This is a genomic window from Nonomuraea sp. NPDC049709 (genome assembly GCF_040674815.1).
GTDB lineage: Bacteria > Actinomycetota > Actinomycetes > Streptosporangiales > Streptosporangiaceae > Nonomuraea.
The window spans coordinates 1-47936 of sequence record NZ_JBFANM010000085.1 but is presented as its reverse complement, the minus strand read 5'-3'; the positions used below and the strand labels follow the sequence as shown (position 1 = coordinate 47936).

Annotated in this window: 40 protein-coding genes and 1 pseudogene; 13 read left to right on the top strand and 28 right to left on the bottom strand. The window is 67.9% G+C overall.

Annotated elements, in window-relative coordinates; translation table 11 throughout:
* Nucleotides 1-84 precede the first annotated feature (84 nt).
* Both AB0J69_RS51035 and AB0J69_RS51030 read right to left on the bottom strand, forming a co-directional pair.
* Entirely contained in the window at nucleotides 85-1629 is a 1545-nt protein-coding gene (locus AB0J69_RS51035; protein WP_364133808.1) for a metallophosphoesterase family protein, read from the bottom strand.
* 116 nt (nucleotides 1630-1745) lie between these two features.
* A complete protein-coding gene (locus AB0J69_RS51030) occupies nucleotides 1746-2942 on the bottom strand; it encodes a HupE/UreJ family protein (protein ID WP_364133805.1) in 1197 nt (398 codons plus the stop codon).
* 176 nt (nucleotides 2943-3118) lie between these two features.
* Between AB0J69_RS51030 and AB0J69_RS51025 the strand changes: the two genes are divergently transcribed.
* Both AB0J69_RS51025 and AB0J69_RS51020 read left to right on the top strand, forming a co-directional pair.
* Nucleotides 3119-3793, top strand: coding sequence for a hypothetical protein (locus AB0J69_RS51025; protein WP_364133803.1), 675 nt, complete (start codon nucleotides 3119-3121; stop codon nucleotides 3791-3793).
* A 293-nt stretch (nucleotides 3794-4086) separates the two neighbouring features.
* The gene (locus AB0J69_RS51020; RefSeq protein WP_364133801.1) at nucleotides 4087-5910 is read left to right on the top strand and encodes a BTAD domain-containing putative transcriptional regulator; all 1824 of its coding nucleotides are present in this window, start codon (nucleotides 4087-4089) and stop codon (nucleotides 5908-5910) included.
* Nucleotides 5911-5914: 4 nt separating this feature from the next.
* Here AB0J69_RS51020 and AB0J69_RS51015 read toward each other — a convergent pair whose 3' ends face one another.
* Nucleotides 5915-7849 (bottom strand): FG-GAP-like repeat-containing protein, encoded by a 1935-nt coding sequence (locus AB0J69_RS51015; RefSeq protein ID WP_364133800.1) that lies wholly within the window; start codon nucleotides 7847-7849, stop codon nucleotides 5915-5917.
* A gap of 281 nt (nucleotides 7850-8130) precedes the next feature.
* Between AB0J69_RS51015 and AB0J69_RS51010 the strand changes: the two are divergent.
* Together AB0J69_RS51010 and AB0J69_RS51005 are read left to right on the top strand one after the other, a co-directional pair.
* Nucleotides 8131-8637: pseudogene (locus AB0J69_RS51010) on the top strand (TIGR03086 family metal-binding protein); the annotation flags it as partial.
* Nucleotides 8638-9116: 479 nt separating this feature from the next.
* A complete protein-coding gene (locus tag AB0J69_RS51005) occupies nucleotides 9117-9530 on the top strand; it encodes an ATP-binding protein (protein ID WP_364133798.1) in 414 nt (137 codons plus the stop codon).
* A gap of 27 nt (nucleotides 9531-9557) precedes the next feature.
* On the opposite strand, the gene AB0J69_RS51000 is transcribed toward AB0J69_RS51005, so the two are convergent.
* Both AB0J69_RS51000 and AB0J69_RS50995 read right to left on the bottom strand, forming a co-directional pair.
* Entirely contained in the window at nucleotides 9558-10334 is a 777-nt protein-coding gene (locus AB0J69_RS51000; protein ID WP_364133795.1) for a GAF and ANTAR domain-containing protein, read from the bottom strand.
* A 112-nt stretch (nucleotides 10335-10446) separates the two neighbouring features.
* Complete coding sequence (locus AB0J69_RS50995; protein ID WP_364133792.1) at nucleotides 10447-11169, bottom strand: GAF and ANTAR domain-containing protein; 723 nt, start codon at nucleotides 11167-11169, stop codon at nucleotides 10447-10449.
* Between the two features lie 373 nt (nucleotides 11170-11542).
* On the opposite strand from AB0J69_RS50995, the gene AB0J69_RS50990 reads away from it, so the two are divergent.
* Together AB0J69_RS50990 and AB0J69_RS50985 are read left to right on the top strand one after the other, a co-directional pair.
* Nucleotides 11543-12154 carry a DUF6230 family protein gene (locus AB0J69_RS50990; protein WP_364133814.1) on the top strand — a complete coding sequence of 204 codons (612 nt, stop codon included), beginning with the start codon at nucleotides 11543-11545 and terminating at the stop codon, nucleotides 12152-12154.
* 41 nt (nucleotides 12155-12195) lie between these two features.
* Complete coding sequence (locus AB0J69_RS50985) at nucleotides 12196-12780, top strand: DUF6114 domain-containing protein (RefSeq protein WP_364133789.1); 585 nt, start codon at nucleotides 12196-12198, stop codon at nucleotides 12778-12780.
* Between the two features lie 20 nt (nucleotides 12781-12800).
* Here AB0J69_RS50985 and AB0J69_RS50980 read toward each other — a convergent pair whose 3' ends face one another.
* Genes AB0J69_RS50980 through AB0J69_RS50970 form a run of 3 tightly spaced genes read right to left on the bottom strand, consistent with a single transcriptional unit; the run spans nucleotide 12801 to nucleotide 15598 of the window.
* Nucleotides 12801-13400 carry a TetR/AcrR family transcriptional regulator gene (locus tag AB0J69_RS50980; protein ID WP_364133786.1) on the bottom strand — a complete coding sequence of 200 codons (600 nt, stop codon included), beginning with the start codon at nucleotides 13398-13400 and terminating at the stop codon, nucleotides 12801-12803.
* A gap of 23 nt (nucleotides 13401-13423) precedes the next feature.
* Nucleotides 13424-13771 (bottom strand): DUF1269 domain-containing protein, encoded by a 348-nt coding sequence (locus AB0J69_RS50975; RefSeq protein ID WP_364133784.1) that lies wholly within the window; start codon nucleotides 13769-13771, stop codon nucleotides 13424-13426.
* A 24-nt stretch (nucleotides 13772-13795) separates the two neighbouring features.
* The gene (locus AB0J69_RS50970; RefSeq protein WP_364133781.1) at nucleotides 13796-15598 is read right to left on the bottom strand and encodes an alkyl sulfatase dimerization domain-containing protein; all 1803 of its coding nucleotides are present in this window, start codon (nucleotides 15596-15598) and stop codon (nucleotides 13796-13798) included.
* 504 nt (nucleotides 15599-16102) lie between these two features.
* On the opposite strand from AB0J69_RS50970, the gene AB0J69_RS50965 reads away from it, so the two are divergent.
* Nucleotides 16103-16777, top strand: a complete 675-nt coding sequence (locus tag AB0J69_RS50965; RefSeq protein ID WP_364133779.1) for a GAP family protein — start codon at nucleotides 16103-16105, stop codon at nucleotides 16775-16777.
* Between the two features lie 43 nt (nucleotides 16778-16820).
* Here the strand turns inward: AB0J69_RS50965 and AB0J69_RS50960 are convergent, their stop codons facing one another.
* The 9 genes from AB0J69_RS50960 to AB0J69_RS50920 are packed head-to-tail and all read right to left on the bottom strand — an operon-like array spanning nucleotide 16821 to nucleotide 27065.
* On the bottom strand, nucleotides 16821-17690 hold the full coding sequence (locus AB0J69_RS50960; protein WP_364133777.1) for an aldehyde dehydrogenase family protein: 870 nt from the start codon (nucleotides 17688-17690) through the stop codon (nucleotides 16821-16823).
* Nucleotides 17691-17719: 29 nt separating this feature from the next.
* Nucleotides 17720-19144, bottom strand: coding sequence for an aldehyde dehydrogenase family protein (locus AB0J69_RS50955; RefSeq protein ID WP_364133811.1), 1425 nt, complete (start codon nucleotides 19142-19144; stop codon nucleotides 17720-17722).
* Between the two features lie 14 nt (nucleotides 19145-19158).
* A complete protein-coding gene (deoC, locus tag AB0J69_RS50950) occupies nucleotides 19159-20079 on the bottom strand; it encodes a deoxyribose-phosphate aldolase (protein ID WP_364133774.1) in 921 nt (306 codons plus the stop codon).
* Complete coding sequence (locus AB0J69_RS50945; RefSeq protein ID WP_364133771.1) at nucleotides 20072-21079, bottom strand: ABC transporter permease; 1008 nt, start codon at nucleotides 21077-21079, stop codon at nucleotides 20072-20074. The genes deoC and AB0J69_RS50945 overlap by 8 nt, the downstream gene beginning before the upstream one ends.
* Nucleotides 21076-22563: a sugar ABC transporter ATP-binding protein gene (locus AB0J69_RS50940; protein ID WP_364133768.1), complete on the bottom strand. Its 1488-nt coding sequence runs from the start codon at nucleotides 22561-22563 to the stop codon at nucleotides 21076-21078. Before AB0J69_RS50940 ends, AB0J69_RS50945 begins: the two co-directional genes overlap by 4 nt.
* Complete coding sequence (locus AB0J69_RS50935) at nucleotides 22560-23501, bottom strand: sugar-binding domain-containing protein (protein WP_364133765.1); 942 nt, start codon at nucleotides 23499-23501, stop codon at nucleotides 22560-22562. The genes AB0J69_RS50940 and AB0J69_RS50935 overlap by 4 nt, the downstream gene beginning before the upstream one ends.
* On the bottom strand, nucleotides 23498-25012 hold the full coding sequence (locus AB0J69_RS50930; protein ID WP_364133763.1) for an FGGY-family carbohydrate kinase: 1515 nt from the start codon (nucleotides 25010-25012) through the stop codon (nucleotides 23498-23500). The genes AB0J69_RS50935 and AB0J69_RS50930 overlap by 4 nt, the downstream gene beginning before the upstream one ends.
* Nucleotides 25013-25014: 2 nt before the next feature.
* Nucleotides 25015-26067, bottom strand: a complete 1053-nt coding sequence (locus AB0J69_RS50925; RefSeq protein WP_364133761.1) for a galactitol-1-phosphate 5-dehydrogenase — start codon at nucleotides 26065-26067, stop codon at nucleotides 25015-25017.
* Between the two features lie 17 nt (nucleotides 26068-26084).
* Nucleotides 26085-27065 carry a substrate-binding domain-containing protein gene (locus tag AB0J69_RS50920; RefSeq protein WP_364133759.1) on the bottom strand — a complete coding sequence of 327 codons (981 nt, stop codon included), beginning with the start codon at nucleotides 27063-27065 and terminating at the stop codon, nucleotides 26085-26087.
* A gap of 244 nt (nucleotides 27066-27309) precedes the next feature.
* Between AB0J69_RS50920 and AB0J69_RS50915 the strand changes: the two genes are divergently transcribed.
* Both AB0J69_RS50915 and AB0J69_RS50910 read left to right on the top strand, forming a co-directional pair.
* Nucleotides 27310-27768, top strand: coding sequence for a nuclear transport factor 2 family protein (locus AB0J69_RS50915; protein WP_364133757.1), 459 nt, complete (start codon nucleotides 27310-27312; stop codon nucleotides 27766-27768).
* Between the two features lie 118 nt (nucleotides 27769-27886).
* Nucleotides 27887-29125 carry an epoxide hydrolase family protein gene (locus AB0J69_RS50910; RefSeq protein WP_364133755.1) on the top strand — a complete coding sequence of 413 codons (1239 nt, stop codon included), beginning with the start codon at nucleotides 27887-27889 and terminating at the stop codon, nucleotides 29123-29125.
* Between the two features lie 329 nt (nucleotides 29126-29454).
* Here the strand turns inward: AB0J69_RS50910 and AB0J69_RS50905 are convergent, their stop codons facing one another.
* Nucleotides 29455-29868 carry a hypothetical protein gene (locus AB0J69_RS50905; protein ID WP_364133753.1) on the bottom strand — a complete coding sequence of 138 codons (414 nt, stop codon included), beginning with the start codon at nucleotides 29866-29868 and terminating at the stop codon, nucleotides 29455-29457.
* Between the two features lie 398 nt (nucleotides 29869-30266).
* On the opposite strand from AB0J69_RS50905, the gene AB0J69_RS50900 reads away from it, so the two are divergent.
* Nucleotides 30267-31064, top strand: coding sequence for a hypothetical protein (locus AB0J69_RS50900; RefSeq protein ID WP_364133752.1), 798 nt, complete (start codon nucleotides 30267-30269; stop codon nucleotides 31062-31064).
* A gap of 316 nt (nucleotides 31065-31380) precedes the next feature.
* Entirely contained in the window at nucleotides 31381-31722 is a 342-nt protein-coding gene (locus AB0J69_RS50895; protein WP_364133750.1) for a hypothetical protein, read from the top strand.
* Between the two features lie 112 nt (nucleotides 31723-31834).
* On the opposite strand, the gene AB0J69_RS50890 is transcribed toward AB0J69_RS50895, so the two are convergent.
* The 5 genes from AB0J69_RS50890 to AB0J69_RS50870 all read right to left on the bottom strand — a co-directional run bounded on the left by AB0J69_RS50890 (nucleotide 31835) and on the right by AB0J69_RS50870 (nucleotide 38859).
* Nucleotides 31835-32359, bottom strand: coding sequence for a hypothetical protein (locus AB0J69_RS50890; RefSeq protein WP_364133747.1), 525 nt, complete (start codon nucleotides 32357-32359; stop codon nucleotides 31835-31837).
* A 164-nt stretch (nucleotides 32360-32523) separates the two neighbouring features.
* Nucleotides 32524-32871 carry a hypothetical protein gene (locus tag AB0J69_RS50885; protein WP_364133745.1) on the bottom strand — a complete coding sequence of 116 codons (348 nt, stop codon included), beginning with the start codon at nucleotides 32869-32871 and terminating at the stop codon, nucleotides 32524-32526.
* A 1041-nt stretch (nucleotides 32872-33912) separates the two neighbouring features.
* Nucleotides 33913-36627, bottom strand: coding sequence for an ATP-dependent RecD-like DNA helicase (locus tag AB0J69_RS50880; RefSeq protein WP_364133743.1), 2715 nt, complete (start codon nucleotides 36625-36627; stop codon nucleotides 33913-33915).
* A 1112-nt stretch (nucleotides 36628-37739) separates the two neighbouring features.
* Nucleotides 37740-37913 (bottom strand): hypothetical protein, encoded by a 174-nt coding sequence (locus tag AB0J69_RS50875; RefSeq protein ID WP_364133740.1) that lies wholly within the window; start codon nucleotides 37911-37913, stop codon nucleotides 37740-37742.
* 640 nt (nucleotides 37914-38553) lie between these two features.
* Nucleotides 38554-38859 carry a hypothetical protein gene (locus AB0J69_RS50870; RefSeq protein ID WP_364133737.1) on the bottom strand — a complete coding sequence of 102 codons (306 nt, stop codon included), beginning with the start codon at nucleotides 38857-38859 and terminating at the stop codon, nucleotides 38554-38556.
* Between the two features lie 204 nt (nucleotides 38860-39063).
* Between AB0J69_RS50870 and AB0J69_RS50865 the strand changes: the two genes are divergently transcribed.
* Entirely contained in the window at nucleotides 39064-40686 is a 1623-nt protein-coding gene (locus tag AB0J69_RS50865) for a hypothetical protein (RefSeq protein ID WP_364133735.1), read from the top strand.
* On the opposite strand, the gene AB0J69_RS50860 is transcribed toward AB0J69_RS50865, so the two are convergent.
* The 5 genes from AB0J69_RS50860 to AB0J69_RS50840 form a co-directional block, all read right to left on the bottom strand.
* A complete protein-coding gene (locus tag AB0J69_RS50860) occupies nucleotides 40613-41467 on the bottom strand; it encodes a hypothetical protein (protein ID WP_364133732.1) in 855 nt (284 codons plus the stop codon). The genes AB0J69_RS50865 and AB0J69_RS50860 overlap by 74 nt on opposite strands.
* A 93-nt stretch (nucleotides 41468-41560) precedes the next feature.
* Nucleotides 41561-43108, bottom strand: coding sequence for a CBS domain-containing protein (locus tag AB0J69_RS50855; RefSeq protein WP_364133729.1), 1548 nt, complete (start codon nucleotides 43106-43108; stop codon nucleotides 41561-41563).
* A 723-nt stretch (nucleotides 43109-43831) separates the two neighbouring features.
* Entirely contained in the window at nucleotides 43832-44590 is a 759-nt protein-coding gene (locus AB0J69_RS50850; protein ID WP_364133726.1) for a hypothetical protein, read from the bottom strand.
* Between the two features lie 27 nt (nucleotides 44591-44617).
* Nucleotides 44618-46051, bottom strand: a complete 1434-nt coding sequence (locus AB0J69_RS50845; RefSeq protein ID WP_364133723.1) for an N-6 DNA methylase — start codon at nucleotides 46049-46051, stop codon at nucleotides 44618-44620.
* On the bottom strand, nucleotides 46048-46212 hold the full coding sequence (locus AB0J69_RS50840) for a hypothetical protein (protein ID WP_364133720.1): 165 nt from the start codon (nucleotides 46210-46212) through the stop codon (nucleotides 46048-46050). Before AB0J69_RS50840 ends, AB0J69_RS50845 begins: the two co-directional genes overlap by 4 nt.
* A gap of 1277 nt (nucleotides 46213-47489) precedes the next feature.
* On the opposite strand from AB0J69_RS50840, the gene AB0J69_RS50835 reads away from it, so the two are divergent.
* The gene (locus tag AB0J69_RS50835) at nucleotides 47490-47645 is read left to right on the top strand and encodes a hypothetical protein (protein ID WP_364133717.1); all 156 of its coding nucleotides are present in this window, start codon (nucleotides 47490-47492) and stop codon (nucleotides 47643-47645) included.
* Nucleotides 47646-47936 lie beyond the last annotated feature (291 nt).

Genomic DNA, 47936 nt, shown 5'->3' with positions numbered 1-47936 from the left:
GTTTTGGTTTGATCGTCGGGGGTCGCCCTGTGGTTGTGGGGGGGGGGGCCCGGGTCGGGGGCGGCGGGCCCAACCCCGGTTCATCTACTGGAGCCAGGCGGACTCGTCCGCGGCCGGCTTGTGCTCGTCGGACTTGCCGTGGTCGCCCTTGCCGTCGTACGGGTGGATGACCACCTTGTCGACGGTGGAGCCGACCGGCTGAGCGGCGGTGGCACCGCTGTCGGGGCCGCACCAGTCCTCCTGGCCCAGCTCGACCGCGGCGTTGGGGGCGGCGCAGGTGCCGCTGCGCAGGTTCTCGACGACCAGCTTGTCGTCGCGGACCTGCACCTTCACGTACGTACGGACGTGCTCCTGGTTCTCGACCGAGTTGGCCCAGTGGCTCTTGGGGTTCAGCGGGTCGGGGCCGTAGTTCGGGTCCTTGGTCGTGTCCGGGGCGGTCAGGTTGTAGTACTTGGAACCGGACGCGGAGTTCGCCGTCACGTAGATGACGCCGCCCGGCCCCTGGACCACCTCGGCGGCGCCGGGCTGCTCCTTCGGGTTCGCCTTCTGGCCGTTCTTGATCTCGTAGCTGCGGGTGTAGGCGTGGTCGTGACCCTGCAGGACCAGGTCGACGCCGAGGTTCGAGAAGGCGGTCGGGAAGTCCTTGCGGCGCTGCTGGTTGTCGCCGTCGTTGGCGTGGCTGGCCGGCGAGTAGATCGAGTGGTGGTAGACGAGCACCGTGTACTTGGCGGCGTCGCCGTGCTCCTTGACGACGTCGGTGACGTACTGGATGTGCGCGGCGTCGGCGCCGTTGGCGTAGGCGTTGCTGTTCAGGTCGATGAACAGGACGTCGTTGTACTCGTACCAGTAGTCACCGCCCGACCGGGTCGTCGCGTCGCCGTTGTAGTAGGGCGCGGAACGGTCGGTGTTCGGGGTCCAGAAGTGCTGCTCGTACGCCTTGCCGCCGACGTCGTGGTTGCCGATGGTGGCGGCCCAGGGGTACTGGCGCAGCTTGTCGGGCGCGAGGAACGCGTCCCACTGCGTCTCGGTGTTGGCGGTCTCGACCTGGTCGCCGCCCGAGACCAGGAGCGCGGTCTTCGGGTTGGCGGCGAGGGCGACGTTCAGGGTGTCCGCCCATCCGGCGGCGTCCTTGGCCACGTTGCCGGAGGCGCCGATCTGCGGGTCGCCGAAGAACAGGAAGTCGAAGTCGCCCTTGAAGTCCTGCGTCTCGAAGGAGTACGTCGGGGACCAGTTGCCCTCGAAGCCGACGCGGTAGGAGTACTTGGTCTTCTTCTTCAGGCCGTCGATGGTGACGTGGGCGTTGTAGCCGCCGTTGACCTTGTTCGCGGTGATCGTGGCCGGGAAGGTGGCGGCGTGCTTGTCGAACTCGCCGTGCTTCAGCTTGGCGGTCGGTACGACCTGGACCATCTGGGGTGTGTCGGTCGAGGAGTACCAGGACACGGCACGCTGCGACTCGCCGGCGCCCACACCGAGAACGATGCCGGTGAGCTTGGCGGTGTCGGCGGCGTGGGCCGCGGTCGCCAGGCCGCTGCCGAGCATCGCGGTGATGCCCATGGCAGCGGCGGTGGCGCCCACGGCCACCCGGCGCCGGACCGGCCCGAGGCCCTGTGTCCGATTTTCGAACTTCATCGGGGTTCCGTCCATTAAGGGGTGTTAAAGAGCTTTGTCACGTTTTCTGGGATTGATGTCCTGAAGGTGAACCCTGGACGGGCACGTCGTTGCGCTTGACGGAAGATGTGATGCACTCAGCCGCCGAAGATCCGCTGCACGAACCACACGAGGCCCATCACGGTCACTCCCGCCGCGATCACCCCGGTCGTCCACAGGCCCGCGACCGGCCGCCGGTGGCGCAGCACGGCGAGCAGCGGGAAGACGACGACGATGATCGCCAGCTGGACGGCCTCGATGCCCACGTTGAACACCAGCAGCGACCACAGCAGCGTCCACGACAGGGGCTGGTCGATCCCCAGGGCCGCGGCGAAGCCGAGACCGTGCACGAGGCCGAAGCAGAAGACCACCGCGAGCCGCGCCCGGCCCGCGCGATCCAGACCGGTCTGCCCCAGGTCCGTGGCATGCGATCGCCGCTGCCGGAGCCGCCACAGATGCCAGCCCGCGACGACTGCTATCGACAGGGCGATGACCGGCTCCACGAACGACGCGGGCACATGCACGAGGCCGAGGGCGGCGAGGATGAAGGTCACCGAGTGGGCCAGCGTGAAGGTCGTCGCCGCCAGCACGATCTCGCGCAGCCGGCGCGATCCCGCGATGAGCGCCAGCAGGAACAGGATGTGGTCGAGCCCGGTGAGCAGGTGCTCGGCCCCGAGCCGGAAGAACTCCCAGAACCGCTCGGCCCACGACTGTTGCGTGGAGAACGACGGGCGCGCGGCGTCGAGGGCGGCGCTGCCGGAGGTCAGGTCGAGGTCGTAGGTGACCACCGTCTTGGTGTCGCGCACGTATTCCTCGGAGTCCGGGAACAGCCCGCTGCGCACCTCGTGCGCCTCGGCGGAGTCCGGGCACCGCTGGTCGAGGACCAGCAGCGCGTACGGCACGCCGTCGCGTTGCTCGATCGTGAACCCGCCCTCCCGCGCCGGGGCGCACGCCCGGCCCTCGGCCGTGACGGCGAAGCGCTCGGTCACGTACGCGACGACCGAGTCGGCGTGGGCGTCGAGCGCCGCCGCCTGCTCCGCCGCGTCGCCGGACTCGAACGCCGCGGTGCCCGCCCGGAAGAGCGGATCGTCCTTCCGGGCGTCCGCGGCCGAGACGACGAGCAGGTCGTACTCCAGCCCGAGCGCGGAGCGGACGTGCCCGGCCCCGGCCGAGGTGAGGTCCACGTACACGGTCGAGGTGAACCCGTGGGCAAGGGCGGGGACGGCGCTGAGCAGGACGGCCACGGCGACGGCGGCGACGACGGCACAGACACGACGCCGAGCGGCGTGGAACATGTGACTCCTCTACGGTTAACGACCGCAATCTGCTCGGCTCAGATGAACGAACGTCAACTCGTGCGCGAATCATCGATGAACCACGTCGGGCGAAAATAACTCCCATCTCTGAACATAGGTCGCAATGAGGTAGGAAATAGACGAACTTTCCCGTCACCTCGGAGGAACGATCCCCCATGCGCTTTCGGCTTCTGCCCGCCGGCCCGCTGGCCGTGGCAGTCGCGACGGCCGTTCTGGTCGGCGGATGCTCCCCGGGTGACGACTGGTCCCGGCCGCACGAGAAGCCCACGGCCGTCGGCACTCTCGGCCCCGGGTTCCACGATCCCGCCACCCCGCCCTCGCCGGAGGCCACGATCACGCCACGGCCCCGCTCGTGGGACGGGGTCCACCCGTCGGAGGGTTACCGCGTGGTACTGCTCACCGCCGGGAAGGACGCCCAGACCAGGACGCTGGTGAACGCCGTGACGGAGTGGGCGCAGGCGGAGGACGTCAGCCTCAAGACGGTCACGGCCGCGGCGCCGGCGGAGTACGTCGCGCGCATCAGCGACGCGATCGACCTGGCGCCCGACCTCGTCATCAGCGCCGGCAACGATCTCGTCGACCCCCTGGCGCTGGTCTCCGCCAACCACCTCGACCAGCAGTTCCTCGTGATCGGCGCCGAACTGGCCGAGCCCACGGCGAACGTCACCGCCGCCGACTGGACCGGCGCGTCGTTCCGCGGCGAGGGGCTGGGCATGTCCTCGGCGTACGATCCGGCCACCTTCACCCCCGAGCGCGCCGGACGCGCCGTCCGGGCCGGTGTCTCGGCCGTCCTCCACGGCCTGACCGGGATCGTGATCTGGCTCGACTGACTTCTCCTGGTTCGTACTGATCGGTCAGGCGGGAAACGCGGACCGGAAGCGCCCCGTTGTAGGGCGTTCACCCGACACCGGCGCGCCCCGCACCCTCGTAAGGTGACGACCAGAGGTCGGGGGCGGCGTCATCGAGGGCCGGGGCCATGTTCCGGCGGGGTGCCGGGATCGTTCGTGCCCTGCGTCGGGGTCACCGGGCAGGAGAGCCGACGGCACGGACCGGTTGTTCCTGCGTCTACCAGCGGCTGTCTCCTTCCGTTCGCGTCGGTCATCCGAGAGGACAGAAGAGCCTGATGGGACTGGAGATCAAATTCCTGGGGCCATGGGAGGCCACGGCCAACGGCGAGCCGGTGAAGGTGGCCGGTGAGCGGCGGCTCGGGGTCCTGACCAGGCTGGCGTTGAGCGCCGGGCAGCCGGTTCTCACCGAGGAACTCCTCCTCCAGGTATGGAGCCAGAGCACAGCGACGACGACCGACAAACAACTGCACATCGTGGTGTCGAAGCTGCGCAGCCTGCTCTCACCGCACCAGGACGACGACATCATCGCGACCGTCTCCGGCGGCTACCAGCTGAATCTCGCGAGCGAGCGCATCGACGCCCACCTGTTCACGCTGCTGGCCCACCAGGCGCGTGCCGCCCGGGCCGAGGGCGAGATCACGCGGGCGGACGCGCTGTTCCAGCGGGCGCTGGCCTTGTGGCGGGGCAAGGCGCTGGCCGACCTGACCGCCTCATGGGCCCAGGTCGAGGCCGCGCGCCTGAACGAGGAGCGGCTGGCGGTGCTGGAGGACCATGTCGACCTCCGCCTGGCGGCCGGTGACCATCGCGCGGTGGTGCCGGTGCTCACGGCCCACGCCGAGGCCCACCCGCTGCGCGAACGCCCCCGCGCCCAGCTGATGCTGGCGCTGCACCGGGCCTCCCGGTCGTCCGAAGCCCTCGCGGTGTACCAGGAGACGCGCCGCACCATGGTCGACGAACTGGGCATCGAACCGGGAGCGGGGTTGCGCCGGCTGCAGCAGGCGGTGCTCCGCCGGGACCCCGTGCTCGATCTCCCCTCCCCGGCCCAGCGAACGACGCTCACCAGGCCCGTCATCCCGGCCGAGCTCCCCGCCGACACCCGGGCGTTCACCGCGCGCACCGCCGAAGTCGCCTGGCTGCGCAGGACGCTCACCGACACCGTACGCGGAGCGCCGGCCATCGCCGCGATCCACGGCCCCGGCGGGGTCGGCAAATCCGCGCTCGCCGTCCACGCCGCGCACGCCGTGGCCGGCCACTTCGCCGACGGCGTCCTGCACGTCGATCTGCGCGCCGCCACCGCCGGCCGCCGGCCGCTGTCACCGGTCGAGGCCCTTCGCCGGCTGCTGCGCTCGCTCGGGCTCGACGCCACCGCCATACCGTCCACCCTGGACGAGGCCGCCGCCCGCTACCGCTCCCTCACCTCGACGCGCAACCTGCTGGTCATCCTCGACGACGCGCTGGACCCGGGCCAGGTCCGGCCGCTCATCCCCGCCGGACCCGCGTGCGGGGTCATCGTCACCAGCCGCCGCATCATGGCCGCACCCGACCTGCCGAGCCACCTGCACCTGGGCGGGCTCGGCCACACCGAGGCGGCCGCGCTGTTCGCCCGCCTCGCGGATCCCGGCCGGCTCCGCGCCGAGCCGGAAGCGGCGCACCAGATCGTCCGGCGGTGTGGCGGCCTTCCCCTCGCCCTCCGCATTGCGGCGGCACACCTGGCCGCACGCCCCGGCCGTACGCTGTCCCGTCTGGCCGACCAGCTCGCCGACCCCGACCGCCGCCTCGATGCCCTCGAACACGCCGACCTGTCGATGCGGGACACCATCGCGGTCGGCCTCCAGCACCTTCCCGAGGAGCCCGCTGGCCACGATGCCGCCCACGCGTTCTTCCTGCTCGGCCTCCAGGAAACCCCGGTCCACACGGCGGCCGTCCTGTCCGCGCTCACCGGCTGGCCCGAGCGCCGCGCGGAAGCGGCGCTCACCCAGCTCCTGGACGTCCGCCTGCTCGACGCCGCCGGTCCCGGCCGCTACCGGATGAACGACCTGATCCGCCTCTACGCCCGCGAGCAGGCCACCCGTCACGTGCCCGAACCCACCACCACCTGACCCCTCAGAAGGAGGATTTCCAGCCGGGCCCGACCGCGATGGCGGAGCCGAACTTGTTGCCGCCCTTGCCGTTCCAGACGTACAGGGTGCCGGTCTCGCTGTGCACGGCGCCGATGTCGGTGTTGCCGTCCTGGTTGACGTCGCCGAGCGACATCAGCGTGCCCGCGTACGGTGCCCAGCCGGGCCCGAGCTCGGCGGCGCCGGTGAAGTTGTTGGCACCCCTGCCGTTCCACACGTGCAGCGTGTTGTCGTCCTTCTTGACCGCGAGCAGGTCGCCGATGCCGTCACCGTTGAAGTCGCCGGCGACCGGCCGGCTGAAGGCGGCCCAGCCGCCCCCGACCGCGGTGCCGGGGCCGAACTTGTTGCCGCCCCTGCCGTTCCAGTAGGAGAAGGTGCCGGTCTCGCTGTGCACGGCGCCGATGTCGGTGCTGCCGTCCTGGTTGATGTCACCGAGCGACATCAGCGTGCTCGCGTACGGTGCCCAGCCGGGCCCGAGCTCGACGGGAGCGTTGAAGCTGTTGGCGCCCTTGCCGTTCCACACGTGCAACGTGCCGCTGTCCTTCTTGGCCGCCATCAGGTCGGTGAGCCCGTCGCCGTTGAAGTCGCCGGCGACCGGCCGGCTGAAGGAACTCCAGCCGGAGTCGACCGCGGTGGCGGGGCCGAACTTGTTGCCGCCTTCGCCGTTCCAGATGGTCAGCGTTCCGGTGGCGGTCGAGAAGAGGTCGCCCACGCCGTCGGCGTCGAAGTCCGGCATGGCGGACGTGCCCATCCCGGCGTACTGCGGGTTCTGCGCGTGGGTGAGGGTCTCCCAGCCCAGGAAGTGCGACACCCCGACGGGGCGGCTCTGCTCGACCCACTTCTCGGCGTACGGGACGTCGTCGTACCCGAGCCGGTGGTGCAGCGCGTTGAAGCCGACCTCGAAGTGCTTTCCGAGGTCGCGGGTCACCTTCCCGCCGCACAGCCACGACGGCACCGTCCCGCACAGTTGCAGACGGGCGTGCAGGTCCATCGCGAAGCGCAGCCGGTGCTTGGCCTTCGCGTACAGGTCCACGCCCTGGTGACCGGCCGTCTCGGCGACGTGGGAGATGGCCGCCAGGCCCCATCCGGTGTGCCAGAAGTCACGGCACGTCTCCTGGGTCAGGCCGTCCACGAACTTGGTCTGCCCGTGCCAGTAGTCGACGATCTCGGCTTTGGTGTCGTACTTGCTGCCCGGAGGCGCCTTGGGCACCGCGCCGTCCGTCGCGAGGTAGATGTAGGCGGGCAGCCTGCCGCGCCAGATCGTGACCGCCCGGTCGAACGAGGCGCGGTCGTCCAGGTGCACGGCGATGCCGATGGCGGCATCGGTCATGATCAGTTCCCAGTTGCCGTTGTTGTTCGGCCGTCCGGCGATCACGGTCGGGAGGTACACGGTACGCAGCTTGCCGGCGAACCGGCCGGCCCCCGCCCAGCCGGTGTAGGTGTGCTTGATGAGCTCGGCGGCGCGCGAGAAGTTGGCGCCCGCCCACCCGGTCTGCAGCGGCGCGTTGTCCCCGGTGTGCTTGGTGATCACGGCCGACCAGGCGTCCATGATCTGGATCGCCTTCTCCGCGTAGCGGGCGTCCTTGGTGAGGTACCACTGCAGGGCATGCGTGTAGGCCGCCATGGAGTCCTTGCGCTCGTCCGAACAGCCGTGGTCGGGATTCGACACCGGGCCGCACTCCACGACGGAGCGGGGCTTGGCCACGTAGGACAGGGAGGCGTAGGAACTGCTCCGCATGGAGTTCCAGGCCGACTTCCACGGCTCGTTGCCCAGGTTGACCCTGACGAAGTCAAGCTGAGCCCGGCTGACCAGGACGCCAGGATGCTTGAACCCGGCGGCCTGCGCGGCCTGCGCGGCTTGCGGTACGGACAGGGCGGCGGCCACGAGCATGGTGGCGGTGAGAGGGCGGGCGAGACGCACGGACTTCCTTCCAGAGCTGCGGACGCCCATTCCGCCAGCCGCCCGCTCATCCGTCAAGGAATCGGTGCCGCGAACCCCGCCTCGACATACCCTCCGCATACCGCACTCACCGGAACCCCGGGAATGCGCCCTTCGCGTCCTCGCTCTCCGACGTCCCGCGTCGTGCCGGCCACGCTCGGCTGAGCTCCACCACGAGCCAGCGGCGCTCCGACTCGGCTTGGCACGCGGACGGGCCCCTTGATCACGAGAATCGGTGAGCCCGCCCAAATCCCAGAGGCTGGACGGCGGCCGGCACGTGCGAGAAATGGACCGTCCGCCAGACCGCCAACCACCTGGCGGGCGCCCTGCCGCTGCTCGCCCGCTTCGCCGAGGGCGAGCAGGTGGAGCCCCAAGAACTCGACGCCCAGCGTCAAGCCGACACCGACCATCTCGGCACCGATCCCGCCGCCTCGTTCCGCGCGATCGCCGACCGGTCGGTGGCCGCCTTCGCCGCGCCCGGCACTCTGGAACGCCGCTACGCCTTCATGGGCAGCACCGTGCCCGGCGCCGTGCTGGCCTCGATCAGCCTGTACGAATCGCTGATCCACGGCTGGGACATCGCCACCGGTGCCCACCTCCCCTACGCCGCCGATGACGACGTTGTGCGGGCGGCGTGGCAGTACGCGGAAACCGGTGTCGGCGACGCCCAGCGGCGCGCCGGCCAGTTCGCCGAGGCGATCCCCGTCCTGCCCACGGCCTCGTTGTTCGTCCGGCTGCTGGCCCATGCGGGACGGCACGCCCGGCCCTGACATCCGCGGCACCCGCCCGCCGCATCGCGGCGGGCGGCACCGGCCGCGCCCGCGCCGCGTCGGCAACGGCAGGACAGCTCCGTCTTCCTGCCCGACCCGGCAAACCAGCGTTGACGGTGGATTGACGAGCCCGGCCAGGGGCATGGTGAAGGGCAAGCACTGGCTGCCCCAGACCCCGGCGGTTCCGTTCCGTTGCGAAGGACCGTGATAGCGGTGGCCGGCCGACGACCGTCCCAGGGTTTAGCAGCTGAGACAGCCCTGGAGACACACTCGCGCAGCGATGACCGCGGCACGGCGGTCGAAAGACACCCACCGCTCTTGTCCGCGAGCACCGCATCAGGGCAGGCGAACACCACACCCGAAGGCGAACCGACCGGACGGCCTGCGCGCATGCGGCGCATCCAGGTGGCCGTATCGGCGCGGACCGCCCCGCGGCTGATCACCGGCGACCTCCCCGCCGCGAGCGGAGGGCCGGGCCGATGACCGGCTTCCTGAACGGTGACCGGCGCCCGTTGCTGGCGTGTCAGTTCGACCACGCCGAGCTGCCCCGGCTGCGGCACGCGGTGGCCACTCAGGCGGCCCGGGCCGGACTGACCGGTATGCGCTGGAACGATTTCGTCCTGGCGGTGCACGAGGCGGCGGTCAACGCGGTCGACCATGGGGGCGGCGCGGGCGAGCTGCGGCTGTGGCGGAGCGGGACGATGTTGTGCTGCCAGATCAGTGACGACGGGCCGGGGGCCGTACCGGGCAGGCTGAACGGGGCCGCGCTGCCCCGGCTGAACGGCATCGGCGGGCGTGGGCTGTGGCTGATCCGCCAGCTGTCCGACGAGGTCACCTTCGCCAGCGGCACGGACGGCACCATGTTGTCGATCGCCTTCCGCCTGCCGGGCTGATCCCGCCCGTACCGGGTCCGGGCGGGGTCAGCCACCTGTTGAGGGTGTGGCGGGCCCGGGGCCCGGCCGCTCCGGCGGGACGTCGCTGGTGCGTGCCACCACCTCGCGGGCCAACTCGGTGAGGTTCTGGTTCTGGCTGCGGGCCTGCCGGCGCAGCAGGCCGAAAGCCTCCTCGACGGGCAGGGCATGCCGTTCGCCGAGCATGCCCTTGGCCTGCTCGATGACCACCCTGCTGCTCAGCGCGTGCTGCAGTTGCTCGACGAGTACCTGGCTCTCGCGAAGTGCGCGTTCCTGGAGCAGCCCGATGGTGGCGATGTCGGCCATCGCCTGGGCCAGCGCGGCCGTGACGCCGTCGAGCTCGCCGGGTTCGGAGCGGAACAGGTTCATCGCGCCGATGACCTGATCGCGCAGCCGCATCGGCAGCGCGCTGACCGCGTGAAAGCCCGCCTCGTGGGCCTGCTGGGCGAACCGCGGCCACGAGGCGGTGGCCGGGGTGCCACTCAGGTCCGGGCAGTGCACCGGCCGACCGGAGCGGAAGCAGTCCAGGCAGGGCCCCTGGTCGCTTTGCAGCTGGAACAGCTCCAGCAGCCGGGTCTGCTCGCTGGAGGCGCCCACCAGTTGCAGGCTGCCGTGCTGGTCGGTGATCAGCAGGCCGGCGGCGTCCACCCCGAGCAGTTCGACGCACTGCTCGGTCAGGGCGTGCATGAAGTCGATGAGGTCGAACCCGGTCACCAGCGTGTCAGCCAGCGCTACGAACGCCTCGGCCAGCCGGCGTTCCGGCTCGCGGGACGGGGAAGTGTCCACCTTCGGCAGCCTACGCCCGCTCGGCGCCTGTGGGCAGGGCTCAGCCATAGTGCCGGGTCAGGGGCCACGGGGGGATGGCCCGGCCAGGGCACAGGAGCGCCGGTCGGCCGGGTCAGCCTTCTTGCCCGGAGAACCGCAGCGTGTGCGCGAGCACCTGCCGTGCCACCTGGGTCAGCGGCTCGTCGGCGGCCAGCGCGTAGGCGCGCAGCCGGATCAGCCCCTCCTCCGCCGAGCAGTCGGCCTGCACCGCCACGACCCCGCTGGCCTGGTGGATCTCCGGCCCCAGGGCCAGCGTCTGCGCCGGCAGCGCCTCGCCTGCCGCGTTGACCGTGACCAGGTTCAGCAACAGCAGCAGCGCCGCCTCGGCGAAGTGCCGGGCCGTCTGCTGCTCGGCCTCTCCCAGGATCCGCGGCCGGTCCTGGCACAGCACCAGCACGCCCACGCTGTCCGGGCCGGCCAGCAGCGGGAAGGCGAACACCGCCCGCACCCGCGCGGTCTGGGTCAGCGCGGTGAACAACGGCCAGTGCGCCTGCGCCTCCTGTGTGTGCAGATCGGCCACCAGCACGGGCTCGCGATCGTTGACCGCGTCCACGCATGGCCCGTCCCCGCTGGTCAGCTCCGCCTCCAGCAGGTCACGCCCCAACCGGCCGACCGCGTGCACCGGTGCCAGCCGCATCCCGGGAACGCCACTGACCAGCGACAGCCCGGCCCCGCTCACCTCCAGCGAGTCCACGCACGCCACGCACACGTCGCCGACCGAGACCGGCGCCTCTTGCGCCGCCGCCGCTGTTCCGATCAACTCCCAGACGCGCAGCCCATGTTCATCGTCCACCATGACCACCCGCCCCGCGTCCGAAGGACACGTAGCCTTCACCGTACGCCGGGAAGCACTCGCGCAACCGGCCCGGGCTCACCGCAGATCCCGAACGGTCACAGCATGACCCGACCCAGCCCGGTCAACCGCGGCAGCCGCACGACGCGGGCCGGCACCGCCACCAGCCGCGGTGTCGTTCACCGATGCTCAGGTGCAGTATTTGGTGCCCGCAGGCGGTCTTTCTGGTCCTCGGCAAGATTGTCCAGCCGCGAGCCATAAGTGGCGCGGCGCTCGGCGCGTACGTCGACAAACGCCGTAGATGTCACGCATGCTCGGCAACAGCCTGGCATGTCACTCTCCGTAGCGGAACGCCTGGCTGATCCTGAACAACGTGATGTGGAGCGGAATCGTGGCCGAGCAGGGACGAGTGCGATGGAAGCGCTTCGCCTTGATCTTCGCTCCAGTCGCGGCGATGACGTCGCTGCTGGTCGGCGCCACGGCCCAGGGGGTCATCGGCGCCACGTTCGTGGTCTCCGGCAACGGCTTCAAATTGTTCGCCGGTGAGCTGCGCGGCCAGGGCTTCACCTTGGCCACCGACGTGGACCGAACCAGGAAGGGCCGGCTGATCCCCGTCATCGTGGCCGGCGTGCGCCGGGCCGCGGTCAGCGAGTTGTGCTCGAGCGCGCTGGTCAAGACACCCGTGGGCACGGTGACGCTCCGGCTGACCGGCGGCCAGGGCGGCAACGAGGTCACCATCGACGATCTGGTGATCGATGTGTCGATAGGACAGACCGCGGCCTCCATTCGCGACCTTGAGCTGGGCCGGGATGCCGGCACCCTGGACGAGGTTCCCGAAGGCAGGGGGCCGGCCGGCACCTTCGGCGGCCAGGCCAGAGTGGTCACCCTGCGCAACGTCAGGTTGGGCGCCAGGGCTGTCACGGCCGCCACGTTCAGCCTGCCCGACCTCGGCCTCAAGCTGTCGCGCGGCGAGCACGAGTGCTACTGAGGCGGAGCCGGCCCTGGCCCGGCGGGGAGCGGGCGGGCACGGTGCGAGATGAAGGGCGCAAGATCATGAAGTCGTGGCGGCGTTCCCGGCCGTTCTGGGGCGGGCTGCTCATCGTGGCGGCGGGGCTGGAGGTGCTCTCCATCCCGCTCGCCGTCAGCGCACTGCCCGTGGCCGTCATGTTCGGCACGGTCGGAGCGAGCCACCTGATCGCCCTGGTCATGGTGATCGCGGGGGTGCTCGTCTGGCTCCAGCCCGGTCAGCGGGTGTTCCTCGGACTGATCGCCGTGCTGCTGTCCATGGCCTCCTTCATCTACTCCAACCTGGGCGGCTTCCTGATCGGCATGATCCTGGGCCTGCTGGGCGGCGTGCTGGCCATGGCCTGGACCCCTGACAACCTGCCCGCCAACCGCCTCGACACCGTCACCGTCACCGTCACCGTCACCGTGCGGAGCGTGCTCGCCGCCGCTCGAACGTTCGCTTCGCGGATGAGCGCGCCGCGCTGGGCGGCGGCCGTCTCTCTGGGGCGGCACCGCCGGCGGCTGATGTCAAAGAGGCGATCCTGCGCCGGGACCGACACCCGTGCGGTGGAGGCGGGTCCAGCGAAAGTGCGAGAGCCCGCCGGGTAGGGGCGCCGGACAACCCGCTGTCAGCCGTTCGGCTCGAACATCCGGTCCACGAGCAGGTGCAGGTGTGCGCGGAACCTCCGCAGCGCCGCGGCGTTGCGCGGGCCCTCGACCTGCCCGCTCTGGGCGAGCACGCCGCCGACGACGAAGCCGCGGATGCACCAGACCAGAGTCCACAATGCCCCGTTGAGGTCGACGTGGGGGTCGACGAGGTCCTGAAGCTCGTCGATGACGCGGTCGATCAGCGGCTTGAGGTAGAGGGCCTCCACCCCGGTGACGTCGGCGGCGTCCGACAACCATCGGTGTATCCACAGCTCGGGTACCTCGGGGTGGTCCAGGCAGAAGTTCAGCTGGTGATCCGCGAGCAGGTGGACGCCCGCCCGGTCGTGGGTGAACTCGGCGAACGCCGTGTCGTGACAGGCCTTCAAGCTCAGGTATGTCCGCTCCATCACCGCGAGGTAGATGTCGCGCTTGTCACCGGCGAGATCGGTGACGGTGTCGACGTCGAGCCCGGCCGCGTTGGCGATCATGTGCAGCGGGGTCGCGTCGTACCCGAGAGAGGCGAACAGACGAGTAGCCGTCTCGATGACGTGCTCCTGCGTGTCTGACTGGGAGTCATGCATGGGACTGCTTCCTGGCAGAGCCTTCAAGATGTGCGGGTCCTGGTGACAGCCTGGGCGGTGGAGCGTAGCTGCTCTTCTTCCTCGTGGCTGAGTGAGGTCTGGATGATGTGACCGCCGTACTCGGCGATCTGCGGGATGACCTTGTCCGGGGTGCTCTGCACGGCCGGCAGGAACAGGGCGGCGGTGCCGGGTTCGAGCTTCGTGGCCAACTCGCGCATGAAGTCGTCGTCGACGCCGGCGTCCTGCTCGCGTTCGACGACGGCGGCGTCCTCCAGCGTGATGAGGTTCTCCTTCTGCATCTGTGCCAGGCGGTCGCGTACGGACATGGCCGTCCGGACGTCGGGGTAGGCGATGGCGATCAGGTGACCCATGGACGGTGCCTCCTTGCGGTGCGGTCAGGGTGTGACGACGGGGAAGTCCGGCATGGGCTCCTCCAGGACAGCGGTCAGCCGTCGCAGGACGTCCATGTCGCCGTCGTGGTCGATACCGTCGGCGCCGGCTCCGTCGACCAGGGCGAGCAGGCGCTGCTTGGTCAGCCGTAGCGTCAGGTCGGCGCCGTCGCCGGGTGGCGTGCTCTGGTGGATCAGGGCGCCGTTGGACATGGTCGTGCGGTGGCGTTCGTCCAGGTCGGTGAGGTGCCAGTCGATGGCGAAGCGCTCGTTCCAGGCGTCCGGTCCGTGGACGCGGATGGCGAGGGAGTCGAAGATCTGCTCCGCGGTGAGCGCACTGAGCACGTCGGGGGAGGTGGTGCTGGTCGTGGCGGGTGAGGGCCGGCCGGTCAGCTCGGTGGCGGCGGTGAGGTAGAAGTTGCGCCAGGTGGCGTTCTCGGCGCCGTGGCCCATCCGCGTGTAGACCTGAACCAGGAGCCTGCGGGCCGTGGAGTCGCCCTCGTCGGCGAAGACCGCGTGGTTGAGCAGGGTGGCCGCGAAGCGCAGGTCGCCTTCCTTGACGTAGCGGTCGGCCAGCGCGACCACGGCGGAGGTGCCGCCGAGGCATTCGACGTAGCGGCGCGCCTGCTGGACGGGCGGATGCTCCCACAGGTGGGCGGGGTTGCCGTCGAACCAGCCGAGGTAGCGCTGGTAGACGGCTTTGACGTTGTGGCTGACCGAGCCGTAGTAGCCGTGGGTGTGCCAGGCCTGTTCCAGGGCGGGCGGCATCTGCATGACTTCGGCGATCTCGTTGCCGGTCATGCCGCGGTTCAGCATGCGTACGGTCTGGTCGTGCAGGTAGGCGTACATGTCGCGCTGCTGGGTCAGGAAGGTGACGATGTTGCCGGTGCCCCACGTGGGCCAGTGGTGGGAGGCGAAGGCCACGTCCGCGCGGTCGGCGAACAGCGCGATGGCTTCGGTGAGGTAGCGGGCCCAGACACGCGTGTCGCGGACCAGCGCGCCGCGCAGGGTGAGCACGTTGTGCAGGTTGTGGGTGGCGTTCTCGGCCATGCACAGGGCGCGGTGGTCGGGGAAGAAGAAGTTCATCTCCGCCGGCGCCTCGGTGTCGGGAGTGAGCTGGAAGACGATGCGTACGCCGTCGACCGTTTCCTCCTGGCCGGTCCGGGTGATGTCGACGGTGGGCGGGATGAGGGAGGCGGTCCCGGCCGAGGTGCCCATGCCCAGGCCGCACCCGAGCTGGCCTTCGGGGGAGTGGGGCAGGAGCTGGCCGTACATGTACAGGGCCCGGCGATTCATGGCGGTGCCGGCGTAGACGTTCTCGGAGACGGCGTGCTCCATGAAGTGGGCCGGGGCGATGATCGGGATGTCCGTACCGTCGGTGACGCCTCGGGCGCCGCCGAAGTGGTCGGCGTGGGAGTGGGTGTAGATCAGGCCGGTGACCGGGCGGTCTCCCCGGTGGTCGCGGTAGAGCCGCAGCGCGGCGGCGGCGCACTCGGTGGAGATGAGCGGGTCGATGACGATGACGCCGCGTTCGCCTTCGACGAGGGTCATGTTGGACAGGTCGAGGCCGCGTACCTGATAGATGCCGTCCGTCACCTCGAACAACCCCTGCTTGGCGCAGAGCTGCGCCTGCCGCCACAGGCTCGGGTGCGCGGTCTCCGGGCAGTCGTCCTGGAGGAAATCGTAGGAATCGTTGTCCCACACGACCCTGCCGTCGGCCGCCTTGATCACCGCGGGCGTCATTTTCGCGATGAAGCCGCGCTCGGCGTTGTCGAAGTCGGCCCGATCGTGGAAGGGAAGATCTGCCATAGGACGGTCGTGCCCGCAGCAGCCTTCAGCAAGGGCAACGAAAGCCTCAAGAAATCACATGTCGGGTGTGAGGTGGTTGGCCTCGCGTGCCCGAGCAGTTCCCCGGGCGCCCCGGCGGCTATGACGTGGACGCTTCCCATTCCCGGCAGGCAACGAGGGGGTGGTGGCGGTACATGATGCCGATGACCTGCCCGCTCGCCCTGAGATGGACCTCTTGCCCCGCTGGGCCGCATGCGCGCTGAGGGGATTCCTCATGCCTCACGCTGTCGTCAACAGGGCGCACATGAACGATCTTGTGCATCGAACTACTCCAGGGCGAGGGGAAGCCGGCATCACTCTATCCGCACATATATGCCTATCTTCCGCTCGCCGGTGCCGAGGATCGCAGGGACGGTCAGGAGCCGGTAGCGCGGGCGCAGCCTACGAGATCGTCAAGCATCATCCCTGTTCAAAGGGGTAAGCCGGTCTCAAAGGGGGCAGCCGCCGCCCACCGGGAGAGTGACCATGGGTAAGGCGTTCGCCGACATGCTGCCCTACACCCTGGGCCTGATCGTCTCACCGTTCCCGGTCGTGGCCGTCATCGCCCTGCTGATCAGCGCGAACGGCCGCGCCAAGGCCCTGCTGTTCGAGGCCACCTGGCTGATCGTCAGCTGGGTCGTGCTGCTCGTCCTCATCGTCCTGCTGGGCGCTGTCGGCGCCACGGGACACGCCAGGCCCACCTGGGTCGCCTGGCTCGCCCTGATCGTCGGCGTACTCCTGCTCATGCTGGCCATCGCCGGCATCCGCAGGGCCGCCCGCCGCAAGGAGGGCAAGGCCCCCGAGGTGCCCCGCTGGATCGCCGCCATGGACACCATGACCACCCCCAAGATCATCGGCGTGGCGGCCTTGCTCATCGTGGCCAACCCGGTCAACCTGGCCTCCCTGGCCGGCGGCGCCATCGCCGCCGCCCACGTGCCCCTGCCCCTCGGCCGGCGACTCGTCCTCGCCGCCGTGTTCGTCGTCATCGGCAGCATCGGCGTGCTCGCCCCCTACGCCACCGCGCTCAGCGCCGGCGGCGAACAGCGACTCCACCGCATGCGCGGCTGGCTGATCCAGCACAACGGCGCCCTCACGCTGATCCTGATCCTGATCTTCGGCATGCTGTTCCTCGCCAAGGGCCTGCGCGGACTGCTGACCTAGGGTGCGTGTCCTGCTTCCGGCAGGCTCTCGACGTTCCCGCGGCTCACCGGCCGAGGGGGTGCCAGACCGTCTTGACCTCCAGGAACGGCCTGACGCGGGACAGGCCGGGATCGGGGTCGGCCCAGTCGTCGCCGATGGGCCGCAGGACCCGCTTGAGCGTGGTCGCCGCCAGGGCCTCCAGCTCGGCCGCGAGCTCTCCCGCGCCCGCCAGGTCCAGGGCGTTCACGTCGGCGTGCCCGGCCAGCGGCGGGGCGAGCTCCGGCAGGCGACCGGTCAGGACGTTCGCCACACCCGCCGGCAGGTCCGAGGTGGCCAGCGCCTCGGCCAGCGTCACCGCGGGCAGCGGGGCGCGTTCGCTCGCCACCAGCACCGCCGTGTTGCCGGAGGTGATCACGGGCGCGAGCACCGAGACCAGCCCGAGCAGCGAGGAGCCGGCGGGGGCGAGAACGCCCACGACGCCGGTCGGCTCGGGCTCGGAGAGGTTGAAGTACGGCCCCGACACGGCGTTGGCCCCGCCCAGCACCTGACCGATCTTGTCGGCCCACCCGGCGTAGTAGACCCAGCGGTCGACGGCCGCCGAGACCACGGCCTGCGCCCGGCCCCTGCCCAGCCCGTCCGCCGCGGCGACCTCGTCGGCGAACTGGTCCCGCCGCCCCTCCATCATCTCGGCGATCCGGTAGAGGATCTGGCCGCGGTTGTAGGCGGTGCGGCCCGACCAGCCGGGGAAAGCCTTGCGCGCCGCCACCACGGCGTCGCGTACGTCCTTGCGCGAGGCGAGGGCGGCGTTCGCGAGATGGTCTCCTGCCGAGGACGTCACGGGATAGGACCTGCCTGATTCCGAGCGCGGGAACGCGCCGCCGACATAGAGCTTGTACGTCCTGCGCACAGCGACGCGCGGGGAAATGTCAGCCAAGGTACGCCTCCAGCGTCACCGTGATCCGCTCAGACATCGAGATAAGCCTCCAACCCGAGCAGCCCGCCCTCGCGGCCGTACCCGGACTCCTTGTAGCCGCCGAACGGGCTGGCGGGATCGAACACGTTGAAGGTGTTGGACCACACCACGCCGGCGCGCAGCCGGCTCGCGGTCCAGAGCATCAGGGAGCCCTTCTCCGTCCACACTCCCGCGGACAGCCCGTACGGCGTGTTGTTGGCCTTGGCCACGGCCTCCTCCGGGGTACGGAAGGTCAGCACCGACAGCACGGGACCGAAGATCTCCTCGCGGGCGATCCGGTGCGCCTGCGTGACGCCGGTGAACACGGTGGGCGGGAACCAGTAGCCGCGCTCCGGCAGCGGGCACGGCGGTGACCAGCCCGTGGCGCCCTCCGCCTCGCCGGCGGCGGCCAGCTCGCGGATCCTGGCGAGCTGTGCCGCGGAGTTGATGGCGCCGATGTCGGTGTTCTTGTCCAGCGGGTCGCCCAGGCGCAGTCGTTCGATGCGGGCGCGCAGCCGGGCCAGCAGCTCGTCCGCGATCGACTCCTGGACCAGCAGCCGCGAGCCCGCGCAGCACACGTGGCCCTGGTTGAAGAAGATCCCGCTGACGACGCCCTCGACGGCCTGGTCGATCGCCGCGTCGTCGTAGACGATGTTGGCGCCCTTGCCGCCCAGCTCCAGGGTGAGCCGCTTGCCCGTGCTGGCGACGGCGCGGGCGATCTCCTTGCCGACCTCGGTGGAGCCGGTGAAGGCCACCTTGTCGGCACCGGGGTGGGCGACCACGGCCCGGCCGGTGTCGCCGGCCCCGGTGACGATGTTCACCACGCCCGGCGGCAGCTCGGCCTCCTGGCAGATCTCGGCGAAGGCGAGGGCGGTCAGCGGGGTGGTCTCGGCGGGTTTGAGCACGACGGTGTTCCCGGTGGCCAGCGCGGGCGCGACCTTCCACGCGAGCATCAGCAGCGGGAAGTTCCACGGGATGACCTGCGCTGCCACGCCCAGAGGCCGGGTGCCGAGCCCCGCGTGAGCCAGCTTGTCGGCCCAGCCGGCGTAGTAGAAGAAGTGGGCGGCGACCAGCGGCAGGTCGACGTCCCTGGTCTCCTTGATCGGTTTGCCGTTGTCCAGCGACTCCAGCACCGCCAGCTCGCGGGCGCGTTCCTGGATGATGCGCGCGATCCTGAACAGGTACTTGCCGCGCTCGGCGCCCGGCAGGGGCGACCACACCCGCTCGAAGGCCCGCCGCGCCGCGGCGAAGGCGCGCTCCACGTCGGCGTCGCCGGCGGCGGCCACCTCGGCCAGCGGCTCCTCGTCGGCCGGGTTGACCGTGATGATGCGCTCGCCGCTCTTGGCCGCCACGAAGTCGCCGTCGATGAACAGGTCGTACGACGGCCGGATGGCCACGACGGATCGTGATTCCGGCGCCGGCGCGTACTCGAAGATCTCCACGCCTCTCCCTAGTCGATGGTGTAGTAGTCGGGCCCGCCGTAGTGGCCGGTGGCGAGTTTGGTGCGCTGCATGAGCAGGTCGTTCAGCAGCGTCGAGGCGCCGAGCCGGAACCACGCGGGGTCCAGCCAGTCGCCTCCGGCGATCTCCTTGACCAGCACCAGGTAGCGGATGGCGTCCTTGGTGGTACGGATGCCGCCGGCCGGCTTGACCCCGGCCTGCCGCCCGGTGGCGGCCCGGTGGTCCCTGACGGCCTCCAGCATGATCAGCGTGACCGGCAGGGTGGCGGCGGGCGCGACCTTGCCGGTGGAGGTCTTGATGAAGTCGGCTCCGGCGTGCAGTGCCAGCCAGGACGCCCGGCGCACGTTGTCGTAGGTGACCAGCTCGCCGGTCTCCAGGATGACCTTCAGGTGGGCCGGGCCGCACTGCTCCTTGACGGCCGCGATCTCGTCGAAGACCTTGCGGTAGTCGCCCGCCAGGAACGCTCCACGGTCGATGACCATGTCGACCTCGGTGGCTCCGGCGGCCACCGCCGCGGCCGTGTCGGCCAGCTTCACCTCCAGCGACGTGCGCCCGGCGGGGAAGCCCGTGGCGACCGAGGCGAGCCCGACGCCGCTGCCCCGCAGGGCCTCGGCGGCCACCGCGACCATGTCGGGGTACACGCAGAGCGCGGCGACCGGGGGAGCGGTGGCGTCGGCCGGGTCGGGCCGCACGGCCTTGGCGGCCAGCGCGCGTACCTTGCCCGGGGTGTCCGCCCCTTCGAGGGTGGTCAGGTCGACCATCCTGATGGCCAGGTCGATCGCGTACCGCTTGGCCGTGGTCTTGATCGACCGGGTGGCCAGGTCGGCGGCCCGCCGCCGGACGCCGACCTCGTCCACGCCGGGCAGTCCGTGCAGGTAGGCCCGCAACGAGCCGGGAACGGAGTCAGGCACGAGCGCCCCGCCTTTCGATGAGCATGTTGAGGACCAGGGCGACCAGCAGGATGAGGCCGGTCACCACCATCTGGAAGAAGGAGCCCAGGCCGAGCAGGTTGCAGAGGTTGCGCAGCACCGACAGCAGCAGCACCGCCACGAACGTGCCGAACACGCCGCCCCGGCCGCCGAACAGGTTGGTGCCGCCGAGCACCACGGCCGCGATCGCGTCCAGTTCCAGCCCGCTGAAGGCGGTGGGCTGGCCCACGGTCAGGCGGGAGGTCAGCAACACCCCGGCCAGCGCCGCCAGCGCGCCGGACACGGCGAACACCGCGGTGATCACGCCCCGCACGGGCAGACCGGACAGCCGGGCGGCCTCCTTGTTGCTGCCGACGGCGTAGACGTACTCGCCGAACGTGGTGCCGCGCAGCACCGCGGCGGCGAGGAGGGTGACCACCACGAAGATGATCCCGACGATCGGCACGTAACCGATGAACCCGCCACCGAGGAGCTGGAACGCCTCCGAGCCTCCGGACTGCGCCGGTTTTCCGTCCGTCAGCAGGTACGTGAGCCCGCGGATGGCCGTGAGCCCGGCCAGCGTTGTCATGAACGACGGCAGCGACAGGTAGGCCGACAGCCCGCCCATCGTCGCCCCGAACACCGCGCCGACCGCCACGCTGAGCAGGATCGCCGGCAGCACCGGCACGCCCGCGGCCATGAGGAGGGCGATGGTCATCCCGCCGAACGCGGCGACGCTCCCGACCGACAGGTCGATGCCGGCCGTCAGCACCACCATGGTCATCCCGATGGCCACGATCCCGGTCAGCGACGACTGCTGCAGCAGGTTGGCGATGTTGCGGCCGGTCAGGAACTGCGGCGCCAGCAGCGACGCCACCACGCACAAGGCGAGGAAGACCAGCAGCAGATTGGACTTGACGATCAGGTCGGCGCCGCGGCGCGACCGGCCGCCGCGGTCCGGCCCGGCGGTCGAGGTCACCGTGGACCCGAGGGATGCGGTCATGGTGTGGCTCCTGTGATGACGGTGTGCGCGATGACGCTTTCCGGGCTGACGCGGGGGTCGAAGGCGGCGACGTTGCGGCCCTCGTACAGGACCTGGATACGGTCGGCGTTGGCGGTCAGCTCGTTGAGCTCGCTGCTGGCGAGCAGGACCGCGACGCCCTGGTCGGCGAGGTGGCGCACCTGGCGGTAGAGGTCGGCCTTGGCGCCGACGTCCAGGCCGCGCGTGGGCTCGTCCAGCAGCAGCACCCGGATCCCGCCGCGGGTGATCCACTTGGCCAGCACGATCTTCTGCTGGTTGCCGCCGGAGAGCTGGCCGACGAGCTGGCCGGGACCGGCCGCCTTGACACCGAGGTCGGTGAGCGCCGGACGGGCCAGACGCCGCCCGAGCCGGCCCGGAAACAGCCATGGCGGGCGGCCGAGCGCGCCGATCGCGGCGTTGCGGCTGACGGACAGCCCGAGCATCAGGCCCTGTTCCTTCCTGCTCTCCGGCACCAGCGCCAGGCCCGCGCGCACGGCGGCGGCGGGGCTGGCGACGTTGAGCGGGCGGCCGTCCAGATGGGCCGTGACCTGCGCCTTCAGGTCGCCGAACAGGGCGCGCAGCAGCGTGGTCCGGCCCGCGCCGCCGAGCCCGGCGAGCCCGACGACCTCGCCGGGCCGCACCTCGATGCCGCGTACGTCGAGGAGTCCCGGCACGTGGGCCCGCTCGACGCGCAGCAGCGGCTCGCCCTCGGGCAGGGGCCGGTCCGTGGCGCCCACGAGCTCGCCCGCCGCACCGATCATCGCGGCCACGAGCTCGTCCGGCCCGGTGGAGGCCAGGTCGTAGACCCCGGCCGTGCGGCCGTCGCGCAGCACCGTGGCGCGGTCGCCGATCTCCGTCACCTCGTCCATGCGGTGCGAGATGAAGATCACCGAGCGTCCTTCCGCGGTGAGGGACCGGATGACCTCGAACACCGCGAGCAGTTCGCTCTCGCCGAGCGTGGCCGACGGCTCGTCCATGACGATGACGCGCGCGTCGGCGGTCAGCGCCTTGGCGATGGCGGTGAGCTGCTGGGCGGCGATCGGCAGCGCCCTGACCGGCGTGGTGACCGGGAAGGAGGCGCCGACCCGGTCCAGCGCCTCGCGGGCCAGCCGCGCGCGCCGTGCCCGGCGTACGAACGGGCCCAGCCGCGGTGAGCGGCCCAGCAGCAGGTTCTGCGCGACGGTGAGGTCGGGCAGCAGGTCCAGCTCCTGGTAGATGACCGCGATACCGGCCGCCAGGCCCGCGTGCGGGGTGGCGGGGCTGAAGGGCTGCCCGTCCAGCAGGATCGTGCCCTCGTCGGGCCGGTAGGAGCCGGCCAGGATCTTCATGAGGGTGCTCTTGCCGGCCCCGTTCTCGCCCAGCAGACAGTGGACCTCGCCAGGGCGGACGCTCAGCTCCACGCCGTCCAGCGCGACGGTGCCGGGGAAACGTTTGACGATCCCGGTCATGCGCAGCCGCTCTGTCATGACTCCTCCAGCAGATGGGTCGCGTTCTGGTCGTCGGTCACCAGCACGTCGCACAGGCCGCTGGTGACGACGGCCCGGCACACCGCCCGCTTCGCCCTGCCGCTGACCAGCGCGACCGAGGCGGCGGCCGAGCGCAGGACGTCCAGGGACAGGCCGAGCGTGCGCCCGTCCAGGGCGGGATCGACGATCCGGCCGCGGGCGTCGATGAAGCGGCCCAGCACGTCGCCGACCGCGCCGGCGCGGGCGAGCCTGGCCAGGTCGTCCGCGTCGACCTGGCCCGAGTCCACCAGCACCGAGTCGCTGCCCATGCCGCCCGGGCTGAACAGGAACAGGTCCGCCCGGGCGGCCAGCGCGAGCACGTCCGAGACGGACCGGTCGCTCTCCAGCACCTCCCGGGTGCTCTGCTGCTCCAGGATCGCCGGCGCGGCCAGCAGCGTCGCGGTGCCGCCACCGTGGTGAGCGATCAGGCTCGCCATGCTCTGGGCGCTGGTGGGCCGCCGCGACCGGCTGAGCGCGCCGTTGATCTGCACGATGTTGACGCCCGTCGCCCAGCCGGGGGTGAGCCCGCCGGCCAGCCGGTCGAGCGTCCGTCCCCAGGAGACACCGATCAGCCGGGGTACGGGCCGCATCGCCGCCAGGTGGTCGGCGCCCGCCGCGGCCACCCGGTCACGGACCTGCTCGTCGTCGTCGCTGCCGCCGCCCGCCACCACGATGGCCTCCCGCAGCCCGAACCGCTCCCGCAGCGCCCGCTCCAGGGCGCCCACCCGGGAGCGCGGATGCAGCACCTCGATCCGCACGATGCCGACCTCGCGCGCCTCGGCCAGCATCCGTCCCACCTTCCAGCGGGTGAGGTGCATCGCGTGGGCGATCTGCTCCTGGGTCTCCCCGCTCTCGTAGTAGCGGACGGCCACCTGGTAGAGCTGGTCGTCGTCGCTCATGAGCCGGCCCCCCTTCCCGGTTCGCTCAGCCGGTGGGAGATCTCCGTCGTGGCGGCGGTCGCCGCGCGGTAGTCGGCGTAGCCGCCGCGGTAGGCCGCCACGTGCCCGGCGACGGGCTCCACCGTGCGGACGCGCGGCGCGTACTGTGCCGCAGCCTCCGCCAGCGAGGCGTGCCGGCCGGTGCCGGCCGCGGCCAGCACCGAGCAGGCGCGCAGCGTCAGGTTGTCGCCGGCGACGAGGTGGACCGGCCGGCCGAGCACGTCGGCGGTCGTCTGGAGCCACAGCTCGTTGTGCCGGATGCCGCCGGACAGGTAGACCTCGTCCACGGCGATCCCTCCGTCCGTGAAGGAGTCGATGACCTGGCGGGTGCCGTACGCGACGCCTTCCACGGCCGCCCGGTAGACCTGCTCGGGAGAGCTGGCCAGGGTCAGCCCGAGCACCGCGCCCCGGAGCCGCGGATCGCGCAGCGGCGTGCGGTTGCCCATGAAGTAGTCCAGGACGATCAGCCCGTGCTCGACCGGCGGCAGCGCCGCCGCGGCCTTGATGAGCCCGCCGAGCTCGGCCCGCGGCCGCCCGATGAGCCGTTCGCCCGCCCAGGCCAGCACGGATCCCGCGCTCACCTGGCCGCCCTCCACGAGCCAGCGGCCCGTGTGCAGCGCGTCCGGGTACGGCCCCCAGACGGTGGGCGGGAAGACCGGTTCGTCGATCTCCGTGACGAACGCGTTGGACGTGCCGCACACGATCGACACCCGCCCGGCCGGGGCGCCGCCGATGGCCAGCAGCGACAAGTGCGCGTCGATGCCGCCCGACACGACGACGGCGGGACCGGTGACGCCGAGCTCCTCGCGGGCCGGCGCGCCGAGCGGCCCGACCGGGTCACCGACGGGCACGACCTCGTCCGGCAGCTTGCCGGCCAGGTCGCCGATGCCGAGCGAGGCGTACAGGTCGTGCGGGGAGCCCGCGCCGCGCGGGTCGTAGTTGCTCTTGCAGACGGCGTTCATCCGCGAAGCCACCCACCGCCCGGTCAGCCGCCACACCATGTAGTCCACCGCCTCGGCGATGCGCGCGGCGGCGGCGTAGGTGCCGGGCTCGTGGCGGGCCAGCCACATGGCCTTGGGCACCAGCCACTCCACCGCGTCGCAGCCGCCGGAGTAACGCAGGACCGGATGGCCGGTCGCGGCGGTCAGCGCCGACTCCTCGCCCGCCCGGCCGTCCATCCACAGCAGGGCCGGCCGCAGGGGGCGGCCGTGCCGGTCCAGGACGGCCACCGTCGAGGCCGTGGTCGCCACCGCGACGCCGGCGATGGGCGGGTGACCCGCCTCGGCGAGCGCCTGGCGGGCGGCGTGCACGCTCGCCCGCCACCAGTCGTCCGGATCCTGCTCGGCCCATCCGGGCCGCGGAAAACTCGTCGGGTACGAGGCGTCGCCCGCCCCCATCGGCGCACCCTCGACGCTGTAGACCGCGGCCCGCGCGCCTTCGGTTCCCAGATCGAGAGCGAGGAAAGCCGTCATCGTCACTCCTCGTTCGGCAGGAAGAGGACCTTGGAGCTGAAGATCGACCGGTCACCGAGGCTGACCATCGTCTCGGGCAACGCGTCCAGCCCCAGCTCATGCGTGATCATGAACTTCCACGCGAGGTCGCCCGAGGCCAGCGCCTTGGCGGCGACCCGCCACTCCTCCCCGGGGAACGGCGCGGAGAAGGAGTTCCAGGCGCCGTGCAGGGTGACCTCGCGGCGGAGGAAGGAGCTGAAGGTGGCCTTCGGCAGCACCACCGGGTCGTGCGGGATGCCGATGAACACCGCCTCGCCGTGCCGCGCCGCCAGGGCCACGGCCTGGTCGACCGTGGCGGGCACGCCCGCGGACTCGATGACCACGTCGTACCCGTCGCCGGCCTGCTCGGCCGCCTCCTCCGCGCTGGTCACGGTGTGCGTGGCGCCGGCCTCGGCGGCCATGGCGGCCTTCTGCTCGTTCAGCTCGATGACCAGCACCTCGGACGCCCCGGCGATCCTGGCCCACTGCACGGCGAACAGCCCGATCGGGCCGGCGCCCACCACGGCCACCCGCCGGCCGCCGCGCATCCGGGTGCGCCACAGGGCGTGCAGCGCGATCGCGGCCGGGTCGAGCATGGCCGCGGCGCGCGGGTCGAGGTCGGGGGGCAGCACCATGAGGTTCTCGTCCGGCACGGTGACGTACTGCGCGTACGCCCCGTCCCTGCGGCTGCCGAAGTAGCCGTAGTCCTTGCACAGGCTGAAGTGGCCCTGGCTGCAGGGGGCGCAGGCGTGGCAGGGGATGAGCGGAGGCACGGTGACCAGGTCGCCCTCGCGGACCCGGCCGGTGGCGGCCAGCCGGTCGCCGAGCGCGACCACGTGCCCCGAGAACTCGTGGCCGCAGATGATCGGGAAGTGGTAGGCCCCCGCGCGCAGCATGCGTGGAATGTCAGAGCCGCACACCCCGCAGGCCGCCACACGGACGAGCGCCTCGCCGGGGCCCGGTTCGGGCACGGGTACCTGTTCGACCCTGATGTCGCCAGGGGCGTGGAGCACCGCGGCCTGCATGGTTTCCGACATCCTTCTCTCTCCTTGGGTTACTTGGAGGCCTCGGCGAATTCGCCGGTCCCGGCGTACTGCGCCGCGTTGTCCGTGTCGATCAGTGCGGTGCCGGCGTCGATGGAGGGCTCGACCTGCTCCTTCTTCTGGACCTTGAGCACCGTCTCCACGGCCTTCGAGCCGAGCGAGATGGGGTCGTTGAGCGCGGTGGCGACGTACTGGCCGGAGGGGATCTGCTTGACCGCCTCCATGAGCCCGTCCACCCCGGAGACCAGGACCTTGTCCTTGCCGTTCTCCTTGAGCACCTGCAACGCGCCGAGCGCCATGTCGTCGTTGTGCGCGTAGACGGCGGCCACGTCGGGGTGGACCTGGAGCAGGTCCTGCATCGCGGTGACCGCCTTGGAGCGGACGTAGTCCGAGTACGGACCCTCGACGATCTTGATCTTGGGGTTGGCCGCAACCGCCTCGTGGAACCCGGCGCTGCGGTCGCGCGCCACGGCGCCACCGGCGTCGCCGCGGATCTCGATGACCTTGCCGCCCTTGGCCCCGAGCTGCTCGCTGAGCCGCTTGCCGACGAGCGCGCCCATCGCCTTGTTGTCCCGGCCGACGTGCGCGACCGCGCCCTCGGGCACCGGCCGGTCCACGGTCACGACCGAGACGCCGGCCGCCTTGGCCGCGGCGATGCCCGGCTGGACGCCCTGCGGGTCCACGGGGTTGATGAGCAGGACGTCGACCTGGCGGGTGAGGAGGTCCTGGATGTCGTTGTTCTGCTTGGTGACGTCGCCGCCCGCGTCGGCGAAGTAGAGCGTGGCGCCGGCCTTCTTGGCGGCGGCCTCGGCCCCTTCGCGGAGCTGGACGTAGAAGGGGGACTGCTGGGTGGCCTGGCTGAAGCCGATGGTGACCGGGCCGTCCGGCTGCGGGCTCTCGGTGGAGCCGCCCGGGTTGGTGGACACCGAGCAGGCGGAAAGGGCGGTGATCAGGAGGAGAGCGGGAATTGTGAGCGACCGGAATGCGCGCATTGGGGCCTCCGTATGTGACGTAGGTAACGCACCGTAAGTCGCGTATTAACCTTCGTGCAACACTTGAGCCAGATTTTGCTCATATGAGCAGATGCGTGGGCGATCGTCCCTCATCGGTGGCTGATCAGGCATGACGCAGAGCCGCGCTGCCCCAATTTTTTGGACTTGCCAGTCCATTCTGTGCTGCCGATGATGAATGGACCACTTGGTCCAGAACGGAAGTTCAACGATGGGATGATCGATTGTGGATGCCATTGATCGCCTGAGCATTACCGAGGAGCTTCGTCGTCTGATGGCGCGCTACGTCCGGTACGCGGATCATCAGCGCTGGCAGGACCTGGCGAACCTCTTCACGCCAGACGGCACGTTCACCCCGCACAAGCCGGACGGATCGGTCTGGTTGCGCATGGAGGGCCGGGCAGGGATCGCCGCCACGGTAGGCGCCAGCGGCGGCCCCGGCGTCATCCTGGTCCACCACCTGTTCTCCGACGAGATCGACGTCGACTCGGCGACCGCCGCCCACGGCGTGTGGGCGATGGAGGACATCATCACCCGGCCCGAGGGCGCCGGCGTGTCGGAGGACATCCCGTTCAGGGGCATGCACGGCTACGGCCACTACCACGCACGCTTCGTCAGGACGAACGGCTCCTGGTACATCGCCGAGCTCAAGCAGACCCGGGTCCGCCTGGACTTCACCGACTGACGCCACCCGCGCCGGTCGCACCCGGCCACGGCGCGACCAGAACACCGGCAAGCGATGTCCGGCACCCGCCTGCCGGACAGCACCTTCCCTTCCACCACTACGCGAAAGCAGCCTTGCCGTGAGCAACAACAACAACAAGCCCAGCGCGCTGGAGCCGTACAAGATCGCTGTCCCCCAGGAGGTCCTGGACGACCTCGAGGACCGTCTGAGGAGAACTCGCTTCTTCGACGACCTGGACAACGAGGAGGAGTACTACGGGATCAGCACCGCCTACCTCAAGCCGTTCGTGGAGTACTGGGCGGACGGCTTCGACTGGCGCGCGCAGGAGGAGCGGCTGAACACCTACGACCAGTACAAGGTCGAGATCGACGGCACGCCCGTGCACTTCTACCACGTGCGCGGCAAGGGCCCGGACCCGATCCCGCTCGCCGTTCATTCCGGCTGGCCGTGGTCCAGCGGGTTCAGCCTCCCGCTCGTCGGCCCGCTGACGGACCCCGCCGCCCACGGCGGCGACCCGGCCGACTCCTTCGACGTCATCATCCCCGACCTGCCGGGATTCGCCTGGTCCACCCCCGTCGGCAGGGGTGACCTGAACTACTGGAAGATCGCCGACATCATGCACAAGCTCATGACCGAGGTACTGGGCTACGACAAGTACGCCGCGGCGGGCACCGACTACGGCGCCCTCGTCACCAGCGCGCTCGGCCACAAGTACGCCGACAGCATCATCGGCCTGCACTACGGCCAGGACCTGCCGCCCGGCATGTTCGCCAACGAGCGCTTCTGGGACCTGACCGACGGCGCCAAGATCCCCGAGGACGCCACACCGGAGCTGCGCACGGGCCTGGAGAACTTCGTCAACACCTACGCCTCCCACGTCGCAGTCCACATGCTCGACGCCTCCACCCTCACCCACGGCCTGAACGACTCGCCCATCGGCATGCTCGCCTGGCTGCTGCGGCGGTGGAAGAAGTGGAGCGACAAGCGCGGCGACTTCGCGACGAACTTCCCCCGCGACTTCATCCTCACCGAGGCCACCACCTTCTGGGTGAACCAGGCCATCGGCTCCTCCATCCGCATGTACCGCAACGCGGTGCGCTACCCGTGGGTGCCCTCCCACGACCGCCGGCCCATCGTCGAGGCACCGGCCGGCTTCACCTTCCTCCTCGGCGACGCCTACCCGCCCGGCGTCAACACCGTCGAAGAGCGCATCGCCGCCTTCGAGAACGGCCCCACCCGCGACGCCTTCAACGTGATCAACGTCAACGCCCACATGAAGGGCGGCCACTTCGTCCACTACGAGAACCCCGAAGCCTTCGCCGGCGACATCCGGGAGACCTTCCGGAAGCTGCGCTGACCAGGTATCCGGTGGGCCTCCGGCGCCGATCCCGAAGCAGGAGGCCCACCGCCGTCAACCGGCTGAAGATCCCCTGGAAGGCACCGGCTGCGGCGCGTGACGGCCGACCGCGCTGCGCGCCGCCCGCCGACGTGCGCAGAAGCCGAACACCCGACACTCCGAACACCCGGCATCGATGCGTGACCAATACGTCGCTCCGTAGGGCACCCGAAGCTCGAACCCGTGGCGGCTGCCGGATCGCCCGGCAAGGCCTGGCCTCTGGTCCGGCCTGGTCCGGCCTGGCCTGGTCCGGCCTGGTCCGGCCTGGTCCGGCCTTGCCGGGCGGTCGTTCAGCGGCCCTCGCCCGGGCCGTCCGGGCGGGTGGAGGGATCGCCGGGCGCGCTGGTGCGGAGCATGCGAACCTCGGCTTGGGCGCCGGCGATGACGGCCGACACCGCCTCGGCCGAACGGCGGGCCGCCAGCGCGCGCACCTCCTGCGGCGGGTCGCGATCATCGATGACGACGAGCGTTCCCTCGTGCGCGACATAGGTGCGGACCTTCCAGCCGAGCCGGTGCCCCGCCGCCCGTGCCGCCCGCCGTACGTCGGCCGGCTCGCCCAACTCCGCCACCACCTCGCGGGCAAGAACGAGCTGACCGTAGAAGCCGCGGTACTCCGGTCTGAGGCGGGCGGACATCATCACCCTGACCTGGTCGACGAGCTTGGCGAACCGGCGTTCGGCCAGTTCGTCCTTCTGGCTCGGCATGCGGATCGCCTCCCGCTGACACGCTCGCTGTGTCCTCTTCTCAGAGTAGGCGGCCCGCATGGCTGGTCCGCCCGATGAGTTCGAGCACCACGACAGCGCCGGTGAACCAACCCGATGACCACACAGCGCGAACAAGCAGGCGGAGGCGGGCCGAGCCACGGAGAATGCCGCACACACTCATCCTCGTGCGAAACGATCACCGCAGAAAAGAAATTCCACTGACTTCGGTTAAGCAATTCCGGTGTGCCACGCGCCCGGATAAGGGCCTCAGGCCTCAATATTCATTTTACGGATGACACCGGGGTGTCCCTTGTGCAGGGTCGTTGGATCCAGTCGCCGAAAAGCGTGATCATGATGAGATCTGCCCCTGCGAAGATTCCTGACTTATGAGGCGACGAATGGCCATGGTGGTTCTCCTGATGATCACATCCACGGTGACTGCAGGGCCGGCCGTACGGGCCGATGCCGTGATGAACCCGGCCGACGCTATTCAGCGCCAGCTCGTACCGGGCCATGGGGTGAGGATCGTCGAGCGTACCCGGTCGAACTGGTTCGGCAGTTGGTCTGCCCACAAGCCGGTGCGCGGCATCATGGGGTTCGGCAAGGGCAAGGTCGTGGCCACGGATCTGACGGACTTCAACGTGGGACGTCACGGTACCCGCAACATCTGCATCGGAAAGCGCGGCTACCAGTTGCATGCCAAGCCCGACCCCGACCGGCCGCTGCCGCCGGGCAAGAGTTGGGTCACGTACGAGTGGCCGTGCCAGCTCGTTCTGAGGTCCGGCCATGTCAGCCTCAGCGACCCTGCCACGCTCAGAGCAGTGTTGGCCACCACCGCGCGCAAGCTGCCCGCCGGGGTCTACGACGATGTGCGCACCACCCTCTACGAGGGCACCATCACCTTCGCGCAACTCCACAAGGCGAACCCGGGCATGCGCATCGGCTTCCGCAGTAAGCCCACCGGCAAGTACGCCTCCTGGAAGGTGTCCTGGCGGTTGTGGATCGGCCGTGACCAGCTCGTCCGCAGAGCATGGAGCGCGTGGCGCGAACCGAACGACAGCCGCGACAGGTCCGCCGGAGAACAGCCCTACCACGCCTTCGAGGAGGATCTCCGCCTGTCGGACTGGGGGATGGAGGCGGACATCCAACCCCCGCCCGCGGCTGAGACGGTTTCGTCGGAGGAACTGGACGACTGACCCGAACGTCACGCCGGCCACTTGGTCACTTTCGCGCGACACCGATGCCTCGCCGACCTGATCCTCCCGTCCGCCGTCGACCCGCCCGAAGGGTAAGCGGGCCAGAGCCACAGATACCAGATGGAGCACCCCGTCGAACGAACGATCTGGTACTCGTGGCCCTGGTCTGCTCGGCTTGTCCTGGGTCGATGGCGGGCGGGATGATCAGGCTTCCACCTCAACCACCTGCTGCGGACCTACGTAAGACCTGGCGAGGCGATCATCCCGGAGTCGGAGCGCCCCTGCCGGAGGCATAAGCGTTGTTACCTTGTGCGCTATGAGTTCGGAGGCGCGGGCGTTCAATGAACGCGGCGATACTGTCGAAGGCCCGACCTCCGACGACCTGCATGGTTTGTTGCGCGGTTTGACTGCGTCCAACCGTTTCCTCGTGGTCGAGCGCCTGGACGCGGAAAATAACGAGTACTACATGCAGGCGTACCTTCGGGACGACGGGACCTACTGGCTCGAGTACCGCAACGGCTGTGCGGACGCACACTTCCGTGCTTCCTGCCGTACCCTCCAGGTTTTGGTGCAGGTCTTTGCCATGTGGCTCTACCGGTTGCCAGGATGGAGGGAGACCCTCACTTGGACTGCATGGTCAGCGGAGTCGGAAGCATGACGCTGCGGCGTGGCAATCGGAGTATGGCGGCGCGCCGCGCCGCCGCTAATTAGATATCCACAAGAACAATTCGGCGTTGCAGGGCTGCGTGCGGAGGTCATCACGCCGGTGGTCAACGCAGTCGCCCCTTGATGCCGCGTTTCGTAAGTCTACGGGTCGCTGCGTCTACATCTAATGCCTCCGCCTTTTTGACGAGCTCTTCAAAAGCGTTGAAGAAAGTATTTTCGCCGCCGCGAACTATTCTCTCTCCGGCGACATGGGCTCGGACGGAGCTCCAGGTTCGCAGCAATCGATACTGCGTCTGTACTGCGATCAAATCTCCATCTATGAATCCATACTCGCATGCATATCCCAGGACCTGATAGTAAAAGCCGACTTCAATCGCGTGGCTCCGGATGGGCTCCGGAAGCCTGAAGAAGCCCAGGGCTGGATCGTGCTGCGATAAGTCGTTCCACAGGGTTATCTCCATGCGGATGAATTCGGGTGTGCGATGGGTCTTGAGCAGATCCATCACAGCTGTTATGTGATTCATGTTTTGATTGATCCGCAATGCTAGCCAGGTAAGGAACGATGAGCTTGCGATGGCGATTATGGCCACAGTCAGAGCGGCCAGATTAATGACGTCTTGTTGTGACATCAGATATCACGCTGATCTTTCTGTATGGTTTCAATATCTCGACTCGCTCCGATCGCTTTCCTGGCTTCGATTCCCAAATGCGGTTAAGATATGCCGTTGGGGCACCGTCTAAAGTCTGGGCCGCCTGCACACTCTCGATCTAGCCCAAGCGGTCTGAGCTTGCCTCATGGCTCTGTTGCGACTGGTCCAAGCTCCGGTTTGCCAAGTGGACGGCGGCCAGTAGTTCGCGCGCCGAAGTGTCGCGCTTGCCGATGAGGGAGTTCTCTACTCCGCTGGTGCAAGGCCCAGCGGGATTCGGTGCGTTGGGCGGTTTCCAGGGCCAGATGTCCGCTGGTGATGCCGTCGTTGAGGTTGCCGATGCGGAGCTGGGCTGCGGCGATGTCGGCGTGGACGGCGGCGATCTTCTCGTGGTCGGTCTCGTGCGCCAGGGCGTTGAGGGCGGCTTGGCCTTCGTCGATGAGGCGTTGTTCGTCACCGAGGTGCACGTACGTCGAGAGCCGGTAAGCGGCCATCCGCCAGGATCCAGGAATCGAGTCCAAGCTCGTTCGCGCTGCGGACACGCTGCGCCGTACGCGTCCCTCGCCTCTTCGAGGCGGGTGAGGGCTTTGGCGGGTCGCGGAGGTTGGCGAGCTCTTCGGAATCGCGGGCTGGGAACCAAGCGCGGGTGGCGTTGTCGCCTTGGGCCGGTAGGTACTGCCGGGCAAGGTGGATGTTCTGCACTGAGGGGACGCTCCTCGAACGGCATAGGAGCGTTAGGCGCAGGCTTGGATGATCGGGTGGCCGCTGCCCTGCGCCGCCAGGGTGGTTTCGCCGGTGATGGTGGCGGCTAGCGGGCTCCCATGGGTTTGCGATGGAGGCTGCGCTTTCGGCGGTCAGTCCGGCTGCGATGAGCAGCATTGGTCGCGGTCCATGTGGCCATCCAGTCTTCCCACGATCCAGGCCAGCGTCAGCATGTCAACGTCGTCACGTGTCGTCGGTCCGGCGCGAGCCGATGACTACTTGTTCCACGCTGAGGAGGCTGCTTGCCGGAGTTTCATCCCGTGGCGGGATGGGTGTGGGCGGGAGTGGGACGCTGGTGAGAATCCGTGGGGCGAGGCCGAGACTGACCACGACGAAGCGCTGCACCCACATCACGGCGACTCTCTCGACCGAAGCAGCAGCCCGCATGGGCCGCGCACTCTGGGGACAACTGCGACTGAAACCGCAACCAGACGGACCATCTGATCATGAGGATCGAGGAGTCCGCCCAGGTCATCGAGGTAGGGCGCCCGGGGCTCGAACCCGGAACCTACGGATTAAAAGACGACAGCTATTGTGTCTGCCCCTATTCTAGCGTATTCCAAAGTATCACTCTGTCCGTAAAAGCCGTTGCTTGAAATGTCCAAGAATGCCATCCGGTGTTCGCCGGTGCCGTTGGCCGAAGAGCATGTGACGAGCATGTGAATGCGGGGTCCATTGCCGCCCGCCATGGCTTAGGGTGAGCCCTTGACTGTTCGATACCGTTCGCTATGGCCGTATTTGTTCTTCGCCACCAGTGGTGCCGTACCGAGCGGTCAGGACACGCGTCGAGACCCGGCGGCCGGCGTCAGGCCACGCCTGCTGGACAGGAGAGCGATGTCCTTCGGGCTGCTTCCTCGCTGAAGGCTCTTGAGTACGGCCTGTTGGGTCTCTGGTGTCCAGAAGATCCTGAGGTTTTCGCGGGACCGGGTAATGGCCGTGTAGAAGATGCTGTGCGTGATGTCGTCTTCGTTGGCGTCGGTGATGACGATCTTGACGGAGTCGTACTCAAGGCCTTGCGCCTTATGGATCGAGACAGCGTAAGCTACCTGGAACGGTACGGAGGTGTTCGGCGAGTCGTCGTCTTCGTCGCTGGTGTCAACCCCGTAGACGGAGAAGCGCACTGTCGAGTCTTCCACCCATTCGAGATCGTCATCGTCGACGTCGAACTCGCTGAGCGGTCGGTCGAGCTTGACATCGAACTGGATCTGACCGGGTGCGTGCTCGATGCGGACGATCCGGCCCTTCAAGTTGTTGTAGATCACGGGCCGGAACCGTTCAGTCTCGTTAAACAGCACCGGGTCCCCAACCTTGTAGGTGGAGGCGCCCCATGTAGCCGCGGGACTTGGGTTGCTGCTCTGGAGGAATCGGTTGATGTTGTTGATTCCGTAGAGACCGTCGTAGTTCAAGCACAGGATGATCTCGTCATCGCGTTGCGCCGCGAACAGTGACTTGTCGAGCACGGTCGAGTAACCGTTTCGGGCGATGATCTCGGCGATGTCGTCGTCAATGTTCCGAACCTTGTCCCAGAATCCCAGGAGTGCCTCGCTCTTGGTCCTGAAAGGCGTCGTCAGCTCGAACACCGACGTACTCGGAATGAACGAACGGATGATGCCGAACCAGTTTCCGAACTGGATCGACTCGATCTGGTACACGTCGCCGACCAGCACGAGCAGTTTGAAAGACGTCTTCTCCAGCACCTTGAGCAGGTCATCGTTGCTGACGGTACTGCACTCGTCGATGACCAGGATGTCGTACTCCATGTCGGAGGCGCGCCGGTGGATCTGGCTGCTGATCGTCCGGAAGGTCACGTTCTGCGCGGTGACTCTGCGCTTGAGGTTGTCGACCGCCGGGTTGGTGTGGGCGAGGAAGAGCTTCGCCCTGTCGTTGAAGTAGTGTGCGATGTGGTTGACCATCGTCGACTTGCCCGTACCGGCCGCGCCGTAGATCAGCGCCACACGTGACTGGCTGAACAGCAGCTTGAGCGCATCCTGCTTCACCTCGTCGTCAATGCCATGAGGCATCTCGTCGAGCCAGCGCTCGACAGCCTCGGTATGCCCGGCGATCCCCGACGACGCGTAGCCTCGGAGCTTCTCGACGATGGCGACGGTATCGTCCTCGTACCCCCGGATGAAGACGTGCCCCTTGTCCAGCACCAGCCGACGCTCCGTATGCCGGAAGTAGAGCTTGCTGTTGTAGGTGGCGATCAGGCCGTTCACGTCTCCGAGTTCCTCAAGATCGGCCACAGGCGTATAGAGAACCCCGTGGCGTTCGATGTTGTTCTTCACCCGGCGAGCCAGCAACTCATGGTTGCGTCCGGCCACTGCGAGGCTCTCGACAAGGTCCCAGTACCGCGGGTTGTGCCCCGGCAGGGAGGTACAGAACGGCATCGTGTCGAACGGGATGCAGCCGTACTTCAGGTTGAGCCCGGAGAGGGGAGCGCATACACCCCAGTCGTGCTGGGCCTTGAGGATCTGGTTGTACATCCGCAGCAGAAGGTAGCGGATGACGTTGTGGCCTGGCGCGGCTGACCGCACGATGCGGCGAGCCTCATCGAGAACAGGAAAGATCTGAGGCCTCGTTACGCGAGAGGTGCCGGCGGCCTTCGTCGCCTCGTACTTGTTGTCGGGCATGTCGATGAGGTCAAGGAGGCTGCCCGAGCCCGCCGTCAGGCCTCTCATCAGATAGCCGTACTCTGCAGAGTCGGTCCGAACCTTGCTGGTCATGCCCAGGAGACGTGCGAAGTTATCGAACTCGCAGGGACGGATGGAGACTTCCCACTCGCGGATGATGATGATCGGCATGCCTTGGTCGAGCACGTCGATCGAGTCTCGCTGGAGCGTCAGCCTGGCCGCGTACTTGTCAGTCAAGTCGATGTCGGTGAAGGCGATGATGCGGTCGAACTTGCTGACCTTGTTGACGGCAGGGAAGAAGGTGACCTCGTAGTAGATGTGCCCGCTGACGAAGAACGGGCGCGTCTTGTGGATGTAGTACCGGGCCCGCGTACTGTTGTCGGGCGGAGCCGAGCGGACCGCCTCGATTCTCGCGGCGATCTTCTGGTGGTATTCCCGCAGTGACGGATCGAGATCGACCGGGAAGGCTTCGAGATTCGTCAGCACGGCAATCCCACACCTGTCCCGGAGCAGGCTGCGGATGCGATGGAGATACTCGTAGTACTTGAGCATCAAGCGTTCAGACGCATCGCCATCCAGGGTGTAGTGGGAGGCACTCGCCTGAATCAGCTTGTGGAACTTGCCGAGGAAGTTCAGTTTGCCATTGGCCTTGACGAAGTTCAGCCCTGGCTCAACTGCTGTGTAGGTGAACTCGGCGTCATCCCTCCCAACGTGAAGACGGACTGCTACGCCTTCGACCAGGTTGCGGAGTTGAGCGAGTACGTTCTGCGAGAGGAGAGCACGCTGGTCCATGAGTGAGGCGATGTTTCGACAGATCGCCTGGTCCACACTCCGGATCTGCTCGCCGACCGTTGCCATCTCGCACTCCCCTCCTCTCGACCCAAGACATCCGCTGTTCACGCGAAGATCAGACGTCACTGCAGCCGCACCGATTTTAGTGGTTGGAGAGCAAATGAGCGCATTGATATTGGCTTGCTGTTGTATGGGGTGAGACCCTCGGAGATGCCGGACAACGTCTGATGGGACGGTCTCAGCTGATGGCGGCCAGGCGGGCGGGCATGTCACCGTTACGCAGATAGGTGGCGTTGACGGCGACGAGGTCAGCAGAGTGATCGATTAGTCCGAGGCGGCTCAGGGCGAGGCCCTCACGACGTCGCTACCTAACGCTCGGACACAAGGAGCAGTTCGGCGGCGTCGCCGGGAGCGCGGCACGAACGTCGACCTTGATGCGATCCGCGTGTGGTGGTTGCGCATGGCTCAGGGGCGGAATCCCTGGCAGCCCAAACCTCAGGAGGATCAGACCGGATCTCCTTGCCACCAAGGATCGGGTCTGCACTGTGCTGGAGCCGAGGGGGGCCATGCTGAGACAAGCCGAACGGGATAGGCATACAGGGATGCGGCGCGTCGATGTCGAGGTGATCCTTGGCTGGCTTACGCGGTCACGATCACGGCTGCTGACAGATCCAGCGATCTGACGGCCGAAGCCGGAATGGGCCGCTCGTGCTGTTCTCCCGCCGTTCTACGGCGATGAGTGACGTGCGTGAAGTGCGGAACGTGAAGTGCGGGAACGTGGGCGCGTCCACGGCGTTCGGCGAGCGCAGCCTGACGACCCGGGCTGTGGGGTGACCGGCCGGGGCGGACGTGCACGCGGTGCAACTACTCGGGGGGATGAGGCCCGAGGCGTTGGCTCGATGGCTGCCGGCAGGGCTGCGCGCTCATCGGCTGGTCACTCCGGCAACGCTGCTGGCGTGGCATCGTTGTCTGCTGCGTCGGGCGTGGACCTACCTGCATTGGCGTGAGGGCCACGAGATACTTGGTGGGGCCATCAACGAGTACCGCCGAGCTGCGTAGTCCGAGTGGAGAGCCTCAGTTCAAACCACACGCGCGAGTTCTGGCGCCCTACAGGCTGGTAGGCCGCACGAACGTGGGCGAGGCCCGATCCTCGGCTAAGGGGTCGGGCCTCTTGCTCGTCACGGGTTGCTGCTGAACCAGCTCAACAGCCCCCACAAGGTAGCCCCTCCCGCGGCGAGCCCACCGAGGATGGCGGAGGGCCACGTCTTACCGTCCGCGAGCATGAGGGCGGCGGCAATGGCGATGGCGGCGATGGCCGCGAGAACAATCAGGATCACACGTTCGGGTGACATGGAGTCAGTTCCACCAATCTGTGAGCGGACACAATACGGCCAGGGCAGGGACCAAGCGGCGTGTTCGCCCTGGTCGCAAATAGCTGCATCCGGCGTGTGTCTGTCTGGGGGCGCCTCTCCTTCTCCCAAACGACGCTCTTGGTGGTACGGGGGTCTATCGTACGAGAAAGCCCGAACCCATGTGGCGGATTCGGGCTCATGCGCCTGCTGACGTCTACATTGTGTAGCTGGTGCGCGGGCGCGGCGGCCGAGCATGCGCGCCTTGCGCACGCCCGATTCTGCCTGGCGGGCCTGTGCTTCCCCGCGAGGCGGTGCTGCAATAGACGCTGGCGCTGCCGTTCACGGGGACAGCAAACCAACCTCCGGACCCGTGAGCGCGGGCTATCTAAGTTGCTGGACTAACTTGAAGATCAGCCCGGCAGGTACTGGCAGGAACGCTGGCTGGCCAGCGGCGCTGAATGGGGCTGGCCGGAACCGAAATAGGACTCTGTGGACGCCCGAAACTCGGTTGTTGGGCTCACCCCGGGGTTTGGCGTCGCATCGCGCATGCCTGACCGAGGTTGATGGCCTCCCAAGCTGCTGCGAGCTATCTGCCGGAGGCCTGTAGAAGGTGCGCGGCCGGTGCGTTGCGAGGTCTGAGCTATCGACGCGGCGACCAGGGATCCTGGGACGGGTTCTGGCGCCAAACGACGGCGTCGTCTTTCAACCGGCTGAACGCGCCTGCCCACTCATGCGAACTGCCGTAGCCATCGCTATCTGCCGCCTCCTCCAGTGGGATTCCGAACGCTTCGAGGAGAGCGTCGCGTTCGCCGCGGAGCTCGTCCGCGTTGATGCGCAGCATGTGGGATTTGTGGGGAACAGCATCGGCGTGCAACTCCAACGCCCGAATCATGCCGGTAATGGTCCTGGCTGTCGCCAGGACGGTCAGGTGTGCGTTCTCATCCATGGCGTGACCGTACCGTGCGCTTACGAGTCGCGCTCGCGCCTCGGCGGTCGCCTCTACGTGGCACCTCTGTTCACAGCCGATACTCGGTCTGTGCGGCAGCGCCGGACACCATCGTTGCGCCATGTCTGGTTTAGGGAGGCCGGGTGCGAGGAAGATATCTTTTCGCGATGACGGCCAGTCGTCGCTGATCTAGTGCTTAGCTCGATGAGCATGCCCACCTCATCCCCGCTGACCGTGGCCATGTGCGTCACCCTGGTGGTAACCCCGTTGTCGCACAATCCGGTTGCTTATGGTGGCCGCCCGGTGTCATATAGTGATATGCGTCGATGGGCCAAGCTGAACGAGCGCCAGATGGCCACGCTGCGCCGCATCGCGGAGAGTGAGTCGGTCACCGCCAAGGACAGTGACCTGGCTTGTACGGTTTACGCGCTCCGGGACAGGGGCTTGGTCTCGACCCCGCGGACAAACGGCATCTGGATCGCCGAGGTAACCGAGGCAGGCCGCTTCTACCTCGAGCATGGCTACTACCAGGGCGCTGCGGCTCTGACGTCTACCACCATGAGTTCCAAGGGCGGAAGACGACCTGCCGACCCGAGGCCGCCATCACCTCACGTTTTGGCGGCTGAACTGATCAAGCGCTTGCAGGACGAAGGGGGGACGCTGCATGTCCGTGACCCGGACGAGGCCACCAGGGCGCTTCATCGACGGGCCTTGGACGCGGCTAAGCGCCAAGGATTGATCCCTGAAGGCTTCCGTCTCCTACATACCGGTCGCGACCGCGGGGATCTCATCCTTCGGCTGGAGGACGCCGCCCATCCCAACGAGACGGACTGGAACCGCATCCGACTGAGCGCCCGCGATCTGATCACCGACCCTCACGAGCTTGCGTACTGGCTTCGAGAAGACCGCCATTCCATCGACGTCACCGACGCGACGATCGGTCGCGCGCTGGAAGTGGTATGCGCTTTAGCAGAGGACCTGTTGAAACGGGGCCATTGCCTCGGCATATCCCGGCGAGGCAAGCCACGCGGTCTCCACGCGCACGCGCGTGGGCACCAGTATGCGCTGCACATCAAGGAGGAACTCGACCGCGTTCCTCACGTGTACACCGAAGAGGAACTCCGGAGCCGAAAGCTCTACACCTGGCAACGGGTCACGCCCGAGTACGACGAGGTCCCTTCGGGCCGGCTCAGGCTCGAGCTGGGGGAAGGGCGCGGTCTGCAGTGCTGGGCGGACGACAAGCGTTCACGCGTGGAGGACAAGATACGAGCGGCCGTCAAGGAGATTGAGCGGCGCGCTGAGGCTGACCAGCAGGCGCGCCTGGAGCGGGAGAAGGCTGAGCGGGAACGCGCTGAGAAGTGGCGACGTCAGGAGGAGGAACAGCGGCGGCGGGAGGCGGAGCGGCAAGCAGCGCGCGATAAGGAACGTGCGCAGGCCGCCGACCAGGCAAGGGAGGAGCACAGGCGGCGAGTTTTCGGCCAGGCGCTGGAGGGATGGGCCTACGCCGCGGAGATCCGCGAATTCTGCCGGGGGCTGGAAGCACTCGCGGTCACTCTGCCTGCACAGGAGGCAACGCTTACGCAGTGGGTGACGTGGGCGCGAGCACAGGCAGATCACATGGATCCCCTGCACACGCCGAGCGTGCTGACCGAGGCGAACTTCGAGGTCGAACCGACGCCGGAGGCCCTGCACCGGCACCTACGGGAGGAAAGTCGAGGCGAACGAGAATCACGACCGGAAGAACCCGCCGGCGTCAGGTACGACGATTTCTATCCATCAGCATGGCGATGGGGACGCCCAGGTCGCTTTCAATGGTGGCGGCGGTAGCCGCGGCTCCGCGCTTGCGTAGTGCCTCGACCGCCCTGTCCAGGAGCTTGCCAAGCCGTACAACTTCGTTGCGCAAGGCGATCAGCTCATCGAACCGCTCAACGGCTTCCTGTCCGCACCACTGCCGTACCAAGGCGTGCACAGGTTCGCGCTCGCGCAGCCGTACTTTGCGTTCCTCGCGGGCGTCCTCCCAGGACGGCCGGTAAGGATAGCCGTAGAGGTTCTCCGAACGCAGTTCTGCTTCTTCCCGGTGGATCGCTTCTATGATCCCTTCGGAGAATGTCGTAGCGATCGTCGGCATCAGCCGCCGTGCTGCTCGCCAAGGGCTGATCAGCGTCCCATGACGATCATGGAAGGCGAGAGGGTCGTCGGCTAGTTCTTCGACGGTGAGTCCCAGACGATCAGCTACCCCCGCAGGCTTGTCGATCCGCAGGACCCCCGTCTCGGCCTTGCTTCGTCCAAGGATCACCCGTCGGCCAAGCCCGCACTCCTTCACGACGAGCAACGCGGCTTCGTACTCCACCGTGTCGCCGGCAGCAGACGATACTTCTCTGACGGCCAAAAGGCGCCGCTCGTCGTTGAGGCGGGGTTCGATGTCGGTCCAGCGGTCGAGCAGAGAGGTGTAGGAGACCCATTCCTGTAGCCCGGCGTCGTCGCCGTCCAGCCGGCGGATCCTGATCGAGTCGTCGCTATCCCGAATCTTCACGATCGTGACGCGGTGCACGGGATCGGCCAGCGCCCTCGGCCGCTCGCGATAAGCCCACTCTTCCCCAATCTCCATGACTGACATTAACCCAGCGTGTGTGACCGTGTGGATACTTCACGTGACAATCGCCGGAGAGGCGCTGAGTTGCAATCCTCCGCGCCTGCCTGTTCATGGTCTGGGATCAACCGTGCGTAGCAGGCTGAGTAGTCCTTCGATGGTCCCGTACTGATCATGAGAGAGCGGATCCGGGGTGAAGTGCATCAGGTCGTTGCGGATCTCTCGGACTTCGTCCAGGTGCGCAAGGAAGAGTTGGTGATCGAGCTGCCACTGCAGCAGAGACCAACGTTGTGGGTTCTTGAGAAGGAAAATGTAGTCACCGAAGGTGAGATCGGCGGCTCGGTGCACCTTTGATTTGCGGTGTGGTTGTACGGCGTCCCTGAGGTCGTCCACGGTGAAGACCTCGTCGGTGACCCGCCGGAGCCTGTTCTCGGCTTCTTCGATGAGGACGAAGGGACGGGCGAGGCTCCCGAACTGACCGGTGAGGTCGGCGGCGGTGAGGATACCGGTAACGTGCAGGCGATCGGCGTCGCGCACGAAGATGAAGCCGTCGGCGTAGATGGCCTCGATTTGATCGAGTAGAAGCGCGTCATGGTCCACGACCCGGGCCGACGCGATCGCGGCTTGCAGGGAAGGCTGGTTCGCGGCGATGTGAGCGCGGCCGATGGACTCCCAGCTGATCGCTCCGTGGTAGGTGCCGTCGGTGTCGATCACAGCGATCTGGGAGAACCGGCGTTGCACCATCAGAGTTTTGGCGTAGGTCAGGGTGGCCGTGCTGGGCACGGAGACTAGCGGCGTGGGTAGGCTGCCCAGGCGCAGGCTCATATGCTCGGGTTCTGAGACGTCCTCGGTGTTGGTGGTGTCGTCGACGGTGGTGGCGCCGGAGGCCGGTTCAGCGCCGAGGGGGATGAGGGCGATCTCGTCGCTGACCGAGCCTTCGGTGAAGGGCGGGCGGGTGGTCAGCCCTTTGTTGGCCAGATCGGCTTTGATGGTGGCGATGACGGGGCCGGTACGTCGCCGTTGCCCCCAGTGCTCCAGCAGACTGCGGATGGTCATCTGGCGTGGACTGGCCGGGTCGCGAGAGGCCGCGTCTTCGAGGAGTTCGTCTGCGCTGGTGACTTCTTCCTCGCCTGCCAAGCCGGGATCGACGCCGGTGTCGGCGATGTCGGCGATCCGGCCGGCGGCGTTGTTGCGCGTCAGGCCGCAGACGGTGAGCAACGAGCTCAGACTGGCGCGCAGGTCAGGTCGGATGGCTGTTAACGGCACGTCCCAGCGGAGCCAGTCGACCGTGCGCACTTGCTGGAAGTCTTCCGGCTCGTGCGCTCGGTACTCATAGGGGCCAGTGACTTTGCCGATGGCGATGTGGCCGGCGGGCGATTTCAGGGGCATGACCACCAGGTCTCCGGCACGGATCTCGGTGGTGAACCGCCAGAGCTGTCCAGTCCAGTTGGAGATAACATTCGGAGCCGCCGTGGGGAATGCCAGGCGTAGAGCCTCGGCCAGCTGTTCTCGATTCGGGTGGCGGCTGAGGTCTCCGGCCTCATGCCAACCCACGATAGCCAGCCCCTCTTGCAGCGCCCGCGCTTCGCGTTGCCCTTCTCGGCCACCGCGGATCATCCACGCTCGTGGCTCAGCAAGCGGCCGGACGTCTTCGTACATACATCGTCCTTTCTCGACCTGAACATGTGGAACCTGCCAGACGTATGACGATGAAACAAGGGGCAAGGCAGATTGTCCTGAATTGTTAGCTTCAGCCGCTCAACGGACGAGCAGACGCTTGGGGGTTGATACGGGAAACATAGGTCGAGCCCGGCAGTATCCGCAGTAGCGCTCTGGAAGCCCATTGCCATCGAAGTTAGCATCGAATCGGAGCTCTCATCGCCACGCTTGTCGAAGCCGCTTCTCGGTACCTACTATGAGCGATTCTGAATCGCTCAATTGTCCTCTTCTTCGGGGACGGAATCTACGAGTCGCCTGGTGGCCAGTCGCTTGGTGGAGTCATCTCACGCCATGCCGCTTTAGCGAGAGCGTCCAAGGTGCGATTCTCCGCGGTCGCCAGCTTCGCCCGCTCATGAAGCGGTCCGGCAACGCGCCCGAACGCCTCACGCACCGCTCGATCAGGCCATCGGACAGTTTGCTGCTCAAAGATCCTCCTGCTGAGCTCACGCGCCTGCCTCCCTTGCGCTGTCAGCACAAGCTCAGCAGCTCTGGCCCGCAGATCGTGCAGGAGCCACATGCGATCAGACTCGTAGAACGGACTGACCGCGAGCATGCCGCGGCTGGGAATCACCGGGACAAGGGTCTCGACAATCTGTACCCCGCTGGGTGTCGAGGCGACCAGCAGGGACCCCGGTTGAACGATGTACTCCGATGACGCAGAGATCACACGGGCGACCTGGTCCAGGTGGGGAAGGCGCTCTGCAGGACCTCGGCCGATGTGACCCAGCCCACCCCTGGTGACTGGCCATCTTGTGTCGGGCGCGCCAAGCCGCTGCTCACTTTCGCCACATCGGCAAGGGGCGTACGGTCCAGAGGGAGATCCATAGCGGGTATGTCGGCGAAGTAGGCGTCGGCCAGCTTCACCGCGCACTCCGCGATCCGCTCGTTGACGGCCTTCTTCTCGTCGACGACATCCAACAGGCTCTGAATGCGGACGCGATCAACCGCCGGCGGCATGGGTACGGGGAGATCTCTGAGCGCTGTCACGCTGAGCGAAGCCCGGGCCGTACCCGCGGAATGTTCGAGGCACCAGGCCCGTGCGGCAGGACTTCTCAACCAGAAGGACACCCAAGAGCCGATGCTGTCGCGGCGCCCCTCTTCGGTGCAGGTGACGACGCCAACGGAGCGAGCTGCGTTCCAGTCGTGTTCTCCCGGTGTGACGACGGCGGCATCGCCGACCCGGCCGACCAGGACGATCACAACGTCCCCGGCGTGGAGCCATGACCGGGTGCACGCCGCGTGTTCCTCCTGGCTGATGGAGGCAGGCTGGTGAACGCGGATGCGCCCGTCGTTGATGTGCCCTGCCTGCAGCAGCGGAACTCCGCCCTGCAGGTTCGTTCCGGCACGGTCGACGCCGTAAGTGATCGATGCGACACCCGGCAGAGTGCCGAGTCGATACCAGGCGCATCCCCGCTCGTCCACAACCCTTCTATCCATGTCAGCGTCCGCTCAGCCCTTCTCCAGGAGTTCGCGTAGCCGCCGTTCGAGCTGGGTGGCCTCGTCGAAATGCCCGTACAACTCATGCGTCAGTGCCTCGATCTCCGTGGACCGGGACGTGGGCGCGGTGGGTTTGACGTAGCGAGTCGGCAGTAGATCGTGGTTTCGGGCGGCTATCTCCTCCAGCGTGACGGAACGACACCAACCTTCCTGGTCCTCATACGCCTCGGCACCGATCCCACGCCACGCCGACACCGTACGAAGTATCCGGTCCGCTCCGGCCCGGGACAGCACGTGCTGCCTGCCAGCGACGCGTTCGGCGGTACGGCCGGCATCGATGAACAAGACCTGGTCCTGGCGAGGATGACGTCCCCAACGTAGGTTCGCGCTCTTGTCCTTGCTCAGCAGCCAGATACACGCAGATGTATTGGTGTGTCGGAAGATCTTGCCGGGCAGCGCCACGATCGCGGCCACCACGTCGTCCTCCAGCAACCGCTGACGAATGAGCCGTTCACCGACACGTGAGCCGGTCGCCGCGCCGGCGGCGAGCAACACGCCTGCTCGTCCCGTGGCGTTGAGTGTCTCCAGGATGCGCTGCAGCCAGGCGAAGTTGGCATTCCCCTTGGGCGGAGGACCATAAGCCCACGCATGGTTGCGGAGCTTGTCGTTGTAGTCCCAGTTGGACATGTTGAACGGCGGATTGGCGAGCACTACGTCGAACGAGGAGGGCGTGAGGCCGTTGTGCAAGGTGTCCACGGGGCCGAGGCCGATGTCCGCATCGAGGCCGTGTAGGACCAAGCGCATCGTGGCAATGTGGCGGGCTTCGCTGTTGACGTCCAGGCCATGCAGCGCAGGAGGGTGTCCTGCGCTAGACCCTGCCGCTCCATGCTGTGCCGCTGCGACGAGGAATCCCCCCGATCCGCACACCGGATCGAGGATCCGATCCGTTTCCAGCGGCGCGAGCATGCTTGCCATGAGTTCCGTGATCGCACGGGCTGTGTAGTACTCGCCGCGTACCCCATGCCGGGTGGAGAACCGCTCCAAACAGTCCTCGAACAGGTCATGAGACTCGTCCACCGGATCCAGCGCCAAAACGAGCGCCTCCAACTGCCGGTCTGCCGCGGGGGACGGGCTGAGTGAGATGAGGTCTTCCGTCGAGCGGGAACGTCCCTGCGGGTGCGCTTCCGGGAGCTGTACCTTCGACAGCAGTTGAGCCAGCGGCCGTCCCGCACCGTGGCCGCCTGTACGGGCGACCAGACTCTCCCACGTCGGCCAGGACTGAGCCGAGTCTGCCTCCTGCAGCTTCCTCAAGCCGTGCAGGAAGAACACACGCAGTGCCAGATGGTACGCGATCAACGGGGAGACGAGCCCGGCCAGCCCATCGACCGCGTCCCACACCTTGGCCAGCCTGTGACCCTCGGCCACAGCGGCACGCGTGCCGCTCACACGACCCCCAGCGCGTTCGCCACGACCAGCCCCAGCGTCATCGTGGCGGCGAATGCTACGGCTCCGCCCTGGATCGCTGCGGGAACTCGGTCACCCCCGATGCTCCGCAGGATACCGGCGGCCAGCGCCACGATGATCGAGAACAGTCCGATCACGATCACAACCCAGAATTTGTCGCCCACCCGAACCCGTCTCCTTCGAACGATGCCGAGGGCTATGAAGCTAGAGACGCAGCGGTGGAGCGTGCAACAGCACGCCGTTTGGGAAATCGACGCACGATTCGGGAAGCCACGTTACGCAGGCTCAAGGTGCCACAGGTGCGTGGACGGCCAGGGATATCGTCCATCTCGATCACGATCCCCCAGGCGCGAGGAACGGTGGCGGCGTGCAGAAGAGCCACCTGCGGCCGAGCCGTCGGGTTGTTTCGTGAACCAGTCGGCTCGTGAAGACTTGCGTCAGGAGTAGAGGATGGACGAGACGGGACTCTGCCGCTCCTCGCCACCGAAGTGCCGTTGCCCGCGCTGGTGCACACCACCTGATCGCCTGCCGCACCCGTGATCACTAAGCGTGAGTGGCGTCCTGCTTGGGAGCGGGCGAATGGCTAGGAGCGGTTTTGTGTTGACGCCCGCCATCAACGCGCCAATCACCGGGGCTTCTCGCTGCGCCACCAGCCAGCGGACAATCACAGCGCCGGGAGAAGATGACGGGACCGACGACGAGCACAGGCAATGCTCGGACCCAGCCCTGGCCGCCGCAGCTCTTGGCCCGCGCCGGACTGCCGGTCCACAGTGCGCCCGACTGCCGCGGGTCGGCCGGGCAGCCGATCATCCTCTATCTGACCTGGCTCACTCACCTCTCGGATAGCTTTCTCTTACCCCTCGGGGCGGCACTCATGGGAGGGGCTCATCCCGCCCCACTGGAGCCCCAGCAACACGAACATGCGATCGGACAGACGGCGGTTGGTGGCGCTACCGCGACCACCCAGCGACGCGTTGCACCACGCTCGGCATCCCCCGGAGTAATCCACTTACGATTGCCCACCATGTCTACCTGCGTGATGCTCAAATAAGGGCCACACATTAATTGTCTGAATAGCTCAACTCCGACGTCTTGTCGCAGCCACTCAACGTACCGTCATTTAGCACCCGACCAAGATCCACTAATGCTAAGTACCTGCTAGATGCACATGTACTTAGTCATCGGACGTATACGACAGCCGTGTGGCGAGAGCGCTCCGAGACGTATTCGAGGCCGTCCTAGAGCGCTCCCGGAAGCGTTATGGTTGCTCCTATGGACGCAAAATCCCGCCTCTCAAAGAGGCGGGATAAGCGGCTCCAACCGCCGCCAAACGTCGGGGCTAGCGCAGGGTGTCAGAACCTTCAGCGTAGCCGACATGCAGGGCGGCAGGTAACCCCGAGCTGGCTACAGGAGGTTCTGCATGGACTTGGTGTTTGAAATCCCCCTCCCGCATTGCGGGTCGTGGATCGACGAGCAGACGATTCGGACCGCGGTCGCCGTGCTGATCGCGCTGTTCGTCCTGGTTGTCGTCATCCGTTACTCGGGCCTGGGCTGCTCCATCCAGGTTCGCACCTAGCGTCGAGCGACGTCCGGCGTCACGGCTCAGGGCGCCCGCCCTGAGCCTGCCGTCAGCAGCTACAGGGGTTCGACTCGTCCCTGCGCAGCGAGCGGGCGGCCGGCGCTGTCGCGTGGATCCGCCACGGGAGTCACCTGCCGTGGCCGGAGGACCAGGCCCACGCGAAGTAGACGGGCGTCGAGCATCTGCTCGACGCCCCCCCCGGTGTTATAACAAACGGGGGGGAAACAAAACAGCGCGCCAGGGCGCCCGGGGGAACCAAAAACACCCCCCCGCGACCCCCGCGCCCCC

What these genes read in the sequence shown, in the direction of transcription:
- AB0J69_RS50870 (WP_364133737.1), bottom strand. Translation starts at nt 38,859, where the DNA reads ATGGATGAGAACGCACACCTGACCGTCCTGGCGACAGCCAGGACCATT.
- AB0J69_RS50975 (WP_364133784.1), bottom strand. Translation starts at nt 13,771, where the DNA reads ATGGGTCACCTGATCGCCATCGCCTACCCCGACGTCCGGACGGCCATG.
- AB0J69_RS50935 (WP_364133765.1), bottom strand. Translation starts at nt 23,501, where the DNA reads ATGAGCGACGACGACCAGCTCTACCAGGTGGCCGTCCGCTACTACGAG.
- AB0J69_RS51005 (WP_364133798.1), top strand. Translation starts at nt 9,117, where the DNA reads ATGACCGGCTTCCTGAACGGTGACCGGCGCCCGTTGCTGGCGTGTCAG.
- AB0J69_RS51020 (WP_364133801.1), top strand. Translation starts at nt 4,087, where the DNA reads ATGGGACTGGAGATCAAATTCCTGGGGCCATGGGAGGCCACGGCCAAC.
- AB0J69_RS50835 (WP_364133717.1), top strand. Translation starts at nt 47,490, where the DNA reads ATGGACTTGGTGTTTGAAATCCCCCTCCCGCATTGCGGGTCGTGGATC.
- AB0J69_RS50965 (WP_364133779.1), top strand. Translation starts at nt 16,103, where the DNA reads ATGGGTAAGGCGTTCGCCGACATGCTGCCCTACACCCTGGGCCTGATC.
- AB0J69_RS50860 (WP_364133732.1), bottom strand. Translation starts at nt 41,467, where the DNA reads ATGGAGATTGGGGAAGAGTGGGCTTATCGCGAGCGGCCGAGGGCGCTG.
- AB0J69_RS50855 (WP_364133729.1), bottom strand. Translation starts at nt 43,108, where the DNA reads ATGTACGAAGACGTCCGGCCGCTTGCTGAGCCACGAGCGTGGATGATC.
- AB0J69_RS51025 (WP_364133803.1), top strand. Translation starts at nt 3,119, where the DNA reads ATGCGCTTTCGGCTTCTGCCCGCCGGCCCGCTGGCCGTGGCAGTCGCG.
- AB0J69_RS50930 (WP_364133763.1), bottom strand. Translation starts at nt 25,012, where the DNA reads ATGACGGCTTTCCTCGCTCTCGATCTGGGAACCGAAGGCGCGCGGGCC.
- AB0J69_RS50990 (WP_364133814.1), top strand. Translation starts at nt 11,543, where the DNA reads ATGTGGAGCGGAATCGTGGCCGAGCAGGGACGAGTGCGATGGAAGCGC.
- AB0J69_RS51035 (WP_364133808.1), bottom strand. Translation starts at nt 1,629, where the DNA reads ATGAAGTTCGAAAATCGGACACAGGGCCTCGGGCCGGTCCGGCGCCGG.
- AB0J69_RS50865 (WP_364133735.1), top strand. Translation starts at nt 39,064, where the DNA reads ATGAGCATGCCCACCTCATCCCCGCTGACCGTGGCCATGTGCGTCACC.
- AB0J69_RS50945 (WP_364133771.1), bottom strand. Translation starts at nt 21,079, where the DNA reads ATGACCGCATCCCTCGGGTCCACGGTGACCTCGACCGCCGGGCCGGAC.
- AB0J69_RS51030 (WP_364133805.1), bottom strand. Translation starts at nt 2,942, where the DNA reads ATGTTCCACGCCGCTCGGCGTCGTGTCTGTGCCGTCGTCGCCGCCGTC.
- AB0J69_RS50970 (WP_364133781.1), bottom strand. Translation starts at nt 15,598, where the DNA reads ATGGCAGATCTTCCCTTCCACGATCGGGCCGACTTCGACAACGCCGAG.
- AB0J69_RS50980 (WP_364133786.1), bottom strand. Translation starts at nt 13,400, where the DNA reads ATGCATGACTCCCAGTCAGACACGCAGGAGCACGTCATCGAGACGGCT.
- AB0J69_RS50900 (WP_364133752.1), top strand. Translation starts at nt 30,267, where the DNA reads ATGGCCATGGTGGTTCTCCTGATGATCACATCCACGGTGACTGCAGGG.
- AB0J69_RS50925 (WP_364133761.1), bottom strand. Translation starts at nt 26,067, where the DNA reads ATGTCGGAAACCATGCAGGCCGCGGTGCTCCACGCCCCTGGCGACATC.
- AB0J69_RS50880 (WP_364133743.1), bottom strand. Translation starts at nt 36,627, where the DNA reads ATGGCAACGGTCGGCGAGCAGATCCGGAGTGTGGACCAGGCGATCTGT.
- AB0J69_RS50920 (WP_364133759.1), bottom strand. Translation starts at nt 27,065, where the DNA reads ATGCGCGCATTCCGGTCGCTCACAATTCCCGCTCTCCTCCTGATCACC.
- AB0J69_RS50890 (WP_364133747.1), bottom strand. Translation starts at nt 32,359, where the DNA reads ATGTCACAACAAGACGTCATTAATCTGGCCGCTCTGACTGTGGCCATA.
- AB0J69_RS50995 (WP_364133792.1), bottom strand. Translation starts at nt 11,169, where the DNA reads ATGGTGGACGATGAACATGGGCTGCGCGTCTGGGAGTTGATCGGAACA.
- AB0J69_RS50940 (WP_364133768.1), bottom strand. Translation starts at nt 22,563, where the DNA reads ATGACAGAGCGGCTGCGCATGACCGGGATCGTCAAACGTTTCCCCGGC.
- AB0J69_RS50875 (WP_364133740.1), bottom strand. Translation starts at nt 37,913, where the DNA reads ATGTCACCCGAACGTGTGATCCTGATTGTTCTCGCGGCCATCGCCGCC.
- AB0J69_RS50885 (WP_364133745.1), bottom strand. Translation starts at nt 32,871, where the DNA reads ATGGCCGCTTACCGGCTCTCGACGTACGTGCACCTCGGTGACGAACAA.
- AB0J69_RS50905 (WP_364133753.1), bottom strand. Translation starts at nt 29,868, where the DNA reads ATGCCGAGCCAGAAGGACGAACTGGCCGAACGCCGGTTCGCCAAGCTC.
- AB0J69_RS50895 (WP_364133750.1), top strand. Translation starts at nt 31,381, where the DNA reads ATGAGTTCGGAGGCGCGGGCGTTCAATGAACGCGGCGATACTGTCGAA.